At 45.0% G+C, this 57671-nt stretch carries 52 protein-coding genes (2 of these 52 cut by a window edge); 37 read left to right on the top strand and 15 right to left on the bottom strand.

What is annotated here, in order from left to right; translation table 11 throughout:
• From BLW49_RS22920 to BLW49_RS22895, 6 genes are all read left to right on the top strand, one after another.
• On the top strand, positions 1-722 hold the 3' end of the coding sequence (locus BLW49_RS22920; protein ID WP_090727077.1) for a response regulator. 805 nt of this gene lie to the left of the window's left edge; the window shows 722 of its 1527 coding nt (coding positions 806-1527); its start codon lies off the left edge, out of view; the stop codon is at positions 720-722.
• 144 nt (positions 723-866) lie between these two features.
• Complete coding sequence (locus BLW49_RS22915; RefSeq protein WP_090727075.1) at positions 867-2180, top strand: ABC transporter substrate-binding protein; 1314 nt, start codon at positions 867-869, stop codon at positions 2178-2180.
• 90 nt (positions 2181-2270) lie between these two features.
• On the top strand, positions 2271-3167 hold the full coding sequence (locus BLW49_RS22910; protein WP_047911968.1) for a carbohydrate ABC transporter permease: 897 nt from the start codon (positions 2271-2273) through the stop codon (positions 3165-3167).
• A 31-nt stretch (positions 3168-3198) separates the two neighbouring features.
• Entirely contained in the window at positions 3199-4032 is an 834-nt protein-coding gene (locus BLW49_RS22905; protein WP_090727073.1) for a carbohydrate ABC transporter permease, read from the top strand.
• A gap of 262 nt (positions 4033-4294) precedes the next feature.
• The gene (locus BLW49_RS22900) at positions 4295-4705 is read left to right on the top strand and encodes a VOC family protein (protein WP_076315179.1); all 411 of its coding nucleotides are present in this window, start codon (positions 4295-4297) and stop codon (positions 4703-4705) included.
• Between the two features lie 107 nt (positions 4706-4812).
• The gene (locus BLW49_RS22895) at positions 4813-5295 is read left to right on the top strand and encodes a GyrI-like domain-containing protein (protein ID WP_076315180.1); all 483 of its coding nucleotides are present in this window, start codon (positions 4813-4815) and stop codon (positions 5293-5295) included.
• 93 nt (positions 5296-5388) lie between these two features.
• Here BLW49_RS22895 and BLW49_RS22890 read toward each other — a convergent pair whose 3' ends face one another.
• Together BLW49_RS22890 and BLW49_RS22885 are read right to left on the bottom strand one after the other, a co-directional pair.
• Positions 5389-6132: a YqcI/YcgG family protein gene (locus BLW49_RS22890; protein WP_076315181.1), complete on the bottom strand. Its 744-nt coding sequence runs from the start codon at positions 6130-6132 to the stop codon at positions 5389-5391.
• Positions 6133-6201: 69 nt separating this feature from the next.
• Positions 6202-6795 (bottom strand): TetR/AcrR family transcriptional regulator, encoded by a 594-nt coding sequence (locus tag BLW49_RS22885; protein WP_090727071.1) that lies wholly within the window; start codon positions 6793-6795, stop codon positions 6202-6204.
• A gap of 87 nt (positions 6796-6882) precedes the next feature.
• Between BLW49_RS22885 and BLW49_RS22880 the strand changes: the two genes are divergently transcribed.
• Positions 6883-7422: a hypothetical protein gene (locus tag BLW49_RS22880; RefSeq protein WP_076315183.1), complete on the top strand. Its 540-nt coding sequence runs from the start codon at positions 6883-6885 to the stop codon at positions 7420-7422.
• Positions 7423-7491: 69 nt separating this feature from the next.
• On the opposite strand, the gene BLW49_RS22875 is transcribed toward BLW49_RS22880, so the two are convergent.
• Positions 7492-9714, bottom strand: a complete 2223-nt coding sequence (locus BLW49_RS22875; protein ID WP_090727070.1) for a methyl-accepting chemotaxis protein — start codon at positions 9712-9714, stop codon at positions 7492-7494.
• A gap of 231 nt (positions 9715-9945) precedes the next feature.
• On the opposite strand from BLW49_RS22875, the gene BLW49_RS22870 reads away from it, so the two are divergent.
• The 3 genes from BLW49_RS22870 to BLW49_RS22860 all read left to right on the top strand — a co-directional run bounded on the left by BLW49_RS22870 (position 9946) and on the right by BLW49_RS22860 (position 11990).
• Entirely contained in the window at positions 9946-10629 is a 684-nt protein-coding gene (locus tag BLW49_RS22870) for a DNA alkylation repair protein (protein WP_090727069.1), read from the top strand.
• Positions 10630-10865: 236 nt separating this feature from the next.
• Complete coding sequence (locus BLW49_RS22865; RefSeq protein ID WP_090727068.1) at positions 10866-11057, top strand: hypothetical protein; 192 nt, start codon at positions 10866-10868, stop codon at positions 11055-11057.
• Entirely contained in the window at positions 11058-11990 is a 933-nt protein-coding gene (locus BLW49_RS22860) for a purple acid phosphatase family protein (protein WP_090727067.1), read from the top strand.
• 142 nt (positions 11991-12132) lie between these two features.
• On the opposite strand, the gene BLW49_RS22855 is transcribed toward BLW49_RS22860, so the two are convergent.
• Positions 12133-14379: a glycoside hydrolase family 127 protein gene (locus BLW49_RS22855; RefSeq protein ID WP_371264617.1), complete on the bottom strand. Its 2247-nt coding sequence runs from the start codon at positions 14377-14379 to the stop codon at positions 12133-12135.
• 143 nt (positions 14380-14522) lie between these two features.
• Here BLW49_RS22855 and BLW49_RS22850 point away from each other — a divergent pair, with 143 nt between their 5' ends.
• Both BLW49_RS22850 and BLW49_RS22845 read left to right on the top strand, forming a co-directional pair.
• Positions 14523-15419 carry a helix-turn-helix transcriptional regulator gene (locus BLW49_RS22850; protein ID WP_090727065.1) on the top strand — a complete coding sequence of 299 codons (897 nt, stop codon included), beginning with the start codon at positions 14523-14525 and terminating at the stop codon, positions 15417-15419.
• Between the two features lie 192 nt (positions 15420-15611).
• Positions 15612-17996 (top strand): arabinan endo-1,5-alpha-L-arabinosidase AbnB, encoded by a 2385-nt coding sequence (locus BLW49_RS22845; RefSeq protein WP_090727063.1) that lies wholly within the window; start codon positions 15612-15614, stop codon positions 17994-17996.
• Positions 17997-18071: 75 nt separating this feature from the next.
• Here the strand turns inward: BLW49_RS22845 and BLW49_RS22840 are convergent, their stop codons facing one another.
• Entirely contained in the window at positions 18072-18974 is a 903-nt protein-coding gene (locus BLW49_RS22840; protein WP_371264616.1) for a DMT family transporter, read from the bottom strand.
• Between the two features lie 2 nt (positions 18975-18976).
• Positions 18977-19828: an AraC family ligand binding domain-containing protein gene (locus BLW49_RS22835; RefSeq protein ID WP_090727060.1), complete on the bottom strand. Its 852-nt coding sequence runs from the start codon at positions 19826-19828 to the stop codon at positions 18977-18979.
• A 206-nt stretch (positions 19829-20034) separates the two neighbouring features.
• Between BLW49_RS22835 and BLW49_RS22830 the strand changes: the two genes are divergently transcribed.
• The 4 genes from BLW49_RS22830 to BLW49_RS22815 all read left to right on the top strand — a co-directional run bounded on the left by BLW49_RS22830 (position 20035) and on the right by BLW49_RS22815 (position 23869).
• Positions 20035-21582 (top strand): BCCT family transporter, encoded by a 1548-nt coding sequence (locus tag BLW49_RS22830; protein WP_371264615.1) that lies wholly within the window; start codon positions 20035-20037, stop codon positions 21580-21582.
• 189 nt (positions 21583-21771) lie between these two features.
• Complete coding sequence (gene psiE / locus BLW49_RS22825) at positions 21772-22176, top strand: phosphate-starvation-inducible protein PsiE (RefSeq protein WP_076315192.1); 405 nt, start codon at positions 21772-21774, stop codon at positions 22174-22176.
• A gap of 121 nt (positions 22177-22297) precedes the next feature.
• On the top strand, positions 22298-23116 hold the full coding sequence (locus BLW49_RS22820; RefSeq protein WP_076315193.1) for a MerR family transcriptional regulator: 819 nt from the start codon (positions 22298-22300) through the stop codon (positions 23114-23116).
• Between the two features lie 69 nt (positions 23117-23185).
• Positions 23186-23869: a DUF554 domain-containing protein gene (locus BLW49_RS22815; protein ID WP_076315194.1), complete on the top strand. Its 684-nt coding sequence runs from the start codon at positions 23186-23188 to the stop codon at positions 23867-23869.
• 42 nt (positions 23870-23911) lie between these two features.
• Here BLW49_RS22815 and BLW49_RS22810 read toward each other — a convergent pair whose 3' ends face one another.
• Positions 23912-24910: an aldo/keto reductase gene (locus BLW49_RS22810; RefSeq protein WP_090727057.1), complete on the bottom strand. Its 999-nt coding sequence runs from the start codon at positions 24908-24910 to the stop codon at positions 23912-23914.
• A gap of 272 nt (positions 24911-25182) precedes the next feature.
• On the opposite strand from BLW49_RS22810, the gene BLW49_RS22805 reads away from it, so the two are divergent.
• The 3 genes from BLW49_RS22805 (at position 25183) to BLW49_RS22795 (ending at position 28176) form a co-directional block, all read left to right on the top strand.
• On the top strand, positions 25183-25785 hold the full coding sequence (locus BLW49_RS22805) for a restriction endonuclease (protein ID WP_090727055.1): 603 nt from the start codon (positions 25183-25185) through the stop codon (positions 25783-25785).
• 6 nt (positions 25786-25791) lie between these two features.
• Positions 25792-25998 (top strand): GNAT family N-acetyltransferase, encoded by a 207-nt coding sequence (locus BLW49_RS29540; protein WP_371264612.1) that lies wholly within the window; start codon positions 25792-25794, stop codon positions 25996-25998.
• A 468-nt stretch (positions 25999-26466) separates the two neighbouring features.
• Positions 26467-28176, top strand: coding sequence for an ABC transporter ATP-binding protein (locus BLW49_RS22795; RefSeq protein ID WP_256209913.1), 1710 nt, complete (start codon positions 26467-26469; stop codon positions 28174-28176).
• A 50-nt stretch (positions 28177-28226) separates the two neighbouring features.
• Here the strand turns inward: BLW49_RS22795 and BLW49_RS22790 are convergent, their stop codons facing one another.
• Positions 28227-29474, bottom strand: coding sequence for an MFS transporter (locus BLW49_RS22790; protein ID WP_090727052.1), 1248 nt, complete (start codon positions 29472-29474; stop codon positions 28227-28229).
• Between the two features lie 96 nt (positions 29475-29570).
• On the opposite strand from BLW49_RS22790, the gene BLW49_RS28930 reads away from it, so the two are divergent.
• From BLW49_RS28930 to BLW49_RS22770, 5 genes are all read left to right on the top strand, one after another.
• Positions 29571-29723 carry a hypothetical protein gene (locus tag BLW49_RS28930; RefSeq protein ID WP_177178828.1) on the top strand — a complete coding sequence of 51 codons (153 nt, stop codon included), beginning with the start codon at positions 29571-29573 and terminating at the stop codon, positions 29721-29723.
• Positions 29724-29759: 36 nt separating this feature from the next.
• A complete protein-coding gene (locus tag BLW49_RS22785; protein ID WP_076315199.1) occupies positions 29760-30188 on the top strand; it encodes a DUF2512 family protein in 429 nt (142 codons plus the stop codon).
• Positions 30189-30204: 16 nt separating this feature from the next.
• The gene (locus BLW49_RS22780; protein ID WP_090727051.1) at positions 30205-31899 is read left to right on the top strand and encodes a ribonuclease J; all 1695 of its coding nucleotides are present in this window, start codon (positions 30205-30207) and stop codon (positions 31897-31899) included.
• A 170-nt stretch (positions 31900-32069) separates the two neighbouring features.
• The gene (locus BLW49_RS22775) at positions 32070-33050 is read left to right on the top strand and encodes a Gfo/Idh/MocA family protein (RefSeq protein ID WP_090727049.1); all 981 of its coding nucleotides are present in this window, start codon (positions 32070-32072) and stop codon (positions 33048-33050) included.
• Between the two features lie 23 nt (positions 33051-33073).
• Positions 33074-33379 carry a Dabb family protein gene (locus BLW49_RS22770; protein ID WP_090727048.1) on the top strand — a complete coding sequence of 102 codons (306 nt, stop codon included), beginning with the start codon at positions 33074-33076 and terminating at the stop codon, positions 33377-33379.
• 67 nt (positions 33380-33446) lie between these two features.
• On the opposite strand, the gene BLW49_RS22765 is transcribed toward BLW49_RS22770, so the two are convergent.
• Positions 33447-34670 carry a multidrug effflux MFS transporter gene (locus BLW49_RS22765; RefSeq protein WP_076315203.1) on the bottom strand — a complete coding sequence of 408 codons (1224 nt, stop codon included), beginning with the start codon at positions 34668-34670 and terminating at the stop codon, positions 33447-33449.
• Positions 34671-34962: 292 nt separating this feature from the next.
• Between BLW49_RS22765 and BLW49_RS22760 the strand changes: the two genes are divergently transcribed.
• Positions 34963-36153 (top strand): MFS transporter, encoded by a 1191-nt coding sequence (locus BLW49_RS22760; RefSeq protein WP_090727047.1) that lies wholly within the window; start codon positions 34963-34965, stop codon positions 36151-36153.
• A 201-nt stretch (positions 36154-36354) separates the two neighbouring features.
• Positions 36355-37329, top strand: coding sequence for an aldo/keto reductase family protein (locus tag BLW49_RS22755; RefSeq protein ID WP_090727045.1), 975 nt, complete (start codon positions 36355-36357; stop codon positions 37327-37329).
• Between the two features lie 26 nt (positions 37330-37355).
• Here the strand turns inward: BLW49_RS22755 and BLW49_RS22750 are convergent, their stop codons facing one another.
• Complete coding sequence (locus BLW49_RS22750; RefSeq protein ID WP_090727043.1) at positions 37356-38525, bottom strand: S8 family peptidase; 1170 nt, start codon at positions 38523-38525, stop codon at positions 37356-37358.
• 139 nt (positions 38526-38664) lie between these two features.
• On the opposite strand from BLW49_RS22750, the gene BLW49_RS22745 reads away from it, so the two are divergent.
• Positions 38665-39546, top strand: a complete 882-nt coding sequence (locus BLW49_RS22745) for an NAD-dependent epimerase/dehydratase family protein (protein WP_090727042.1) — start codon at positions 38665-38667, stop codon at positions 39544-39546.
• Between the two features lie 105 nt (positions 39547-39651).
• Here BLW49_RS22745 and BLW49_RS22740 read toward each other — a convergent pair whose 3' ends face one another.
• Positions 39652-41775: a serine hydrolase domain-containing protein gene (locus tag BLW49_RS22740; RefSeq protein ID WP_090727040.1), complete on the bottom strand. Its 2124-nt coding sequence runs from the start codon at positions 41773-41775 to the stop codon at positions 39652-39654.
• A gap of 301 nt (positions 41776-42076) precedes the next feature.
• Between BLW49_RS22740 and BLW49_RS22735 the strand changes: the two genes are divergently transcribed.
• Together BLW49_RS22735 and BLW49_RS22730 are read left to right on the top strand one after the other, a co-directional pair.
• On the top strand, positions 42077-43822 hold the full coding sequence (locus tag BLW49_RS22735) for an ABC transporter ATP-binding protein (protein WP_090727039.1): 1746 nt from the start codon (positions 42077-42079) through the stop codon (positions 43820-43822).
• Positions 43819-45591 carry an ABC transporter ATP-binding protein gene (locus tag BLW49_RS22730; protein WP_090727037.1) on the top strand — a complete coding sequence of 591 codons (1773 nt, stop codon included), beginning with the start codon at positions 43819-43821 and terminating at the stop codon, positions 45589-45591. The genes BLW49_RS22735 and BLW49_RS22730 overlap by 4 nt, the downstream gene beginning before the upstream one ends.
• Before the next feature lie 140 nt (positions 45592-45731).
• Here BLW49_RS22730 and BLW49_RS22725 read toward each other — a convergent pair whose 3' ends face one another.
• Positions 45732-46838 carry a PdaC/SigV domain-containing protein gene (locus tag BLW49_RS22725; RefSeq protein ID WP_090727035.1) on the bottom strand — a complete coding sequence of 369 codons (1107 nt, stop codon included), beginning with the start codon at positions 46836-46838 and terminating at the stop codon, positions 45732-45734.
• 386 nt (positions 46839-47224) lie between these two features.
• A complete protein-coding gene (locus BLW49_RS22720) occupies positions 47225-48760 on the bottom strand; it encodes a sulfatase family protein (protein WP_090727033.1) in 1536 nt (511 codons plus the stop codon).
• Positions 48761-48819: 59 nt separating this feature from the next.
• On the opposite strand from BLW49_RS22720, the gene BLW49_RS22715 reads away from it, so the two are divergent.
• The 3 genes from BLW49_RS22715 to BLW49_RS22705 all read left to right on the top strand — a co-directional run bounded on the left by BLW49_RS22715 (position 48820) and on the right by BLW49_RS22705 (position 51310).
• Positions 48820-49749: a helix-turn-helix transcriptional regulator gene (locus BLW49_RS22715; RefSeq protein WP_090727032.1), complete on the top strand. Its 930-nt coding sequence runs from the start codon at positions 48820-48822 to the stop codon at positions 49747-49749.
• 19 nt (positions 49750-49768) lie between these two features.
• On the top strand, positions 49769-50725 hold the full coding sequence (locus BLW49_RS22710) for a DMT family transporter (protein WP_090727030.1): 957 nt from the start codon (positions 49769-49771) through the stop codon (positions 50723-50725).
• Positions 50726-50833: 108 nt separating this feature from the next.
• Positions 50834-51310 carry a GNAT family N-acetyltransferase gene (locus BLW49_RS22705; RefSeq protein WP_076315214.1) on the top strand — a complete coding sequence of 159 codons (477 nt, stop codon included), beginning with the start codon at positions 50834-50836 and terminating at the stop codon, positions 51308-51310.
• An 88-nt stretch (positions 51311-51398) separates the two neighbouring features.
• Here BLW49_RS22705 and BLW49_RS22700 read toward each other — a convergent pair whose 3' ends face one another.
• Complete coding sequence (locus BLW49_RS22700) at positions 51399-52571, bottom strand: cation:proton antiporter (protein ID WP_090727028.1); 1173 nt, start codon at positions 52569-52571, stop codon at positions 51399-51401.
• 381 nt (positions 52572-52952) lie between these two features.
• Here BLW49_RS22700 and BLW49_RS22695 point away from each other — a divergent pair, with 381 nt between their 5' ends.
• From BLW49_RS22695 to BLW49_RS22675, 5 genes are read left to right on the top strand one after another with little or no spacing between them, the layout of a single operon-like run.
• Complete coding sequence (locus BLW49_RS22695; protein ID WP_305954057.1) at positions 52953-53288, top strand: UxaA family hydrolase; 336 nt, start codon at positions 52953-52955, stop codon at positions 53286-53288.
• Positions 53285-54445 (top strand): UxaA family hydrolase, encoded by a 1161-nt coding sequence (locus BLW49_RS22690; protein ID WP_076315216.1) that lies wholly within the window; start codon positions 53285-53287, stop codon positions 54443-54445. Before BLW49_RS22695 ends, BLW49_RS22690 begins: the two co-directional genes overlap by 4 nt.
• A 12-nt stretch (positions 54446-54457) precedes the next feature.
• Positions 54458-55252, top strand: coding sequence for an SDR family NAD(P)-dependent oxidoreductase (locus BLW49_RS22685; RefSeq protein WP_090727027.1), 795 nt, complete (start codon positions 54458-54460; stop codon positions 55250-55252).
• A 37-nt stretch (positions 55253-55289) separates the two neighbouring features.
• On the top strand, positions 55290-56063 hold the full coding sequence (locus tag BLW49_RS22680) for an SDR family NAD(P)-dependent oxidoreductase (RefSeq protein WP_076315218.1): 774 nt from the start codon (positions 55290-55292) through the stop codon (positions 56061-56063).
• A gap of 25 nt (positions 56064-56088) precedes the next feature.
• Complete coding sequence (locus BLW49_RS22675) at positions 56089-56991, top strand: fumarylacetoacetate hydrolase family protein (protein ID WP_090727025.1); 903 nt, start codon at positions 56089-56091, stop codon at positions 56989-56991.
• Positions 56992-57095: 104 nt separating this feature from the next.
• Here the strand turns inward: BLW49_RS22675 and BLW49_RS22670 are convergent, their stop codons facing one another.
• Positions 57096-57671 carry the 3' portion of a MurR/RpiR family transcriptional regulator gene (locus BLW49_RS22670; RefSeq protein ID WP_090727023.1) on the bottom strand. 255 nt of this gene lie beyond the right edge of the window, so only the last 576 of its 831 coding nucleotides appear in the window; its start codon lies beyond the right edge, outside the window — the gene reads right to left on this strand; the stop codon is at positions 57096-57098.

Here is a 57671-nt window from a genome sequence, read left to right as displayed (position 1 = left end):
CGAGAGCAGCGCTTGCTGCGATGTTTTTCACTGGACCAGGAAAGGTGCTGACTGCTGAAACAATGGAAAAGGATTACCCTGCAGATTCAGCAAATAACCAGGAATCGATATTGCAATTTGCCGACATGATCCGCTCTGGCCTGTATAGCAAAGGAGAGGAAATCCTCGAGAATATATGCAGGTGCTGGATGAGCTCAAACAGCAAGCAGCGGGTGATCACAGAGGCAGAAGGAGTGTTAAGCCTGTTTGTTCAGCAGGGAGCAAAGCACGAAATTGCTGCTCACATCAGGCAGCTTGATCGGTTTAAGCAGGTTCATGAAGTGATCGCTATTGTCAAACAGGATTATCGTGATCTTATCGAAGCGTTATCTACTGCTCTGTCTCCGGAAGAATCCATCCATGAACGAATTGTGGCCCAAGCAGTCAGTTATATAGAGACCCATTTCAGAAAAAGTATTTCACTTCAAGAAGTAGCAAGTCACGTATCCGTAAGCCGTAATTACTTTAGTGAGATGTTTAAACGCGTAACCGGGCATACCTTCATAGATTATTTGATTCATTTAAGGCTTGGGCATGCTAAACAGCTGCTGGGAAGCTCCTCGCTCAAAGTGTATGAGGTAGCAGAAATGTCCGGTTTCAATGATGTAAAGCACTTCAGCAAACAATTTAAGAAATGGGTCGGCATGTCTCCTGCTGAATATCAAGGGTTGTATCGCAAATGAATCATCGGAATTCAACACACTCTTTCGGAACATATCCCGTTCAATGGATAGTTCAACCCGATTTATAATAAAAGCGCTTACAAAAAATGCTTCGTAGTGAAGTCATCTACATTCAGCACCTAAAATTTATGGGAGGGAAAAATGATGACAAGAAAACAGGTTAGAGGGGCGATGATTGTACTCGCGCTGCTGTTCTCCACAATTCTTCAAGCATGCAGCGGAGCAGGAAGCGAAGGATCGGACGGAGAGTCGGGGGAAAAGGTAAAGATCAAATGGGCAAGCTGGGGCAACCCGGGAGAACTCAGCCGGTATCAGGAGCTGACGAAAGAATTTAACAGCACGCATGCTGACATTGAGGCGGAATTTATTCCGATCCCCGGTGAGTACGACCAAAAAATTCTGACACAGCTTACAGGAGGAACAGCCCCGGATATCTTTTATGCCGGAGATGGACTTATCGTTAAATTGATTGAGAATAACAGTATTGAGAATCTTACACCGCATATGGAGGCGGAAGGCAGCCTGATTAAAGAGGAGGACTACTTTCCAGGGTTATGGGGTGCAGCTCAGCGGGACGGACAAACCTATGGTGTTCCCGTAGACTGCAATCCGATGGTGCTCTGGTATAACAAAAAGGTGCTTGAGGAGGCGGGAATAACGGAACTGCCTGCAGATTTGCAGGGGCGCGGAGAATGGACATGGGACAAATTTGAGGAGATGACGACCAAGATTCGTGAGAGCAATAAATACGGATACGTATTGGATAACAGCTGGAACACTTATCATAGCTGGGTTACTTCGAACGGAGGCCAGATTTATGATGGGAATGGTCAATTTATCGGAGCAACGGATGAGCGCTCCAAGGAAGCATTTCAGTTTCTATACGATAACGTAAGAGTAAAGAATATTACATTCTCAGGCACCCTTCCCAAAGGACAAGGCGGAGATGCGATGTTCATGTCCAACCAAGTTGGCTTTGTCGGTGCTGGGCGCTGGTACCTGCCATTGTTTAAGAAAAATGCCAGCCTGGAATATGATGTCGTGACATGGCCGACAAACACGGGCAACAAAATAGAGCCGGCAGGGATAGCCACTGCCTATCTCGTGCTTAATAAAGCCTCGAAGAACAAAGAGGCAGCCTTTCAGTTCTTCTCCGAATATCTCAACAGCGATGGTCAAAAATTCCGCCTGCAAGGCGGTGGTAATGCCGTTCCATCCGTTGAAGGGGTTGATGAAGTTGTACTTGAGGGCAACCTTCCTGAGCATGCACAGCTGTTCTTAGATGCACGTGAGGTGGGTTATGCACTTACTCCTGCTGAAGCGGGTATTCCAGGATTAACTCAGGACATCGCCTCCAAGTTCGAGGCGCTATGGCTGAAAGATCAGCCGCTGGAATCTTCTCTCATGGATATTCAGACGATGGCGAACCAGAAGATCGACGAATATAAGAGCAAGTGATCTTGATCATGACCCAGCTAAGGAGGTGCCTGTATAGTGAACATGCAGCTGCCGAGACCTTCGTTACCCTCTTCATCTCCGAAGGGTGAAATGTCCTCGGGAACAACATGGACCAACAGAAGGAAAGACGGCTTATGGGGATATTTCTTTATCTTCCCGCAATTATTGGGTTTAATCTGTTTTGCCCTGATTCCGTTAGTTTCTGCCTTTGCCATCAGTATGATGAACTGGGACGGCATGGGAACGAAAGAGTTTGTCGGATTTGCCAATTTTGCTTCCCAGCTGAAGGATGAAGAATTTCGGATCGCTGTCGTCAACACGATCTACTATACGATTCTATCAGTACCGACAGGGATTGTTCTCGCAATGCTTGTTGCGGTTGGACTGAACAAGGTGAAGGGCAAGGTCTTTTATAGACTGATTTACTTTATGCCTAATATTACGATGTCCGTTGCGGTTGCTGTTGTTTTTATGTGGCTGTTCAATGCGGATTTTGGCCTGATCAATCTGTACTTACAGGAGTGGTTCGGCATACAGGGACCGCAGTGGCTGACTGATAGCAGATTTGTTATGCCTTCTATCGCTTTGCTAAGTATCTGGATGGGGCTTGGAGGAAATATGGTCCTCTTTCTGGCGGGTCTTCAAGGAATTTCGCCCACATACTATGAAGCCGCGCAGATCGACGGGGCAAGTAAATGGCAGCAGCTCAAGTACATTACGATACCACTGTTGTCGCCAACCACCTTTTTCGTAACCATTATGTCCGTTATCGGCTCATTTCAGGTCTTTGACCAGTCCTTTGTCATGACATCGGGCGGACCAGCAAAAGCCAGTTATACGATGGTTTATCATATTTATGAAATGGCATTTGTTGATTTTACTTTTGGAAAAAGCACGGCAGCGGCCGTCATTCTATTCATCGTCATCCTTACCCTTACATTGTTCCAAATGAAAATGTCGAAGCGTTGGGTGCATTATGAGGATTAGAAGGCCCATCATATGAGAGGAGGAACCACGGATGCCGCTTAAAGGCTTCAGGATCAGTACGCTGCTGCTTCATTTTGTGTTAATCATCGGCGCATGTATCATGGCTTTGCCTTTTGTCTGGATGCTGCTCAGCTCCTTGAAGGACTTGTCCCAAGTGTTTGTCGTTCCGCCGAAATGGATTCCTGATCCGTTTGTATGGACCAACTTCAGGGATTCTCTCACTGCGCTGCCCTTTGGCAGAGCTTATCTCAATAGTCTTTACATTAACGTCATTGTTGTCCTATGCCAGCTTATTACTTGTTCTATGGCAGCATATGCCTTTGCAAAAATCAAATTTCCGCTGCGGGAGCCTCTGTTCGTCATGTTTCTCGCAACGATGATGGTTCCCGGACAGGTGACCATTATTCCACTGTATTTGATGTTTAAAAATATCGGCTGGCTGGATTCCCATCTCGCCATCATCATCCCATCTGCGCTGTTGAATGCGTTTGGCGTTTTTCTACTGAGACAGTTCTTTCGCGGAATACCAAAGGACATGGAGGAGGCAGCGATAGTGGATGGCGCAGGGAGGCTGACCATCTATGCTAAAATTATGCTGCCGCTGATTAAACCGGCATTGTCTGCCTTAGGTATTTTTACTTTTCTCGGCATGTGGAACAACTTCTTTAATCCTCTTATCTTTCTAAACAGTCCAGAGAAGTTTACCGTACCGATGATGTTGAATTTATATCGAGGGATGTATTCAACGGACTGGACGCTAATGATGGCAGGTGCATCTATTGCCCTAATTCCGGTTCTGATCGTCTATGTAATTGGGCAAAGATACATCATTGAAGGAGTAACACTTTCGGGAATCAAAGGATAGAAAATTTATTATAATCGTTTACTTCCTTGGGTAAGATCCCATCACTCTTTATAAAAATTAGCAGTGGTAAATCGACGATTGCTCAACTTCTTGCTGAGAGATTTTCGAGATCTGTTCATTATGGTCCAAGATGTCGTAATTGGGAAAGTCCTGTTTGTATCAAAAAAATCGATGAATCGAGCAGCCGTATTACTCAAAAAAAGGATGTCCAATATAGTAAAATATTGGTATAATCTGTTCATCCTAATAGATGAGGTGACTTATGGCTCTTCAAAGTAAACAAATATATGTAAATTTGCCTGTCAAGAATCTCAAAGCTTCTATCGATTTTTTCTCGGCCATCGGTTTTGCATTTAACGAGCAGTTTACTGACGAGAATGCAACGAGCATGATTATTGGTGACAACATCTATGCAATGCTGCTGTCCGAGGCACGTTTTAAGGATTTTATTGATAAACCGATAGCAGATGCTAAATCAGCAGCGCAAGTGATTGTATGCTTGTCTGCAGACAGCCGGGAGCAGGTTGACGAAATTGCTGACAAAGCGTTAGCTGCGGGTGGAAGATCATATAGTGAACCTCAGGATCATGGCTTTATGTATGGAAGAAGCTTTGAAGACTTGGATGGACATTTGTGGGAAATCATGTGGATGGATACGGCTGCAGTGGAATAATCATTTGAACTTGTACTGCCCTCTCAGAACCGCTTTTCAGCGTTGTACTCGAGAGGGCATTTTACTATTCATGATCTTTAGAGGAAGTTCGAGAAAGGAGACGATATATGAATTACAGAATAGTTGACAAAGATACATTTGACGTGGTTGGTGTCCATCGGGATTTTTCATTATGTAATGGAGAAAATATGAGGTTGATTCCGAAGCTGTGGGATGAAGTGCATGAGAACGGAGTAAACGACCATCTAATCGAATTGAATAACGGAGAAATCAAGGGAGTACTCGGTGTCTGTGTAGCACACGATGAACAACAGAGAGAAGAAAGCATGACTTACTGGATTGGTGTAGATTATGTAGGGGAAGCGCCTGATCAATTCTCAAGACTAAGCATTCCAGCTGCAAAATGGGCGGTATTTGAGGTGCGTGGTCCCATGCCAGATGCGATGCAAAAGGTCTGGACACAGATTTATGGGGAATGGCTTCCTTCCAGCGGTTATGTACAGTCAGGCTCAATACAGTTCGAGTATTATACAGATCAAGATCCGTACAGCCTGGATTGTTATTCAGAAATTTGGATTCCGGTTGAGTAATCGCAGCAGCGCTAGTAATTAATCTCTCTACTAAGTGGAGGTACGATTTAGATTGACCATTATAATTAGGAGCGCTGCTGCTCCTTTTTATACTTAAATCTTCTTCATATGGAGATGGGCAAACGGACATTTACCCGTAGCTGGCTGTTCATCGTCGCTCAGAAAATATTGCTTCCATTCAAAATTGTCCTCACTGCCATAGAAGTTCAAATCTGGGTGAACACCGGTTTCATCATATTCGGTAATTCTTTCCCTGATCTTCTTCTTAATTTGAGCAGCGGCCGATATGTTCTTGTTAAATTCGGTAAGTACCCAGCGAGGGGTAATGGCGAAGATAAAGTAAGGGAAGTGCCGGCTTTGCCTTCGCTGATGAGCGGGAGTTGCACAATACATAAAATATTGCTCATCACCATAGCAATATTCCCACACGTTATGATCCGGGTCTTGCGGAATATGCTCCGGCCACGGCTGTTCATCCCGCGCGCTCGTTTTACTGAGCACATCCCAGAACAGACGCTGATAATCTTCTACCTGGTATTGCTCAACGAGGTCCACCGGGGTTTCGAAAATAGCAATGAGAGAAGTATAGCTGCCGATTTCTTTTGACTGCTCTCCATAAGCAGCAAGGCTCTTTGCCAATTGCTCCGAAGCTTGTGGTGTTCTGGGATCACTAAGAAATACATAGCGGAAATGATTCAATTTATATCCAATGGTTGCAGGGATGCAGGGGAATTTGTGGTCGGTATCCGACATTTTCGCAGAGAAAAAACGATAAGCTTCTTCCATCCAGCCACCTGGTGATGCGTGCTCTAAATTTACTTTATCAAACATCAGCATTGATCTCGGCCTCCTTATGTTGCTATTACTGTATTAAAGGAGGCCCTAATGTGTGTATTAGTCTATACATTACGCTCTTAGTATGCTGCTGAGATGAGCTGTAATGATGGCTGTGATCTCATCTCTTGTTAACAATTCAGGAAATGTCGTGTGGTGCACGACAAGCCCGTCCACAAGTGCGTGAAGCCGTTTGGCTTCAACTTCTACGATTGTCCCTTCTTTCGTCAAGTTGTTAGTTTCGAGCAGCTCAATCATTCGTTGAAAACCAACATACAATTCCTGATGAACATTTCTTAATATCATTCGCATACTTTCATTGGACACGGCTTCACCGGCAAAAACGAGCCACACCTCGGACTCTAACACCTGGTCCTCATCCATCGGTGTAATTTCACGGATAATGAGCTCAACATCTTTCCGTGGGTTTCCAGTAAACTGGATTTTTTGGATGCGCTGATTAACCCTTATAGATATGAGCTGCATAGCGAAGGACAATAATTCCTCCTGTGAATCAAAATAATGTCTTAAGGACCCAAGAGAAATACCCAGTTCATCCGCAATTCGGCGGACCGATACACCTCTGATGCCATCTTGACGGATAACTTTCCAAGCCGCTTCGGCAATTTCTTCTTTTCGTTTTTGGTGATTTACGATTTTTGGCATGTTTTTATAATAAACCAACACGTTATTTAATACAATTGTGCTATAATGATTTAAAAATACAATTGTATTAAAAAAGGAGCGGTATTCTTGCTGGTAGGTCTTATCATTGCTTGTGAGATATTATTTTGGGTTCTGGTGTTTTCTGGATTGGCATGCCGTTATCTGTGGAAGCAAACCAAGCTGAGCAATCTACTGCTTCTACTAACACCGCTTGTAGACCTTGTGCTGCTTGCAGCCACAATTGTGAGTCTTCGAGGAGGAGCTGAAGCAACCTTGGCGCATGCACTGGCCGCTGTATATATCGGTGTATCCATTGGATATGGGCATCGAATGATCTCCACAGCAGACACTTGGTTTTCCTTCAGGTTTGCGGGAGGACCTAAGCCGCGTAAAAAATTCGGAAAAGAACATGCTCGTCACGAAAGATCCGGTTGGCTTTTTCATGCGCTTTCGTGGGCGATTGGATGTGCATTATTATACGGGATGGTACTGATAGTAGGGGATGCAAGCCAGACGGAAGCCCTTGTCCAGACAATACGAATCTGGTCGATCATACTCGTCATTGATTTTATTATTAGCTTCAGCTATACCTTGTGGCCAAGGCATGAGAAAAAAATAAGCGTGTAGGTCTTGGAGAATCATTCAAAGAAGGAACCGTTACCGAAGTCCGGTCGGTTCCTTTTTGATGCCCCCATTTTAACGGGCACGTGATTCAGATAGTTTAAATTGGCTGACCATTTGATCGAGCAGAAGGGTGGTGCTTTCTACATTTTGGGAAGTGTGTCGTACATTCTTAATTTCGTGAATCAGTTCCATAACTTTGGATTCAACCTCTGTTGATATCGCTCGATTTTCAATACTGGTGCCAGCGATTTTCTCCATCAGCATCACAACTTCGTCTACGACTTGCGTCTTGCGGGCATTTTCAATAGAAGCTGCTGATAATAGCTCTATGGCGGCGGATACTAGCTCATTCCCTTCATGAACAACTTGGCTTCCTTCATCCATGAATTTGTAGGCTTGTACTGCATCATCATGTATGTCTTTAATGATCTGATGCACTTCTGCAGTTGACTCATTGGTCATCTCGGAAAGTTTACGGATCTCAGAAGCCACTACGGCAAAGCCTCGACCATGCTCTCCGACTCTGGCTGCTTCAATGGAAGCATTTAAGGCAAGCAGCTGCGTCTGCTCCGAAATTTCCTCAATCGCTCTTACTACACTTCGGATTTGCTCGGTGGTATGCATAAATGTTCGGATTGATTGGTGGGTGTCCTCCACTTTATCGTGAATTTGATGCATTTTATCCCCGATCCGTTCGACCTCAGACTTCGCGATGGCGATTTCCTTGGATGCGTCCAGTTCAATCTTTTGAAGCTGAGTGCGCATTTGACCTGTCACTTCCTTAGCCACGTCAATATCGCGAAGCTGATCAAGCGTGTGCTGAATCATGTTTTGAACATTTTGATTCACTCGCTGGGTCGAGCCCGCTGTTATTTTCGTTGATTCATTTAACGTATGCTGGCTGGATAATACATCTGCCGCCGCTGTTTTTACTCTTAGCATGATGCCTTCAAGGGAATCAATCATATTGTTAATCCATTTGGCTAGCTCACGGGTTTCATCGTTTCCAAACTCATTTGGTTTCAGACGCTGAGTTAAATCTCCTTTACCTTCTGCATTTATTCGTATGAATCGGGTAATATCTCTTAGTCCTGCGACAATTTTCGTAGTTTCTTTTTTATGTACGATTGTGAAGATCGTGAGGATAGAGAGCAGCTGAATGACTCCGGCAAGAAGAGCTCCCGTCCAAATCGAAGAATAGGTTGCTAAAAAATACGTAATGGCGCCGGTTATTATCGAACCCATAACTGCTAACCATCCTTGTTGTTTTAATTGATTGTATCCTATACTTCGTATCCGATAGACTTCCTCTAAATCGCCTTCGCACATCATCCCCCAAGTATCGGGGCAATGAGGAAGTCGAAAGGTAACCCCTTTGCCTATGACGGGGATATGGCGATAGTCTGAGTAACCTGGAAATTCCACAAATAAGTTACTGCCATAACGAATGGTATTCAAGACACCGGGGTGAAGCTCGTTCGTAGACGGATCGGTGAACATTAACTCAAGTTCCGTATGTTCCTTTACTGATACCGTTCCCCAGTCGGTGCTTATGCCGTCTTTCAGATTTTCACCATGGGTGAAGGTATGATCTTCAAACCTGCTTCGAGAGAGAGCTGTTCCAGGAAGGATATGCGTATTAAGCTCAGGTTCCGCCATAAAAATATAATTATCACCCGAATCCGGATAGATATGTCCTGATTCTCTTTGAATCAAATCACCGATCACGTCATTGGGGATTCTTGCGCAGAGAGAGCCCATGTAATGATCATCCTGCCATATCGGTTCAATGAACAATAGAGTCATCTGATCATGGAAAGTGGAAGAGCGAGGTCCGATTTGTAAAGTGAGCGGATCTCGATAAGGTCCGAATAGACATTTCCTGCCTTGATGATCAGAAGAGGATACGTATGAGATCCCTTCCCATAAAGCATGGGATTTAGAATATTTCGCAGCAATATGCGATTCGTAAGTGGAGTATATCACCTGATGATCACTATCTAGTAGAAGAAGCTCAGTTATGTCCGTTGCCCGGCCGCAGGTCTGAGTAAACAATTGGCTCCGATAACTCATCTGATCGTTGTCAAAGAGTGAAGACTCGCCTGCCACAGATTTCAATTGCGTAAGCAGCTGCTCCAGATGGCGCCAATAATCCTCCGTCCAAGATATCAGAATGTTCATTCTTGTTTCTGCGATTCCTTCAAAGATTTCCTCAACATCTTTCTTAAGATTTTTGTTTAATTGGTATGAACGCCATAACGGCAAACCTTTTTTGAATCCTATCCAATCAAACATAGATCCACCCCCACGTTTTCTCTTTGGATTTTTAATGAATATAATACCATATACCTATAATAAATAGGTGGTTATTCCAAAATATTTAAAACTTTATACCTGGTTCATATGAACTATGAAATAGCCTGTTGAATTAATCTGAACCGATAGAACAAGAACATATGTGCTATAATTACAGAGTGAGTGACTTGAGTAGAAATACGTGAAATGAAGAGGAGTATAAGAATACCCATGAATAATCTATTAAAGGAACAACTGCTTGCCTTATCCGATCAGAAATATCAGCAGTTTACAGCACGGCTTATACCCAATATTACGAACCTGCTCGGGGTCAGGCATCCTGAGCTGCATAAGCTGGCCAAGACGATTGCCAAGGGGGATTGGCGTACATATCTGAACCAGGCAGAAGACGAGTATTTTGAAGAAGTGATGCTTCAGGCGATGGTCCTTGGCTACGTCAAGACTGATATTGACGAATTGCTGGAATATGTAGCTGCTTTTATACCCAAGATCACGAATTGGTCTATCTGTGACAGCTTTTGCAGCGGACTGAAGATAACGAAGAAGAACAAAGCGCGGGTGTGGGAGTTCGTTACCCCTTATTTGTCATCTGAGGATACCTATCATATCCGTTTTGGCGTCGTGATGCTTCTCACTTACTTTGTTGATGAAGAATACATTGAACAGGTGCTGCAGAAGCTCGACACCATACACAGTGAGGAATATTATGTTCAGATGGCTGTTGCTTGGGCTATATCGATCTGTTATATCAAAATGCCGGAGCAAAGCACGAAATATCTGTCAGAGAGCTCGCTAGATAAGTTCACTTATAACAAGGCACTGCAAAAAATAACCGAATCTTATCAAGTAAGTGCGGAGCAGAAGGTGCTGATTCGCAGCATGAGAAGAAAATGATAGAAGAAGACAGTGTAGTGATATTTTCAATACGTTTGAGAGCTGAAACGAACCGGGTATATGTTTAAAAGACAAGTGGGGTCTGCCCCTTGGAGAGAGCGGGTGGATTCGGAAAGTAGGTAGGTGCTCATCATGAATGCGATAATAGGGATCATTCTAATAGCTATAGCTCAATCTGTGGCTTCATCATCCTTTCATCGATTTTACGATTGAGAGCCCATAAGAATCCGGGGAAGATGGTAACGACAATTCATGGCAATCCATCTACAAGCAGGGCGTTTACCTGGCACAGTCGTAATCCGAATATCCGTGCTCAGCTGCAAATCACAAAGGGGAGTGAGAGAGACTTTGAACACAGCCCTGTTGCAGGATATGAAGCTGACCATTCCGTGATCAGACTAGAGGGTCAGGAGATTGCTGTTCATTGAGTGGTGACAGCAGGTCTCAAGCCGAGCACAATGTATAGCTATCGGGTAAGAGACAGCAATGAGGAAGATTGGAGCGAACCCCATACTTTTACGACGGCAGCAGAAGAGATATCAGAGGTATCATTCATTTATGTGACGGATTCCCAGGCGGATAAAGTGAATGAATTTCGTCTATGGGAGAATACGATGAAGCAGGCGTTTACCCGATTTGCAAATCCTGACTTCGTTGTGCATGCCGGAGATTTGGTTGAAACAGCAGCGAAGAAGAGCGCATGGAGCCATTTTTTTAATGCCAGCATGTTCTGGATTGGAAAGACGCCCATTGTTCCGGTCGTTGGTAATAATGATATTAAAGACATCGGAGCAGCCCGTTATGCTTCCTATTTCCATCTCCCTGAGAATGGAGCTGAAGCGCTGAAGGGAACACAGACGAATTATTCCTTTGACTACGGCTGCTTACATATTGCGGTACTAAATACGGAGAAGTGTATTAAGCAGCAAACGAAATGGCTCGAAGCGGACCTGGCAGGAACTCATTGTGAATGGAAGATCGTGGTGATGCATCGACCCATCTATGGCGGCACGATTACGAAAAAGCTGATGGATTGGTCTCGCATTATCGACAAATATAAGGTGGATCTGGTGCTCCAGGGTCACAATCATGTGTACTCACGTTCACATCCTGTGAAGAATGGAAGGGTCACCGGGGATGGAAGCGATACAGTGCGAGATCACGAAGGTGCCATCTATGTCGTAGTCAATGCCAGCGGACCCAAATTCAACAAGCTGAAAGAGGATCAGTTCTATCATAAGCTGCATTTTCAGAATAATAAGCAAATCTATGCCGGAATTTCGATCTCGGGGAAAATGCTGACGTATCAAGCCTATGACGTGGACGGTCAACTGCTGGATCAATTTACAATTCTACATTGAGAGAGATATAGGCTCGCATCTTACTCTAATATGGAGTAGGACGCGAGCCATTTACATTTGTGTTTAATTAATCAATTCCTGGTATATGTTAAATCATTGATTCTCACTTATTCGGTGTGTCCAATGGTTATGCTCACCAATTCTATAATGGTAAGAGTGATTCTCTCTTCACGGTACGGACGCCGGCTACCGGTGCCACCTTGTATCCGCCAGCTGCCACAAATCGGATGCGAATCTTATCCTTACCTGCAGTTATCGTCTCAGGCAGATCATATATGAACGTTTCCAGCTGGTTGAGCTCCTCAGATTCAAGCAAGCCCTGGCCAAGCCGCATTCCGTCCGCTTCCATGTGGAAGCGAATCTTTGGATCAGATGTTTTTAGATAGGTGACTGCAAGGCTTACCGGAGCATCCGGATGGACCTTCATCTCAAAAGAGAACCAGCCAGAAGGCCATGTATCTCTGTATTTTCGATTGTAGATTCTGCCTAGATTTACGTGCTCGCCTTCAAACTCATGATCCCGTTCCGGCTGCATTTCAGCAGGCTGCATAAAGTCGATCGTGATCTCCTCCAGCCTCGCTTGATAGGCTGCGCTTTTCCGATATTCTGCCTCGGTCTGCGTCCATTCTTCCGGTGTGAACACGTCAAAATAGACGGTATAACGATGATCGTAGAGTGAGTAGAACGGTCTGAAATAAACATCAGAGCCACGGTCAGTCAGATGATAGAGTTGTTCCCCGGCCGGCGTGATGCGGGCTGCGATATCTTCAGGCGTACCGATCAGTACCGCTGGCAGCTCACGTTCCTTGACACTCATTGCATATTCATAATCTGCAGCCAGCACTTGCGGACCGTACATGAAGGCAACACGTTTAGGATTGTCCGGCATGGCTTCCACTCTGACAGTCATTGGAATGTCATATTCTACAACATCCCCATCCTGCCATTCCCTAGTGAGTGAAATGTAAGTAGAAGAGGGAGCGTTAACTGGTAAGGCTTCACCATTAACTTTAATGCTCATGCCTTTCTCAGCCCAGTAAGGACAGCGGATTTGGAGTGTAAACTGAACCTGGTTATCCGTATGGACCGTTAAGCGGCCTGTCGCTTCTTGAGGGAAGCAGGTCTCCTGCTGTAGGGTGACACCTAGCTCTTTCCATTGAACCGTAGACGGGACATATTGATTCACGAACAAATTACGATCTTGATGAAAATAAATGGCGCTCCCGTATAAAGAGTGACTCTCCATACTTGATCCTACACAGCAGGTGAAATCCTCGAATTGAGAGTTGAACGATTTTTGACCACCCATTTCCAGGGATACAAAATAGCAGACGCTGCCATCCGTCGGGTTCTGAGAAGCAAGAATATGATTGAACATCGCTCGCTCGTAATAATCTGCATAATGAGCAAGCGCATCCCACTGGAACATGTGTCTGGTCAATTTCAGCATGTTGTAAGTGTTGCAGGTTTCACATGTGCCTTCCCCAAGCCGGTCATTCAGCTGATCCGGTTCGCCAAAGTGTTCATTGTAGCTGTTACCCCCGATAACGTAGGAATGGTGATGAACAACGCGATCCCAGAAGAAGCGGGTAATATCGGCATACTTCGGTTCTCCAGAAGCTTCGAACTGTCTCGCTGCCCCAATAATTTTGGGAATCTGGGTGTTGGCATGACGCCCGGCGAGCGTGTCTTTTTCCTCAGAAATATCGTTCAGTACTTCTCCATGATAAAAGCGCTCGGCCAGCTTCAAGAACCTGCCATCACCGGAATGTTCAGCGAGATCGGTAAGCACTTCGTTCATTCCGCCAAATTCACAGTGCAGCACTTGCTGCATCTGCTCCTCGGTAAGTCCGGCACAGATATCCTCAAGCCATTCCCCAAGCCGAATCTCGACTTCCAGTGCCAGCCGATTACCCGTAAGGGTATAAGCATCACGCAGCCCGGCAAATAGCTTATGCATCGTATACAGTGGAACCCAGCCGCCGTTCAGATCAAACCCTTGGGATCGGATATCCCCGGCTTTAATTTCCTCGAACAACTCTCTCCCTCGCGGGATACCGGATACATAGCCGTTGCCGTGACTATCCTGGCATACTTTTAGCTCCTGAGTGACGTAATCAGCACGCTGTTTAAGCTCTTCATTTCCCGTTGCGGCATACATCAGCGCACATCCGGACAAATAATGTCCCAAGGTATGTCCGCTGATACCCCGGGATTCCCATCCTTCATAGTGAGCAGCCTTTGGTGTTAGTCCTGCATACTCACGAAAACGAGATAGTAAACGATCGGCATCCAGCTTCAGCAGGTAGGCTGTATTTAGTTCCATCGCATGTTTAAGAGGACCCGCATCCACTCTGACGTGGTGCAAGTCAAATCCAGCAGCTTTCAATGTCATTCTCTCCTTATGTCTTGCCAGCAATGAGAAGCAAGTGTATATTTTTATCATTAAATTACCATTCATCTCTTGATTTGTCGGTAGATTAAGGTTACATAAGGTGGACATTTCCGACAGACCTACATGGGGGGACACTTATGAATTATTTGAAGATAAATGGGGATCAGCCTGTGCATTTCTTGGCGGCTGGGGAATTTATTTCTGAAACGGAGTGGATTCATTTGGACCGGATTATGGGTGTTTACGAGCTCATTATCGGGGTGGAGGAGACGGTATATATTGAGGAAGACGATACACAGTACGAGATCAACCGGGGAGACATCTTACTGCTGCAGCCAGGACACCGGCACAGGGGATACCGAGCATCTAAACCTGGTGTGAAGTTCTATTGGTTCCATTTTGATTGTCCGAAGCTGCCACAGATTCTAAGTTCATCTGAAATGGAAGAAGAGAGCCTGTCGATCCATTCAGAGCCCGTGCTGGCTTGGACCGTGTCTGATCTATTTCTTCCGCAGTATGCTTCAGCTCCTTACGGTGACCGGATCCATATTATTGTCAACCAAATCCTTCATGTAGCCAATTCAAGCTACTATACGAAGCAAAGTGTACATTACTTGATGACCTCGCTCCTCATCGAAATATCCGAGCTTACCCTGCAGCGGCTTGCAGAGCAGATCACACGGGTGACCGAAGGCAAATCACATTTTGTCAAAATGATGGAGTGGACGAAGCTGCACGCGGCCGAGCCGCTGACCGTAAATGCGATTGCTCTTAAATTCAATTATCATCAGGACTCGGTATCTCGAATGTTTAAGCAATATACCGGCATGGGTCCGCTCGCCTATATTCATCAAATACGGATGGAGAAGGCGAAGGGGCTGCTGACTCGGACAAGCCTGTCCATAAAGGAAGTAGCCGAGGAATCGGGCTATCCAGATGAGAAGTATTTTATGAGATTGTTTAAGCGAACTGTAAATATGACTCCGACCCAATTCAGAAATGCGTACCACCAGACTTTTATGAACAATGTGTAATTTAGCCATTGAATACGCATACAAATGGTGCTATTATTTAACAAATAGTTAAATATATTTATATATATGTAAACTATTTGCCGATGTACATACCTCATATTCAGTCTTATCCTACGTCGATCGGTTCTTTGTGTAAGCGTTTTACAATGACTCTAGTTTCTTACTTTTTTTGAGGCAAAGGAGAGGGATGTTTTGCGTAATTTACTCAAAGCTAGCAAAAAAGCCGCCGTGTTAACGACTACGCTCACGGTATTATGCAGCGTTATTGGAACTTCGGGGTATGCGAGTCCAGAAGTGGATACGGCAAAGAAGGGGAAGCCTGCCAATAAAGTTCCCGTGTTTCAGGAGGGCTCGGTGCATGACCCTTCTGTTATCAAAGTGGACGATACCTATTATGTGTTCGGTTCTCATCTTGCTGCTGCGAAGACAGATGATCTGATGAGCTGGGATATGGTCGCAGCGGGTGTTGCTGATGGCAATAAGCTGATACCGAATGTGACGGAAGAACTCAAGGAAACGCTTGAATGGGCACAGACGAATACCTTGTGGGCAGCCGATGTTATTCAGCTCGAAGATGGACGTTATTATATGTACTACAATGCTTGTAAAGGAGATTCTCCAAGATCTGCACTTGGTGTAACGGTAGCGGATCATATTGAAGGACCTTATGTTGATCAAGGGATCCTGCTGAAATCCGGCATGTGGGGCGAACCGAGCGAAGATGGAACCATTTACGACGCAACCATTCATCCGAATGCCGTAGACCCGGATGTGTTTTTTGATGAGAACAGGAAGCTATGGATGGTATACGGATCTTATTCAGGTGGTATTTTCATCATGGAATTGGACCCCGAAACCGGTAAACAGCTGCCAGGACAAGGCTACGGCAAGAAGCTGATGGGCGGTAACCACAGCCGGATCGAAGGTCCGTACATTTTATATAGTCCAGAAAGCGATTACTACTATATGTTTGTATCATATGGCGGGCTGGATGCTGTTGGCGGATATAACATCAGGGTTGCGAGATCTAAGAATCCGGACGGTCCGTATGTGGATGCAGAAGGAAATGATATGATTCAGGTCAAAGCAAATCCAGAGCTGCCTCTGTTTGATGATCGGTCTATTGAACCTTTTGGAGTAAAGCTCGTAGGAAACTATCAATTCACGAGAGCGCTTGGAGATCCGGGAGCAGGCACAGGCCTTGGCTATATTTCTCCAGGTCACAATTCAGCTTATTATGATGAAGAGACAGGCAAGCATCTGCTGTTCTTTCATTCCCGTTTCCCAGGTCGTGGGGAAGAGCACGAGATTCGCGTCCATGAAATGTATATAAATGACAAAGGATGGCCAGTCGTCGCACCTTACCGCTATACGGACATCCAGCAGCAAGAAGTGAAGAAGAACGAAGTAGCAGGCAGCTACAAAATGGTTAATCACGGCAAAGACATTTTAGCAGAACTCAAAACATCCGTCATTGCAACGCTGGAGAAGAACGGCAAGATCAGCGGGGATGTGAAGGGCACTTGGAGCCTGGATAAAGACGGGACTGCAACAGTTAAGGCAGATGGCGTTACCTATACAGGGTTATTCACGAATGAGTGGGACGAATCGGCTCAGAAAAATGTAGTAACCTTCAGTGTATTATCTGATTCCGGAGTCGCATTATGGGGCAGTCAAATGGAGGAATTGAAGGATAAGGAAGTGGTTGCCGCGGTGAAAAAAGATCTCGATCTAGGCAATACTGCGGCAGTATATCAGAATATCAATTTGCCTGTGACTGGAACCAGAGATAGTGTGATTTCATGGACTTCTTCTAATGAAGGTGTCATTTCTAAGGCTGGAATTGTCACAAGACCCGCCGCTGGCGAGGATAATGCAGTAGTGAAGCTTACAGCAACGATTCAAAAAGGTAAAGTGCGGGACACCAAAACGTTTAACGTCACTGTACTTGCAGAAATCGAAGGCCCGAAGCTGATCGAATATGATTTTGAAGGAATATCGGGACAATCTGTGCCTGACCTTAGCAGCAACGGATTTAATGGTACACTAATCGGTGGAGCTGAACCACAAGGATCTGGCAAAATAGGTCAAGCCATCAAATTTAATGGTACCGACGGTTATGTGGAAGTGCCTGAGTTAGTCACAGATGCAGAAGACTTTACCTTCGCAGCGTGGGTATACTGGAATGGCGGGGGAGATTGGCAGCGAGTCTTTGATTTTGGCAATGGGCTCGGCAAGCATATGTTCCTGACACCTTCTCAGCATCTGGGAGTGATGCAGTTTACCATCCATAATGGAGTGGATCAAAGTCTTCTCGCACCTGCGAAGCTTCCGGTGAATGAATGGACGCACGTAGCAGTTACTCTTGAAGGAAACACAGGTAAGCTGTATGTGAACGGCGAGGTCGTAACGACGAGCGATCAGATGACTTTTAATCCGAAAGAGCTCGCCACGACCGATGCATATCTTGGCAAGAGCCGCTATGCAGCAGATCCGTATTTAAACGGCAGCCTCGATGAAGTGAACGTATACAATAAGGCACTTACAGATGAAGAAATTAAAGAACTGGCTGAGTAATACAAACTAATATGAACTGTATAGAAGAAGGATGGATCTTTCGAAGCCCACTGGCCTCAAGCGATCCATCCTTTTTTAATGATTACTGTATTGAGGCTTTGTTCTGCGTTCAGAAATAAATGAACCGACCAAAGTGAGGACTGCTCCAATCACTATGGCCCAGGAAAGGGGCTCACTCAATACCAAATGCGAAGCAATGACCGTAATGACGGGGACGAAATAAATATAGATACTTGTCTTGACTGCGCCTAGAATGCCCACTGCGCGATTCCAAGTCACGAAGCACAGTGCGGATGCGCCAATACCAAGATAAAGTAAATGCAGCAGGCTCATTGGTTCGGTTAACTTTGAAAAGCTTAGGTCTATATCAAATAGAAGCAGTGTCGGCAGCATAAAGATTAAACCATAGAAGAACACTTTTCGTGTAGACCCGATAGTATGATAGTTTCTTTCGCTGATTTTTTTCATAAGCACGGAATAGATTGCCCAAAAAACAGGCGCGAGGATGGCTAGGAAATCACCGAGAGGATTTAGTTTGAGCACAAAACTGCCATTGAATCCTATCAATAGGATACCGATAAGAGCAATGATAAATCCTACTATAAATGATACGCTAAGTTTTTCGCCTTCCAGAAAAAAATGTGCAAATAAAGCTGTGAAAAAGGGGGCAATGGAAACGATGATGCCTACACTTGCTGCAAGAGTTAGGGTCAAAGCGATATTTTCCAAGAGAAAATAAAGGGTTACTCCACTTAATCCAGCACCTGCAAACAATAGTTCTTCCTTTATTGAGCTCGTTTTAACCGATCGAGGGTAGAGCAGCAACAAAATAAAATAACCAATAAGGAACCGTAAAAATAACACCTCAATCGGATTGAAGTCAGACAGCAGAAGCTTGGTAGAAACAAAAGTAGTGCCCCATATAAAGATCGTAAACATGGCGAGTATATGTCCTGTTGATCTGGCTTGCTGCTGTATCATTATGCCTTAGCCTCCGTATATACGGTTTGTGATGTTTGATCGGTAAAGATCCTCATATATTGTTTTGGCGTAAGTCCAATGAGCTTTTTAAAATGATTAGTGAAGTGGCTCTGGTCACTGAAGCCGGTACGAATAGCCACCTCAATAGGACGAACTCCTTGCTCTAGAAGCTTTTTGGCATGAATAATGCGTTGTGTCTCTAGATAGCTGTAGGGAGAGATTCCTTTTTGTTTGGTAAACGAACGTAATAAATAATATTTACTCAAACCCGAGAGCTTGCATAATTCCTGAAGCGTAATCGTTTGATCGAAATGCTTATCTATGTAATTACATACGGTTTTGATTTCTGTACGAAGGCACGGTTCATACGAAGGGATAAACTCCTCGGTATGATCTCTTAAGAGAAGTTCAATCAGAAATAAGAGTAATTCCTCTTTTTTAAAATCAGATTGGTCCTCGGAAATCATTGTGTGCAGATCGCGTAAGGTATCCGCGATTTCACTATTTCTCAGAACAGGTTGCTTAAAATAGGGTGTTTCCTGCTTCCCCGTAATGTCAAATACATATTTTTGCATGATGCTAGGCTGTATATTTATACAGCGGTAATCAAGCGTCCTGCCATCAACTTGTTCACATGCATGGGGATCATAAGGGTTGAAAATAATAACATCACCCGTGTTAATGATGTACTCTTCATTCTTACAAGCCAAGTAACGCTTTCCCTGTTCAATAAACCCCAATACATAATAATCATGAAAATGGTTAGGGAATTTTTGCATAATTCCTTCGAATCGATAAGCTTCTACTTCCAAATCTGTATCATAACAAACCGTCCTATTTTCTTGAGCCACTCGCTGCACCAACTCTCTATAATCTGTCTCGCTGATGTCATTATATTATAACCAAGCTTGTGATTCTTGTAAGATGTTGCTCATTGTAGTTGAAGATAAAAAGTCTCGTACACCGTTTATTTACATGGAATTCGGTTTAAATAGCAATACTGTAGAGGTATTGATAACTAAATAGGTATGAGGTGGGATTTTTGATTCGAAAATTAATGAGAGATAAGGTATTTAGCATTTCAGCTATCATCATCACTCTCCTTGCTGTTCTGGGTGCCTTAATGCCCGATGCATTCGGTAACACAGCAAGCATGCTGTACAATTTAACAACCAATAATTTTGGTTGGTTTTATCTGCTGTCTATTTTTGTTATTATCGTGTTCCTCATCTGGGTGGCTGCCAGTAAGTATGGAACGATCCGCTTAGGCGGGGAGAAAGAAAAGCCGCAGTATCCCTTTTTTACATGGATCGGAATGCTGTTCTCAGCCGGTTTCGGTGTGGGTCTCGTATTCTGGGGCGTAGCTGAACCTATGAGCCATTTCTTTGATACGCCATTCGGAGGCGTGGCATCACAGTCGGAAGAAGGTGCACGCGTTGCCATGGGTTATTCCTTCTTTCACTGGGGAATCAGTCAATGGTCTGTATTTGCACTCGTTGGTCTCGTCATTGCATTCCTTCAATTTCGCAAGGAGAAGGATGGACTTGTATCTACAGCGCTGGAGCCCGTTACGGGTGATAAACCCGCAGTAAAGAAAACGATTGATATTCTGGCTGTCATTGCTACCGTTATGGGGATTGCGACCTCCATCGGACTAGGTGTTATGCAAATGAGCGGTGGAATAAGCACTTTGACAGGAGCCAGCAACGGTAAGCTTATTCAATTAGGAATACTTGTTGCTATATTTATTGCGTACATGATCTCATCGACGACAGGTCTGGACAAAGGTATCAAGTATCTAAGTAATTTAAATCTGGGTGTAGCACTGCTGTTCCTTCTATTTGTATTTACGCTTGGTCCGACGGTATTTATTCTGGAGACGTTTACGCTGGCACTGGGTGACTACATAACGAATTTTATATCGTACAGTTTACGCTTGCAGCCTTATACTGAGGGGACTTGGGTAAGAGATTGGACGATATTTTACTGGGCATGGGCGATTGCCTGGTCCCCATACGTAGGCGCTTTTGTAGCAAGAGTATCCAGAGGCAGAACGATCAGAGAGTTTATCGTAGGAGTTATGGTCGTACCGCCTCTCATTGCCTGTCTCTGGATTGCAACCTTTGGTGGAACAGCGATTTGGTTCGATCTGCATGAATCTACAGGCATCGCGGCAGCGGTTAACGAGGATGTTACTTCGGCGTTGTTCCTGCTCTTTGGACAGCTGCCATTCTCAACGGTCATGTCCATTTTGTCTATATTGCTCATCCTTACTTTCCTTGTCACTTCTGCAGATTCGGCAACTTACATCTTGTCCAGCATGACAACGAAAGGGAGCTTGAACCCGCCAATGACGGCGAAGGTGGTGTGGGGAACATTGATGGCCGCCATCGCAGGGGTTCTCTTATACAGCGGCGGTCTGACGGCTCTGCAAACCGCATCATTAATTGCAGCCTTGCCATTCACTGTAATATTGCTGCTCCTAATCATCGCTGTTGTGAAGCTGCTTAGGAAGGAACCACTCCCGATCAGGAAGGCAGATCTGAAACGATATCGTCGATTGGAAGAAGCTGCGAATAAAGCATCAGATAAACCAAGAAAATAAGCAGCAATAAGCAAGCGCCTAAGGGCGCTTGCTTATTTTTTGAGTGAAAGGCTCCGATGTTTCAAAAAAATAATAGAAAAAAGTGAGGAGTCTGCAGCGGAGCATTAATTGATACGAATTAAACCATCCTTTAATGGATAACCTATCTCACGAATATGGATGACTAAATTATGGTAAGGGGATAGGACCGTGAATTATAACGAAAAACTGCCTCAGGTGCTGCAGCACATCCTAAATGTTTGCCTGCTGCTGGTAGGGCTGCTCTTGTGCATATCACTGTTCAAGGCAACCTGGGATATATTTGCATATGTTGTTCTCCCCACAGATAATGACAAATCCTATTATGAATTCACGGATGATTTGCTCGTATTTTTTCTCTATTTCGAATTTATTGCGTTAATTATCAAGTATTTCAGCACAGGCTTCCATTTTCCGTTAAGATACTTTATCTACATTGGAATTACCGCTGTCATTCGATTAATTCTGATTGAGCATGATCGCGCAATAGATACGTTCTGGTGGGCTGCCGCGATCTTGGTCATGGTAGGCGCATTGTTAATTGTTAACCATAGGCTCCTAAAGAGAGAAAGTTGAGCAGTGAGTCACTGGATAAGTTAGTTCCTTTCACATCTGAAGTTCATGTTCTATTGTTTTCCCTCGATTTTCAAACTATGATATATTCATTTACAGAGAAAATAGGAGGATCGAGTCAGAAATGGACAACCTGTTCCTGATCGGGGAGATTTCAAAGCTCTTTCAGATCGATATTCGTACACTTCGGTACTATGACGAAATAGATTTATTTAGACCGGCGTCCGTGGACACCTCTACGGGATACCGCTATTACTCAATAGATCAATTTGAACAGCTGAATACCATCCTCTATCTGAAGGCACTCGGCGTTCCGCTCAAACAAATCAAGCAGTTTCTGGACCATCGCGATATTGATCACATCCTGCAGCTCCTCCAGGAACAGCATCAAAGAACGGTAGATAAAATCAATGAGTTCACACAAATTAAGCAAAAGATAGAAAGTCGAATTCATCAAATACAGGATGCAGCAAATGTAAATGAACTGTATAAGATTCGTGAGATTGAGCTGCCCGAAAGAGCGATTGTAGTCCTGAAGCATAAGATACATAAGAGTGATAATTTAGAATTGCCGATTCGTATGCTGGAGAATCAGACCAAGATGAAATCAACGATTTTTCTGGGAAAAGTAGGACTATCCATTGCATTGGAGAGCCTAATTGCAAGACGCTTTGAGGAGTATGACTCGATCTTTGTCGTTGTTGAGGAAGAGATCAAGTCACATCATTATGAGCAGAAGCTTCTTCCACAAAGTATGAATATTACGATTCGTTTTGCGGGTACACATGAGGATGCGGCCCCATACTATGAACAGCTAATGGATTACATTGCAGACAATGGCTATCAAATGATGGATGATGGATTGGAGATTACGTATATCGATTATGGTCTTACGCAGGACACGTCCAAGTTTGTAACCGAAATACAGATCCCTGTAAAATAACATTGACCCTCCAGTAACTGGAGGGTTTATTCTGTGTTTAACAAAAACCCAAATAGGAGAGGAAATCAAGTGATAGGAACGATTGTAAATGTAGCAACGATCCTGGTGGGAAGTGCGCTGGGAAGTATATTTAAGAAGGGGATCGGGGAGCGCTACCAAGATATTTTGATGCAGGCGATGGGGCTGGCTGTTACCGCACTTGGCATTAGCTCCATCGTTAAATATTTGCCTGACAGTCATTATCCTGTACTGTTCATCGTCAGTCTAGCGGTAGGTGGTCTGATTGGAGAGAGGCTGAATCTTGAGAGCAGCTTCAAAAGCGCTGTATCCCGCATCTCGAAAGGGAATCTGGCAGAAGGTTTAACGACAGCGATCATGCTGTTCTGTATCGGTACATTATCCATTGTGGGACCTATTGAAAGTGCACTGAACGGTAATCATACTTACCTGCTGTCCAATGCAATGCTGGATGGGATCACGTCCATGGTGCTGGCATCCACCTTTGGATTTGGAATTGCCTGGTCAGCTGTTGTGCTGCTCTGCTGGCAAGGATTAATTTATGTTCTCGCAGGAGCGGTAGCTGGTTATATTACGCCCGAGCTGCTCACCGAAATTTCGATCGTAGGCGGTGTGCTTATTCTTAGTTCCGGGCTTAGCATTCTGGGTATCAAGCATTTCAAAACGATGAATATGATCCCAGCATTGTTCATCCCCGTCATTTTTATCGTCATTAAGAATATGCTCGGGCTGTAATATATTTAGTAGTTTAGAGCTGGACGGATTGCTAGTCGGAACTTACTTGAATCGATAAGCCCTGGGCTCGTCAAACCAGAAGCTGCCGTCTTTAGAAAAGTCGATATAAGGACTAGGGGATATCTCCTCAACTCGTCTTATTTCCTCTTCCGTAAGTTTGACATCAAGTGCCTTAAGATTGCTATGTAGCTGTTGTTCATTTCTAACTCCAATTACGGGAATCACACTTGGCCGATGAAGCAGCCAGGCAAGAGCAAATTGACCGAGTGTAATTCCTTTGGCCTCAGCAATTTCAGCGAGTTTGTCCACTCTAGCCAGCTTATCACGATTCACTGGAGCTTCTGTATCCATCCGTTCACCGCGAGAATTTGATGGAAGGGGTTGTCCGCTGCGATATTTGCCGGATAACCAGCCCCCATCTAATGGAGAGTAAGCTAATGTTGATAATCCATGCCGCTCGGAGACAGGTAAGATCTCCTGTTCAATATAACGATTGAACATGTTGTAGGAAGGCTGATTGGTGACAAAGCGCTCCAAATTCATCTTCTCACTGACCCACAGGGATTCAACAATACGCCAAGCTTCAAAATTCGAACATCCAATGTATCGTACTTTGCCTTGAGTAACGAGATCATCCATCGCACGAAGAGTTTCGTCAAGCGGAGTGTATGGATCCGGGCGGTGGATCTGATACAAATCGATGTAATCCGTATTCAGTCGCTTCAAGCTTGCCTCTACCTGCCGCATAATGCGATATCGACTGGCTCCTTCACCATTGACGCCTTCAGCGGTCCGTACTTTAAACTTGGTCGCAACGATGAATTGATCCCGTCTTCCATGAAGCGCCTTGCCAATAATCTCCTCTGTCGTTCCTTTACCATATGTATCTGCCGTATCAATGAAATTAATCCCCGAACCCAGCACCTTGTCAATGATAGACAGAGAGCTGCTCTCATCCATATCCCAGGCACCATATGTCATTGTACCAAGACAGAGTCTGGATACTTGTAAACCACTTCTTCCGAGATAAGTGTACTCCATTTTGCATGCCTCCTGTATTCCTGGATTTAGCTATTTCAACTTATACGATATCCGTTAACATGCGATTTTGTCAAAATCGGCCAGTTTCCAATGTAATGTGTGAAGCGTTGATAACTCGGTAATTGTTATCCTTTACCTTTCGATGAAGTCAATTTATAATTTGTTTAGCAGGAGAATGCATGTTCTTATTATCTTCTTGATTTCAGAGCACAGGATTCCTTCATACGCAAGCAAGCATACATATCGGGACTCAAAGAATAGGGAGGAATTAAATGTTGGCCGTAATTTATGCCATAGTGGCAGCCATCATGATTGTCATCGCCGCTAGAATTATTATCCTTATATCAAGAGGGCGCAGGCGAAGGGAGCTTAATCCATACAAGATCACCATTAAAGACATCGATCGTATGGAAGATGGCAAGGATTTCGAAGAATATTTATATCGGTTATTTCTCGCCTTGGGATACGAAGATGCTTACAAGACGGTGAGCAGCCGGGATTTTGGAGCGGATCTGGTGTTTACCGATCGGAATGGGAATCGAGCAATTATTCAGGCCAAGCGATATGCCGTTAGTAATCCGGTAGGGCTGTCTGCTGTACAGGAGATATATAGTGCGATGCCATTTTACAGGGCCCAGAAGTCTATCGTTATTACATCTGGCATTTATACGGATGCTTGCTTGAAGCTGGCAGGATATAATGGTGTAAGGCTGCTGGACCGCGAGGATTTAATTGACATCATGAATGATCTTCGCAGCCGGCATGAGGATGCTGCAATGGACTTAATAGAAGCAGAGCCTGAATTGCTGCTGGATTCATGGGATGATTACTTGAGAGACAAGCAATATAAAAAAGAGCGTTTGCTGAGAGGGTGAAGCTAGATGGAACAAAGAACGACGGACAGGCTGGTATTACGGTCCTTGGACCGACACGACGCTGCTGCAATGGAAGCCTTGCTGACTGAAAAGGATATTGCAAGTACGACATTAAGCATTCCTTATCCCTATCCTGCAGGAACTGCCGAAGCTTTTATAGAACGGAGGCAAGCCATTCAGTCTAAGGGAGATGGGTTTGGGCAGCAGCGTTAGTTCGTAATCCTGCTTCTTCCACAGTCATGAGAAAGATTGGCATGAAGCATGAGGGGACATTCCCGCAGCATGTGATGAAGTGGGGACAATATGAGGACTTGGAGTATTACGGCATATTGGCTTCTGAGTACAAGGAATGACTGTACAACCATTTTTCCATCATTTACAATAAGAACAGTCTATACATACGAGGTGAAGAGGATGGCATTCCGTATCGTTCGAAGTAATTAATCATCGGGCTGGGTAAAACGCGTACCAGCCGCCAAGGGGGCAGTCTGCCCTTTGGCCGAGTGTTGATTAATGACTAGAACGGTGCCCGGAATTGACCATTTTTAAAAAAAGAGTCAAGGGACACTGCAAGAGGACAAATACGCCTATGGCCGGAGAGCCAGGGTTCATTTGTCACTGCTATGGTGCTTCCTTGGCTTTTTTTACATTTCACTGATGGAGGTTAGACGTGTCTTGTTGATGAGCTGTGTAAAACATTTTAGATCGATGATTGTCATATATATTCTGATTGGATTTGCCATTCAATACTTAGAAGCACTGGGGATCAAGATGTTCCAGCAATTACTGGATACCATCATCACTGTGGATCATATTGAAGAAATGAAATGGTTCATCATCCTCTATGGTGCAGTGGTCATCGGATTGACTATTCTGAATTATGTCGATGAATATCCAAATACCTATTTATCAAACAGTATTGTTGAGAAGCTAAAGATCTTCGCATTAACCAAAGTGTCCAAAATTGATTATGCATCGTATCAAAGTATTGGAACCGGCGAGATGATCCAGGTGATTGAGAACGGAGCTCAGGCAGGAGGCAAAATGCTGCATTCGTTCTACCTCACCATATTTCATGAGCTGCTTCCAAAGATTGCGTTCAGCCTGTTATTTATCGGATTATATAATATCCATATTCTGTTCATTAATTTAGCCGGCTACGTGCTTGTATTCATGATGACACATTTGCTGCTGGGGACGCTCTATCGTGTGAAAGCATCGCTGATCGCAGATCAGGAGCAAATGTCGAGATACACCGTTCGCGGATTTATGGAGCTGGTTGTGTTTCGCTTGAATAGGCGGTATCAGAGAGAAATCGATCGAATGACTCGTACATCGGGTCAAATCATCAAGAGAAGTACTCAGATTAGACTTGTGCATGAAGCATTTTTTGCGATTTTTGCTCTGTTTGTTAATGTGATCAAAATCGGAGTCATCTTCTACGGTGCGAACCAAATCATTGCAGGTGACTTGTCTATTGGTGTCATTGTTGCGATGATCATGTTCATTGATCAAGTATATATGCCAATTGCAATCTTCAATGTGCTGTATGTGGATTACAAGCTGGACCGGGTTACTTATTCGCGGTTTGAAGCTTTCCTTAACAAACCAGAGGATCGGAATCTAGATACCGGCATATCGATCAGTGCCCTGAGAGGAAGAATCGAGTTTGATAAGGTCACTTACGATGATGAGAATCATCGAATCTTAAACGAGGTTAGCTTTACAATTGAGCAGGGCAGCTCGGTTGCCATTGCCGGCATGAGCGGGAGTGGTAAATCAACCATCGTCAAGCTCATGACGGGCCTGCTCAAGAAAAAATCCGGCAGGATATTAATTGATGGAATTGATATTGATGAGCTTCATCTTCATCATCTGTATGATCAGTTGTCCTACATTTCGCAGGAACCGCCGATATTTGATACAACGATTCGTCATAATCTGCTGCTGCCGAATCACTGCGATGAAGACTTATATGAATTGCTGGATAAGGTTGGCTTGAAAAATAAAGTGAGAGGACTTCCTCAGCAGCTGGACACTTGGGTGGGGGAAAGAGGGACCAAATTGTCTGGCGGGGAGAAGCAAAGGCTTGCTTTTGCCCGGATTATGGGTCAGCAGCGCCCGCTTGTAATTCTGGACGAACCAGTGTCTGCGCTGGACAATATTCTAGAGAAGCAGATTATGCGTGAGATGCTGCATATGTTCAAGGAGAAGACGATGCTTGTGGTTGCACATCGGCTTAGCTTCATCAAGGATGTTGATAAAATACTGTTAGTGAAAGACGGAGCGATTGAAGATGCAGGGAGTTTCGAGGAGCTCATGTGTCGCAGCAATTATTTTCAGGAATTATGGAACAAGGAGCATCAAAACACCTTTCAAAAAGTTCAATAAGGGATAGAAACAGCAAAGAGGCTGCCTTCAGGGGCAGCCTTCTTGTATTTTTAATGTATATCTTCATTCACAGCCGGTTTACCGGCTTCAACCAGCACTTTGTTTCCAATAAGGGTGAATACCAATACCAGCAGCAATACGCCGGTTCCCATCAGCAGCCATTCTATAGCGACGACATCCGCAACGGGGCCAAATACAAGCATGCCAAGCGGCATCATCGAAGTGGATATCATTGTGAGGACACCAAATACTCTGCCCAGATAGTCAGGCTCTACTTTTTCTTGCAGCAGGACAGTGAATGGCGTATTGAAGAAAGGCATTGCGAGACCAAATAAGCTCATAAAGGTTAAGTAAATGGCGAAGATCGGGACTACGCCAAGTGCGATCGTACATGCTCCCATCAACAAGCCTGCCATCGCCATGGTGTGGATTTTGTTTTTGAACCCTCCCCAGGTTGCGAGCAATATTCCTCCGATCATCATGCCAATCGCAAATGTAATTTCAATGGCGGTTAATCTCCATACATCACTGCCAAAGGTTCTTGTAACCTGCAAAGGTGTGAGAAAAGCAGCAGGTGCAGCAAGAACGTTAAATAATGCGACATAAACGAAGAATTTCTTCAGGAAGGTGTGAGCGCTAATATATTTAATGCCTTTTTTCAAATCTTCCAAATAGCTGGTAGTTTGATCCTGCATCGCCTTGGAATGCGCCGGAACACGAAGGAAGAACAGGAGAGTGAGAATCGCAATTAGAGCGGTAATGACATCAACAAAGAAAATGACTTCAATACTTGCCTTCGTAAGCAATGCTGCGCTTGCCATAGGAGACACGATCATGATGAAGGCTTGGATACTTCCATTAATTCCGTTAACTCTGGTTAATTGATCCTCTGGTACAAACTGCGGAAGAATGGCCCCTACAGCCGGGGTCTGAATTCCTGTGCCGATTGCCCGAATTGCAGACATCACAAAGAGCAGCCAGATGGCCTCGTAACCTAGCAGGAACAACACAGCAAGCACCAGTGTCGATAGGGCAATCATGGAGTCTGCGAGCATAATCAAGAGCTTCCTGTTATACCGGTCTGCCCATACTCCTGCAAAGGGGGATAGGAAGAAGGCAGGAACAAATCCGCAAATGATGGATATGGTCATCATGATGCCGGATTGGGTCTCCAAAGTGATATACCACATGATAGCATACTGGACAAGCGAGGAACCAAATAACGAAATGGTCTGGCTGGTTAAGAATAGGGCGGTGTTCTTTTTCCAGGAGTTAGCAGCTCCATTATTACTTAACATGTGTGCAACATCCTTTTCATTGGTATGGGATGAGTCTGCGAATGTATAACACGAAGCGAGTTTACGCAAGTACCTTCAGAGGGCTCAATAGGAGTAGTGAATTGGACGGATGATCTGCAATCCGAAAATGTCCCATTGGATTATAACACGATGACTGCACCAGGAATAGCAGGTATTTACATTTATAGTGTTTATGCTTCCTGGGACAAGGGAAGTGCCAGCTATGTGTTTACAATTAGAGTCGAATAGTACGCTGTTAAACTTCTGAATCATTTTGGATGTAAATTGCAATTTGCGGATAATATAACATCTAGAATCCATTTCATTTCAGAAGGAGCGATTCATATCAAAAAAGAAATGACAAAATTTCTAGCATACAGTGTGCTGGTGACAGGACTGCTGATGTGGCTCTCCGATGCTTCCTTCATCACTTCATGGTTTGCTGCTCTGCTGATTGCTTCTATCGGTTTTTTATTCGGAGATATTGTAGTATTTCGAAAAACGAACAACATCATAGCAACGGTAGCAGATTTTGTTTTTGTATTTGCCGTTCTATGGATATTTAAGGAGCTTATGTTCTGGAACACCACACTCACAGACATTCTGATTATCTCTCTGGTAATGGCTGCGTTCGAATATGTCTTCCACATATGGGTAGATCATGATAATCGTGAGCTGAGGAAGAAGCAGACTTACGGAACCAAAGAGTCCTAATCATCTTTTCTCGAACATGAAAGGGAGGTACTTCGTATTGAGGACGGAAGCTAGTCGGTTGTTAATCGCAGCTCTAGGCGGTGTCAACGAAATCGGTAAAAATATGTACTTTATTCAATATGACCGTGATCTTGTACTTATTGATTGCGGATCGAAATTCCCGGACGAAAGCCTGCCCGGAATTGATCTGATTGTGCCTGACTTCTCCTACCTGTTAGATCATCAAGAGGATATCAAGGCACTCGTGGTCACCCACGGGCATGAGGATCACATTGGCGGCATCCCCTATTTGCTCAAGCAGCTCAATATACCGGTGTACGGAACCGCATTAACCATTGGTTTGATCAAAATAAAGCTGAAGGAACACGGATTGTTAGACGAATCCAAGCTGCATGTCATTGATGAGAATTCGGTCGTGGACGCAGGCTCCATTCGAGCTTCCTTTTTTCCGACGATCCACAGTATTCCGGATTGTCTCGGCATTGTATTCGACACGCCTGAGGGCACAGTTGTCCATACAGGTGATTTTAAATTTGACATGTCGCCTGTAAATGGACCGTATCCGGACCTTCATCGGATGGCTGAGATCGGGAAGAAGGGCGTTAAGGTATTGATATCAGAGAGTACCAATGCTGAGCGTGCCGGCTTTACTCCCTCTGAACGAATTGTCGGCAGCCATATCCTTGATGCCTTCTCCAGTGCCAAACAGCAGGTGTTCATCTCCACCTTCGCTTCGAATGTGAATCGAGTCCAGCAGATTATTGATGCGGCCATTGAAACGAATCGTAAGCTGGCTCTGCTTGGACGCAGCATGGTAAATGTCGTTGAAGTAGCCAATGATCTAGGTTATCTGCGAATTCCTGAAGGTCTGCTGATTGATGCAAGAGATTCTGAGAAATATCCTCCAGAGCAGATCGCCGTTCTATGTACAGGGAGTCAAGGAGAGCCTATGGCAGCATTATCCCGGCTCGCAAGCTCACAGCATCCGCATATTGAAATATTACCCGGAGATACGGTAATTATCGCTGCAGGCGCAATACCTGGCAATGAACGTAATCTATCCAATGTCGTTGACAATCTGTATGGCATCGGCGCTAAAGTTATATACGGTTCAGGCAGTGCTTCGGGTATGCACGTCTCTGGTCATGGCAGCCAGGAGGAGTTGAAGCTGATGCTGACGCTGATGAAGCCGGAATATTTGTTTCCCGTACACGGTGAATTTCGGATGCTATACAAGCATCGCCTGCTTGCTGAATCGGTAGGTGTACCAAGCGAGAATGTGTTTATCGTCAGGAACGGCGAAACCATTCAAATCAAAAATGGGGCAGCTTCAATGGGGCCCAAGGTTCACGCAGGAAACAATCTCGTCGATGGTTTAGGCGTTGGTGATGTCGGGAACATTGTACTTAGGGATCGGAGACATCTGGCCTCTGATGGTATGCTGATCATTGTCACCACTTTAAGCAAAACAGAGCGAAAAATGATGGCTTCTCCTGAAGTTATCTCACGCGGATTCGTATTCGTCAAAGAGAACGAAGCGCTGATGGAGCAAATTCATCAAGTGATCTTGGACTCGATGGACAGTCTGTCCGAATCAGAAGCGAGTCAATGGAACCTGATCAAGCAAATTTTGAAGGATGACGTAGGGCGATTTATATATAGCCAAAACAAAAGAAGACCGATGATACTACCCATCATTATCGAAGTGTAGTTCATACGGAAGAGAGGAACACATCGCTGATGTGTTCCTTTTTTTGTCATCCATTATCGCATTCTTCAGGGAAGTCCTTTATAATGGTTCACAGAAGTGATGCCACAGTAAACGTATTCAGTAATTTGAAAACGGTGACAATCTGTGATTTGAGGAGAGGGGTACATAACATGTCGAAAACGATTAAGTGGGGAATATTAGGAACGGGATGGATCGCATCTCAGTTCACGAAGGACCTTACCTATGCAAGCAATGGAGAGGCCTATGCGGTCGGTTCCAGAACTGCGGAGAGTGCAGAGAAATTTGCCGCCGAGTATGGAATTAAGAAAGCACATGCCAGTTACGAAGACTTGGTAAATGATCCTGAGGTGGATGCGATCTATGTAGCTACGCCGCATCCTTTTCATAAGGAAAATGTGCTCCTGTGTCTAAGAGCAGGAAAAGCGGTATTATGCGAAAAGCCTTTTACAGTGAATGCCGGTGAAGTAGAAGAGCTGGTATCCTTCGCAAGAGAGAATAAACTCTTCCTTATGGAAGGAATGTGGACGAGATTTCTCCCGGCTATATGTAAGGTAAGAGAGTGGCTGAATGAAGGGAAGATTGGACAAATCAAGCTGGTTAAGGCGGATTTCGGCTTCCGTGCAGATTACGATCCAGAAGGCAGGCTCTTAAATCCTAAGCTTGGAGGCGGCGCATTATTAGATGCGGGGATCTACCCGGTATCCTTTGCATCCATGATCTTCGGTGCTGAACCCGAGCAGGTGTGGAGTACAGCACATATTGGGGATACCGGTGTAGATGAAGAGTTCTCACTACTATTCTCCTACGGCAGCGGTAAAACTGCTCAGCTGAACGGGGCCGTGCGTCTCGGCCTCACCAATGAAGCTTTTATTTATGGCACTGATGGACATATCCGCATTCCGTCTTTCCTCAATGCATATACAGCAGAACTCCATGTCAACGGAATTGTAACAACGTTTGAGGATGATCGCGAAAGCATTGGTTACGCATTTGAAGCCGAAGAGCTTGGCAGATGCTTGATTGAAGGACGCACAGAGAGCTCTGTGATTCCGCTGGACGAGTCTGTATCCATTATGAAGCTGCTTGATCAAATTCGTGGCCAGTGGGGACTACGATATCCTTTTGAATAAATCCAACTTAAGGAGTGAATGGGATGAACCAACAGCAAATTATACATTCTGTAGTATTTTCATTGAAACACGCTCATGGCTCTGCGGAAGAATCCGCATTTCTTCAGGACGGAAAGTCTGCACTGAGCAGTATTCCTACCGTTAACCATTTTCAAGTGTTTCGCGAGATCAGCCCGAAGAATACATATGATTATGGATTTTCGATGGTGTTCAACAGTCGGGAAGATTATGAGGCATACAATGTACATCCGAAGCATGTGGAGTTTGTAACTGAGCGCTGGGAGAAGGAAGTCGTTCAGTTCATGGAGATTGACTACAGTGAAATTTAATGGAAAGCTGCACGTCAGTTAGAAAAGAAGGAGCAGATGTCTGAAACATCTGCTCCTTTATTATGGTTTATCGGAATGTTTCCGAATTAGATTTTTTGGCAGAGTCCGGTCTACTCACTAAATTTCTGTAGAAGATTACAGCCAATATACTGGTCATAAAAATGGTAATACCGAAAGGAACAGCAGATGTTTCTCCTGCAACCCCCACGATTGGAGATGAGAGTGCACCTAGTGCAAATTGGAGTGAACCCAAAATAGCGGCCGCACTTCCCGCAATATGACCTTGTGACTCCATAGCGAGTGTAAATGAGACGGGACCTATAATGCCGATCGATACTGCAAATAAAAAGATCGAACTAAACAAAGCAATGAAAGGTCCATGAGACAAAACAACGATTAAAGCGACAGTAGCAGCAATGCACGCAAGCAGCAATCCGGATTGAATAATTCGATCTTCTTCCCATCGTCCAGCGAGGCGTTTGACGAACTGCGATCCTATAATGATACCGAGACCATTCAACGCAAAAAGAATCGAAAATAGCTGAGGCGAAATACCGTATATATTTTGATAAATAAATGGTGTACCCGCAACATAAGCAAATACTCCAGAGAATAAGATCCCATTAACCAGAGCATATCCCATAAAGCTTCTATTTCGAAGTAAAGAACTATAATTGTTTAACACTTCGCTAAAGCTGCTTGGCACACGTCTTTCGACAGGCAAACTTTCGTTTATTTTCCAAGCCGTCAAACCTGTTAGCAGAAGCCCCAGTATCCCTAAAAAGATAAACACACCTATCCAAGAAGTGAAGGTAGTTACTGCGCTCCCTGCTGTTGGGGAGATCAAAGGTGCAATATTACTGATCATCGTTAAAACAGACATAAATTGTACCATTTCTACGCCACGATACCGGTCACGAACAATTGCACGTGAAATGACGAGCCCAGCGGAGGCGACAAATCCCTGGATGAAGCGCAGGACTATGAATATGCCAATGTTTGGTGAAAAAGCACAAGCGATTGAGGCTATCGAATAGAGAATCATAGAGATCAGCAAAGGATTACGTCTTCCATGAACATCACTTAAAGGGCCTGTAACAAGCTGTCCTATACCTAAACCTAATAAGCTGGCAGTTAGACTTGCTTGAATCATAGATGCGCTCGTGCCATAATAATCTGTCATTTGGGGGAGCGATGAGAGATACATATCCACCGTAAATGGCCCTAACGCTGAAAATGCAGATAATAGCAAAGCGAATAGTACCGGATTGTTATTATATTTTGTATTCATATAGTTACCCCCAATTTCATGAAAATTAGTTACTTGTCGTTAATCACTGTTCAATTATAATAGGTAATATAAAATCTTCAATTGTCTAATTCGTCTAAATTGTTGAATAATGAACGGATACTTATGATCTGTTAATTAACTCTGTTAATATGAATTCTGTGTAACTGTAATTTGGAGGGATAAAAATGATGATGCTGTTGTTCTTTTGATTCGAGCTTGAGTTAGTTCAAACATAACTTATAGCTCGTATCGATGAGTAATCGATACGCTAATTTTGGAGGTATCGATTCATATGACAAGTAACAAATGGAAATCTATATTTATTGCTTTATACACAGGACAGTTCTTCTCATTACTGAGCAGTGCTGCGGTGCAGTTTAGTATGATCTGGTGGCTGACCGACACGACGGGTTCTCCGCTCATATTAGCCATGGCTGGAATTGCGGGTTTTCTTCCCCAGGCATTGATTGGTCCGCTTGCAGGAACCCTTATTGACCGTTATTCACGCAAACTTATGATGATTGCAGCTGATCTGACCGTCGCTTTAGGGAGTCTCTTGCTATTTATCACCATGCTGTATCAAGAGCCTGGTATTGGACTTATTATTGTAGTATTGGTCATTCGGTCCTTAGCCACGGCCTTTCATATGCCTGCCATGCAGGCTACGATTCCGCTGCTTGTTCCTGAAGAGCATCTGACCAAGGCTTCCGGCTGGGGTCAAATGGTAGGATCCATTACGAATATTGCTGGACCCGCGCTGGGGATGAGCATTCTTGCTGCCAGCTCCCTGGAATGGGTTCTGCTCATTGACGTCTTTGGAGCCTTGATTGCTTCAACGATGGTATTGTTCATCAAAATACCCAAGCTGTCTAAACAAGTGGATCAAGGTGGAACAAGCCTGTTAGCTGAGATGAAAGAAGGCTACCATGCGATCGTTAGCCATCTCAAGGTATGGAGATTGGCGATCCTGATCATGGTCGTCAGCATTCTATATATTCCCGTTGGTACGTACTTTCCACTGATGGTAAGAAACCATTTTGATCAGGGTGTACTTCAGGCAGGGATGGTTGAAATCGTCTTTGCCATCGGATTGATCGTGGGTGCATCCGTGATAGGGATATTCGGTGACAGATTCAGCAAGGTTCGGCTTATGGCAGGAGGCATGCTCATTATGGGCGTTGCTTTATTTATATCAGGTATTCTGCCGGCATCCGCATTCTATGTATTTGTCGTCATGAGTCTGTTAATCGGGCTCTCTGGTCCGATCTTTTCCGCTCCGTTCTCTGCATTAATTCAAAGCGAGATTGAACCGCACCTGCTCGGCAGAGTGTTTAGCTTTATAGGCAGCATGTCTTTGCTGGCGGCTCCCATTGGACTCGGCATCGCTGGTGTATTTATTGAATTCACGAATGTTGCGATGCTATTCATGGCTGCTGGTGTTCTAATCGTAGTGAATGCACTAATTACGTGGCGTCTGAAGTAAAATAGCTAGATTAATAATAAACCGCGCATTGTCACGAATCCAGGTGGCTTGCGCGGTTTTGTTATTCCATGCTGTGTAAATAAAATGGTCAACATCAAATTTCCCCATTGCCCTTTATTCCGAATTTCCTATATATTGAAGGGGTCATTGGTTTCACTCTATTAGAAAATAAAATCATATGCAGAGAGGAAGCGAGAGTCCATGAAATACAGGAGAGTAGGATCAAGCGGAATCAAGGTTAGTGAGATTGGTCTGGGCAGCTGGTTAACCTATGGTACAGCGGCAGAACAGCAGGCAGCAGATGCTTGTATTGATAAGGCCTTTGAATGCGGGATTAATTTCTTTGATACAGCTAATGCATACAATCGGGGTGAGGGAGAAAAGGCGTTAGGGACAGCTCTAAGATCGTATAAACGCTCGGACTATGTGCTGAGCACGAAGGTATTCTTCCCGATGGGAGAGGGACCTAATGATAGAGGCTTGTCCAGAAAAGCAATCATGGAGCAATGTGAGGCGAGTCTTACGCGTCTGGGAACAGACTATATCGACATCTATTTTTGCCATCGGTATGATGATGAAACACCTACGGAAGAGACTCTGCGTGCACTGGATGATCTAACTGCACAAGGCAAAATCCTATACGCTGCAATTAGCGAGTGGAGTCCTGCTCAGATTACAGAGGCTGCAGTCATCTCGAAACAACTGAATCTCCGTCCCCTCATTGCGAATCAACCGATATATAATATGTTCGAACGTTACATAGAAGAAGAGGTGCTGAGTGTGTCCGAGCAAGCAGGAATGGGTCAGATCGTATTCTCACCGCTTGCCCAGGGTATCCTCACAGGTAAATACAAGCCAGGAGCGAAACCGCCGGCAGGTACACGAGCAGCTAATGAAGCCGTGAATGGAGTGATCCGCAGTTACCTGCGTGACGACGTGCTTGAGGTGGTGTACCAGCTCGATGGACTAGCGAATGAACTTGGAGTGAAGCTGTCTCAGCTCGCACTTGCATGGACACTTCGCCTGCCGGGAATCAGCTCTGCATTGATAGGTGCCAGCAGACCTGAACAAATTGTGGAGAATGCGAAATCCGTAGATATTGAGCTGGATTCTACAACGCTGGCGAGAATTGATCAAATATTAGCTCAAGTCAAAGATTTTGCACCGATGAGATAGACTCTACTGGGATCGGTCCATTTGATTTAAGAGACAGGCTGCTGTACTGCACGTAATGCATTTATGCGGCCATGCGCCCAGTAAGTGCCTGTACCTGCGATCGGGTCGCAAGTAAATACAATACAGTCTCTTACATTGACGTTCGATCTGCCCTGAGCTGCAAGCAAAGCTGCAAGACCTGATACGAGAGGCGCAGCCATTGAAGTACCGCTTAAATAAGCGTAGCTGCTGCCAAGATACGTGGACAAGATTTGGTCACCTGGTGCTGCAACATCGACCCATGCACCGTAATTGGAAAAGGCCGACTTCACATCCGATGCATTCGTTGATGCCACTGCGACGACACCGGGGAGATAGGCCGGATACATTGGTGTTGTTGTATTATCGTTACCTGCTGCTGCAATAACAACAGCGCCACGATCCCAGGCATACTGCACAGCCGCTTGAAGAAACGAATCGTTAGCTGGTGATCCAAGGCTTAAGTTCACGACATGTGCTCCGTTGTTCGCGGCATAGACAATGCCATTAGCGACACTGGACAATAAGCCATTCCCGCTGTTATCCAAAGAGCGAATGGGGATGATGGAGGCGAAGGGAGCCATGCCGGCAATGCCGACTCCATTGTTGGTTGCAGCGGCAGCTATGCCGGCGACATGCGTGCCGTGTCCATTCCCATCGCTGGTGTTAGGATCCCAATCCACGTAGTCATAACCCGGAAGTAATTTTCCAGCCAGCTCAGGATGGTCCGGCTGTACACCGGTATCTACCACCGCTATTCTTATGGCAGCAGAGCTCTGGGTGAGGTCCCATGCAGCAGGAGCCAGCACTTTTTGTGGAGCATATTGATAGCCAGGATAGAAGGGGTCATTCGGAGTGTATACGGCCTTGTACACATGATTGGGTTCGGCTGATTCAATCAGCTCGTGCTTACGATATATGTTAAGCATTTTACGCATTTTTCGTTTAGAAGTAATTCGATAGAATCCTAGATCCTCATATGAATCGATAACGGTACATTTTGCTTTGTGGTGCAGAGCCTTCATGTCATCCTGTGATGTGCCCTCAACAAACTTGATAATCAGCTCGTTTGGCGCATGAGGGTGGAATTTACTGTCTGCCCGTTTGTCCAAATATCGTAATGTGATGATTGAGAGCACAATCACTGCGGCCACTGATAATCCTAAAGCCAGCCACATAACCATTCCTCCTCTATGAAATCAGTGATAGATTTGGAATATCATATGTGAGGCGAGAATGAAGGCTTGGACTTCGCGGTAGTTAATTGTTGTATTGTATACCTTACTGTTAAATGAGAGGAAATGGAGGGAAGAACGAATGAAGAAGGTTCTGATCCTTGGCGGAACGCGTTTTTTTGGAAAAAGACTGGTGGAGTACCTGCTGCAAGAAGGTAAATCTGAAATTACGGTAGCCACGCGCGGAAACACACCTATTCCTTTTGGAGAAGAAGTAAGACATCTCATCGTCGATCGCGAGGTAGAGGAGCAGCTGCGAGCAGCCGCTGAAAAAGAAGAGTGGGATATCGTGTATGATAATATATGTTACTCTCCAGATGCAGCCATGGATGCGGTGAAGCTCTTTGATGGCAGAACGAAGAAGTACATTTTCACATCCAGTTTGTCCGTTTACGATGCAGGGGTTAAGGATGCTTTGGAGGAAGAGGATTTTGATCCTTCGACGTATGGGATTCAGCATGGCAGACACGACCGTTTTACATATCAGGAGGGTAAACGTCAGGCTGAAGCTGTATTTATGCAGCAAGCCTCTTTTCCTGTCGTATGCGTACGATTTCCGATCGTACTCGGAACCGATGATTACACCAAACGTTTGCATTTCCATGTGGATCGCATTAAAGATGGCAGACCGATTGGACTGCCTAATCTGAACGCCCGAATGGGATTTATTCATTCAGAGGAAGCCGCACGCTTTCTGGCATGGGCAGGAGCCTCCAGCATTACCGGCCCTGTAAACGCGGCATCACAGAATACCATTTCTCTCGGTGAGTTGATGGACCTTATCGAATCGAAGACAGGTAAGAAGGCACAGCTGACGAAGGAAGTGGGGGAGGATGCTACTTCACCTTTTGGAGTCGAAGACTCCTGGTTTATGAACACGAATAAAGCCGCCGAAGCTGGCTTTGAATTTGATGATTTGAATGAGTGGCTTCCTAAGCTGATAGATCAGCTTGCCCTAGGTTAATTCCTAGAGTTAGGAAGCTAACAAAAAGAACACTTCAGGCTGCATTTTTGCAACCGAAGTGTTCTTTCTTATATAGCTCCTTGTATCCTCAACTTATTACTCGATTTATTCTTCCCCGGAAGAAGTTGCTGCTTGAGCTTGCTCCGAAGCCAGGGCTGCTGCAATTTGATCTGTCGGTTGTGTTAATAGTTTATAAATAAATGCTGCATTTTCTTGTACATTCAGCGGTTTTTTGGACTGAAAGTCGGCAGAACCATCCGAATGAATGTCTACTTCGGGTCCATAAATACCAAGCCCGATCATCATTTTGACCGCAGGAACGGCCCATTCGCTCGTGTTGCCTGATAGTTTAACTTCAGTAAAGAGTTCATCAGGATACTGTAGTTTATAGATTCTCCACAGCATGACAGCTGCTTCCTGACGTGTGATGGCTTGATTTGGTTTAAATTGCTTCGTGTCACCCATCATGCCTATTTCCAGGGCGGATTGGATATAACCAGCGGAAGCATGCTGTGCCCAATCCGTTCCTTCTGCAGGTGATGTCTTACTGGCAGGAATGTTGCTGACCTTCAAGATCTCCTCAACAAATTCAGCTCGTGTGACGATATGCTTAGGGTTGACCGACGTACTTGCGTCATTTGGATAATAGCCTAAAGACTGAAGAGCGTATAATGCTTCAGCATAGGGACTGCTTGGACTTACATCCCTAAACCCTGCTGGTGCTACACCTTTGCGTTCGTAACCCATTGGATTCAGATAGGGCTCTTTCAAATATACGCTGCCATCTTCGTGTTCTTTAAATGCGGTAAACTGGCCGCTGATCTCATCGACAAACAGATTCTCCTCTACCTGTGTAAGGACACGAGGCCCAAGGAATGCATCCTGAATGGCCATCTTGCCTGCCTGCTCCTCTGCTCCTGAGACAGAGCTGACGATGGTGCTTAAACGCAGGTCTGCGTACAATCCGGCATAACGCTGAAGCTCATCTGCGGATTGAGGCTCATAGTCGTCAAATTCGGCTGCCTCTGCATACTGAGGGAAGAATTCATTGATAAAAGCAGGATAGAACAGACTCCGAAGAGCACCTGTCTGATTATAGGTAAGGAAGACACCCGTATTCTGCTCCGGAATAAGGAAGAGATAAGAACTGAATCCGATTAGATCCCCTCCCTTTGTAATAATCTTAGGGCTGCTTCCGGCTCCAGGGAGCTGAAAAGCGGCCTCAAAGCCATAGGTTGTGTCCGGTAAAAGAGGGTGGATCGCCGAACGATAAATTTCCATACTATCAACCGTCGACTCAGATAGAATTCGGTTCTCACCGTCCGTTCCGCCGTTTAGGAAGGCAATCATAAATTGGCTGATATCTTCAGCGGTTGTCAGCATTCCACCATGAGGCATGGGATTCGGAGATATCGCGTATAGATCAACGGGATTCTTCGCTGCATCGTAACCGGTTGCAAGCTGTTCTTTAAACCTGTCCGTCAGCAGGAAGCTGCTGTTCTTCATTCCCAGCGGTTCAAAAATATGATCCTGCATATACTCCTCATACGGTTGACCGCTCACTTCTTGAACGACAAGTCCTAATAAGAGAGAGGCAAAGTTATCATACATATAAGAGCTCCCCGGTTCACGAACAACGGGAGGCATATGCTCTCGAACATAATCCTCAATGGATACGGTTTTATCAAAATCCGTGTGAATATCTTCCTGCTGAGGATCCCGGATCTCGAATCCTGTTGTATGTGTCAGTAAATGCTCAATCGTTACCGGTTTGTCATAAGGGTTATCGAATTCAAGACCCTTTATGTATTGCTTGATATCAGCTTTCAAGTCGATTTTCCCTTGTTCAACCAGCTGCATCGCGGCCACAGCGTTGAATGTCTTGGATACAGAGGCTACTCGGAAAGCTGTTTCTTCAGGATCTACCTGCGACTGCGCTGCCAGGTCAGAATATCCGTAGCCTTCTTGTGCAACGACTTCACCGTCTTTAACAATAACAACGGAGGCTCCCACATATTGTGCCATTGCCTCAGGTGAATTAAAGAACTTATCCAGGAATACGGATGCTGTCTCTGGATTTAGTACTTTAACCTGCTGAGCTTCCTTTGCCGCAGACGTTTGCTCTTCGGCCAGAGCAGTTGGGGCAATAGACCCTAGTACAAGCACTGAAGCGAGAAATACGCTGGACAGTGATTTTACATGCTTATGCAGGGTGAGTTTGAATACCATGAAATCACTCCTTATCTGGAATTTAGACTCCTTGGAAAGATTAGGAATCCTATTTATTATAACAGAGCGATGTTAGAAGAAGGGGAGATTTATAGAAAAATAATAATGATATGCAGGAGCGCACGTCGTTTCGCAGGCATGACAATCATTGGGCCCTTATTCGATTCGAATTGGGATTATAATTATTTTTTACCTAGGAATGGATGTTCGTTTCATGTAGACTTATTATGATTTATCAGCAAATGACCTAAGGTCAAATGAAAATAAGAGATACATATTTGTGTAGATGGGGGTGGGCACTGTGCCCAAGAAAGAAAAATTATCGATGACATGGCTGCTAAGGTATTTGAAGCCAGTCAAAGGACGGCTGCTCTTGCTGCTGATTATGCTGCTGACATCAACCGGCTTGCAGTTATTGAATCCGCAGATTGTGCAGCGGTTTATCGACACGGCCGCAGGCGGAGGACTGCTCGAAACTTTATTTCAGCTGGCAGGAATATACCTGGTTGTAGCCGTCATTAATCAGCTAATAACTGTAGCCGTCAGCTATTTCGGTAATGATGTATCCTGGCGTTCAACCAATCAGCTGCGTGGTGATCTGCTGAAGCACTGTCTTCGGCTTGATATGAAGTTCCATAATGTGAGAACGCCAGGTGAGATGATTGAACGAGTCGATGGAGATGTGACGGCCATTTCCAATTTTTTTGCGATGTTTATCGTCCAGGTCATCGGCAGCTTCGTATTGCTCGCTGGGATCTTGGGTTTCATGTTCACGATCAACGTACCTATTGCACTCGTCATGACGGCATTTACGCTGATTTCGATCTTATTCATGGTTGTGATCCGTAATCTTGGAGTGCGATCCTCAAAGGAAGAAAGGGAGGTCAGCGCTTCTCTATTCGGTTTAATTGAAGAGCGGATTGCTGGAATTGAAGATGTTCAGGCTAATGGTCACGTGCCATATGTCATGAATCGATTTCATCGGCTGATGCGCTCCGTATTTATTAAGGGAAGAAGAGCCTGGATGCTTCGGGTTATTCCGTGGAATACAACGGTTATCCTGTTTGCGCTTGCGGTAACCGCGGTGCTGCTGATCGGCGTGCATTATTACATGTCCGGAGCCATTACACTGGGTACATTGTACCTAATTTATCAATATACTCAGATGCTGAACGAACCTATTGAAATTTTGGGTGATCAAATACAGGAATTTCAAAAAGCAAAATCCGGAATGCTGCGTTCAAGAGAACTGTTATCCTTGCGAAGTGAAATTACAGAAGGTGAGGAGGGCGAACTCCCGGCAGGACCCTTGGGACTCGAATTTGAGCATGTTCACTTCAGTTATAACGTGGATAAACCAATTCTTACCGATATTCACTTTAAGCTCAAGCCTGGAGAACTTCTAGGTATAATTGGCCGGACAGGCAGCGGCAAATCCAGCCTTAGCCGAACTCTGCTTAGGTTATACAATATCAACAGCGGCGTTATACGAGTAGGTGGTGTAGATGTTACCAAGCTGTCTCTGCCTGCGCTGTATAAACGCATAGGGATGGTTACTCAGGATGTACAGCTGTTTGATGGAACACTTCGTGAGAACTTGACCCTGTTCAATCAAGAAATTTCGGATGATGAGATTTTGCGCAAAACAGAGCAGCTCGGTCTAAGCAGATGGATTGAAGCTCAGCCTAACGGACTTGATACACATCTGAGCACGGGAGGTACCTCTTTATCCGCCGGTGAAGCTCAATTATTTGCCTTAACCCGAGTGTTTCTTACGAAACCGAGCCTGGTCATCCTTGATGAACCATCTTCGAGGCTGGATGCGGCAACGGAAGCGATGCTTCAGTCAGCTGTTGATCAGATGATGAAGGAATGCACCGGAATTATGATTGCTCACCGGCTTGCTACACTGAATCAAGTAGACAAAATTATGGTGCTGGGTGATGGCAAAATATTGGAGTTTGGAGAACGAGATGAGCTCGCGAGAAATCCAGCCTCCCACTATGCAAGATTGCTCGTTACAGGCAGAGAGGAGGAGCTGGCATGACCGTAGCTGGCTTTATTAATAAGCTTTTTAGATTCAAGCCATTTTTGTTTATCATCAATGGTCTATTATGGTGTATGTTTCATTCCCTCCCGCTAGTTATCGGGCTTGCGATGCAGTGGTTCTTCGATCGGGCAGCTGCCGGGAATACCAACGATTATTTGTGGCTTGCTGTGCCGCTGCTCGTCATGGTAGCTGTAAGAATTACGAGAGTAGGAACCATGCTCATCGCCTTCTATGAATGGGTAACCTATATTTTTCATATCCAAGCGATTCTGCGGACGAATATGCTGGCAGGCATTATGCGCTGGCCCGGACGGAATCTGCCTGCTTCGCCTGGAGAAGCGATGAGTCGTTTCCGTGATGATGTGAATGAGGTCGTTGAATATGTGGAATCCTGGGTAGATTTCTGGGGAATGTTCGTATTCGCTGTCGTTTCAGTCTCCATCATGGCAAGCATTAACTGGAAGATTACCTTAGTTGCTGTATTGCCGTTAATCATCGTTACACTGCTGAACAACCTCTCTGGCAATCGGGCGCGCAGATATGGACAGCAGAATCAGGAGGCAACCGGACGAATTACAAGCTTTATCGCGGAGACCTTCGGCGCCGTCCAAGCACTGAAGCTGGGTCAGGCAGAAGATCACGTACATGCTCGATTTATGAAGCTGAACGAAGACCGCCGTCAGGCTGCTCTCAAGGATAACTTGTTTAAGCAATGGATGAGATCGTTGAATCAGCATATTCTAAGTATTTGTACGGGACTTATCCTTCTGATGTGTGCAGCAGAGATGAGAAATGGTAATTTTACCGTTGGAGATTTTGCTCTATTTACCACTTATTTAACAAGCATTGGATTTAGTATCTCATTATTCGGTTATATGGTGTTCCAGCACAAGCGTCTTAAGGTGTCCTTTGACCGAATGCGTATGCTGTTCCGCCCAGGTGAAGAGGACCGGATTATCGATCATCGTGAAATATATTTGTATGAAGATCCTCCCGAGCTGCCCGTCATAAGCAGAGATGATACGGAGAAACTGAGAGAGGTCACCGTCCGTAATCTCACCTATCAATATCCGAATTCGAATCACGGGATCAAGGATGTAAATCTGCAGCTGAAGCGTGGACAGTTCCTTGTTATTACGGGAAGAATCGGTTCAGGTAAATCGACCTTGGTTCGGGCTATGCTGGGATTGCTTCCTAAGCAGGCAGGATCCATTCAGTGGAATGGAACTGAGATCGAGCCAGCACAGTTCTTAACACCGCCAAGAGCGGCTTATACACCGCAAGTGCCACGCTTGTTCAGTGATACCTTGAAGGAGAACATAGTTCAGGGCAAGTGTAGCCGTGTGGAAGAGTCCCTCGAGCGTGCGATGAATCTGGCTGTAATGAATAAAGATGTAGGGGACCTGGAAAAAGGACTCGATACGCTTGTTGGACCAAGAGGCGTGATGCTGTCCGGTGGACAAATACAGCGGGCCGCTACGGCGCGCATGCTGATGACTGACTCAGATCTGTATATATTCGATGATCTATCGAGCGCACTAGATGTTGAAACCGAGCAGCAGGTGTGGGATGGACTGTTCAAGGAAGAGGATGTGACCTGCATCGCCGTCTCTCACCGAAGAGCAGCCTTATCCAAGGCAGACCATATTAACGTAATGAAGGATGGACGAATTGAGGCAGAAGGCAGCCTTCATGAACTATTAGAGAGCTGTGAAGAGATGCAGCTGCTATGGCAAGGAGAACAGACTCCAGTAAAAGTATCCTAGCGATCATCATCTCACAATGACCTGCGAGTTAGGATGTAAATTCTGAATGATGTACCAAAAACACCTTTGGAGGGCTCCAAAGGTGTTTTTTCATATCCGTATATGGTTCCAACTTGAACGCATTTAGAAGTTCCTTATTCTTATTTCGCAGCCGCAAATGGATCCGTTCCTTTAGGCAGTAGATCTGCAAAATTAAAGGTATAGGTTGGGAATCCATCAGCATAGGATGCAATCTCATAAATTTGGTAGAAGACCGTTAATCCATTCTCGGATACATAGAAATCCGGATCTTCCTTCAAACCATTAAATCCAAAGTTATACTTGTCTGCGGTTGTCTTCTTCTTCAGCATTTGATCCAGCTTCTTCTTGGCAGCATCTGATGAATGGAGCAGATCGTCCATTGTCAACTGCTTACCATCTTTGAGGGAGAATGTAAAGCCTTCGCGGTAAGTCATTCCATGAGCACCACCTACATATTCATACAGGTCAGTGGCTATGCTGAGCACGCCTTCCCGGTTAAACGTGACGAGGAAGGTACCATGAAATTCATAAGGGCGTTCATATTCAGCATCCCGATCGTTTGCTTTTTTCTTCGCTTCTGCTGCGAAAGCTTCCGCTTTATCTTTAAACGTTTTGTTCATTGCTTCCTGCGCTTCTTTATTTACCAGACCACTTACTTGAGGATAGCGGATGTCAATGGTTGCATTGTTATTACTGTCTGAGATCGTTTCCGAAGAGATGTTCACCTTGTTTTGCTGCTGCTTTTTCAGCGTTAATATTTTGGCTGATGCATTATAAGATCCCTGGATACCTAAATAATCCTTCAACACTCGAAAAGGAACATAGAGCTTCCCATTTATATTTTTGGCTTCATACTGGATACTGTTATTACCAATATAACGTTCATTAATATAGGTGTTGATGCCATATTCGGACACTTCTAATTTCATTTGAGTGACTCCGCTTCCGACAGTGTAGGTTTTAAAACCATCTTTGCCAGCTTGATAACTTAATTTAAGCCCTAGATCATCTCTTAACACCGAGATGGGAATCATCGTGTTTCCATTTACCAGCTTGCCTGAAGCAGAAAGAGTCTTTCCATTATATTTCATTACCACGTCGGAAGCTTTGACTGAAATTGCGGCAGCAACGACTGCTTCGGACTGCCCACTTAAGAAGCTCGCGTTACCTACCAATAGACCTGCGGACAAAATAGCTGCGGACCATTTCATACTTTTCTTATTCATTATTATTTCCTCCCTAATCTAAGCTGTTCGCTCTTCTTATTATGTATTACCCAAAAATTCCTTTTTCTTATAAGAGAAAACTCTTATATTGACACGAGTCACTGGAGACGATTGGCTTCTTGTTAGCAATACTGCTGTAAGACAAGATTTATTATAGGGAGGAAATGAGGGGAAATGTTTACAGTGAGGGTTACAGTATTGTTGTCGAAAACAGGAGAATGGGGGGGGATTAAGCCGTTATGGAGAGCTTCGTAAGTAACCACATTTCATCAAACAGTATGTTGATGTGCGAGGTGCAGTTCGCAATCAGATGACAACTCTACATTTTTTTGTAAGAAAAAGACCGCACAAACCATAATTTGTTCATGCGGCTAGTTACTCATATTTTATGCTCCTGTAATTCTTGGCATCGGCATGGACTCTTTGCCCAACTCAGCCCATGCATACTTTAAGAGCAGCTCTGTCTTGAGATCTTTCCGTTCAGGGTCATCCCATAAATTGTTCAGCTCCTGCGGATCTTCCTGAAGGTCAAAGATTTCACCATAGGTTTGATTGTAATATATCGTAATCTTGTACCTAGCATCCACGTAAGTCTTCTGGTGAATCGTTGTGGGCTCATGCCGGAACTCACATATCGCATGATCACGAGCAGAAGTGCTCTCGCCCAGCCATACCTTTTCCTGATCAACACCAGTCATCGCATGTGGAATGGGCAGATCACAGAATGACAGGAAGGTAGGGGCAAGGTCAACCAGGGATTGAATCGCATTGCTTTGCTGACCGGCAGGAACATGACCAGGGTAACGTACAATGAGAGGCAGCTTAATTAGATCCTCGTAATGAAACCCGCCTTTAGCCTGTAAGCCATGCTGGCCGAAGAAATGTCCATGATCCGTTGTAAAGACGACAATCGTGTTGTCGGCAAGTCCGAGCTCATCAAGCTTATCGAGTATTTTGCCAATATATTTATCCATCAGACTGATCATTCCGTAGTAAACGCCTACAAGCTTCTTCTTATCGTAATCTGTAAGTCTCGCACGCTTGCCGTATTCATAGTAATGATGTGAGCGATATCCGTGTATTCCCTGACCGGTTTCCGACAAGTAGGAGAAGTCGGGATTTTCCTCTTGTGTTTTGCCAAAATGGGGCGGATTCTTGTCATGCTCACCTTCGACTATCGTGGGAATGGTCAATTGGTCTGGATCATACATCGAATCCCAAGGCTCAGGGGCCAAATACTCCGGATGAGGATCAAAGAAGCTGGACCACAAGAAGAAGCTGTCGTCGTTCGCTTTGAAATCTTCAAGCAGTGCATTGGTCCGTTCAGCGATCCAAGTATTGTAATGATATTTTTCCGGAATAGGCCAATTATAGGTTCGGGTGCGATCCATAGTCCCGATCTCAGGAAGGAAGTAATCTCTCCAGTTATGCAGGCCTTTCTCTTCCATCCATAGAGCATAGTGCTGACCGACATGCCCCTCATTCGTATGGTTACGTGCCAGCTCTACATGGTCAAATCCATAGAAAGGACCATTGAATTCCCTCCAATATTCAAAATCATGCAACACAGGATGTGCTTCCATGGAAGGGTAAGTCTCTGTGGATACTAATGGCTGGAAGTGCGCTTTCCCGATCAGCGCCGTTTGATAGCCGGCCGCCTTGAAATCCTCACCCACCGTATGCCGATCCTCCAGTAGTTTGGTGCCGAGTGTCCAGGCTCCATGTTGACTTGGATACATGCCCGTAATGATGGAGGCACGGCTAGGCGTGCAAGTCGGGTTAGGACAATAAGCTCTATTAAAAGTCGTACCTTCTCTTACTAACCGATCAAGGTTAGGGGTATGCAGCTCATTATTGAAAGCGCCGATCGTATCCCAGTGCTGCTGATCGCTTGTAATTAACAATATGTTAGGTTTCTTCATCGTACAGCCTCCTTTATACGAAAATTATAGAAAAAGATCAGCACAGAGGAAATAACTTAATGTATGATGAATTTAACATTTTGTCTGTATGGGGTGTTGATGTGTGTACAGTGGTTCCAACCTTTTTTCAAGAGTATGAGCATGAATATGCTGAATTCCTATATGATTCGCCGTCTGAATTCGACAAGAGAGACCAGGCTTGGCTTGTAAGAATAGGGCGAAATATCGCTAAGCCCAGCTATCGAGTGGGACCGAGAAGAATCGAATGCTACAGTATTCATTTTGTGCAGGAAGGCCATATCTTTTTTGAATATGACGGGCAACAGCGACTGCTTGGACCGGGAGATTTATTTTGTATGTATCCAGGCATCACTTATTTGTACTACAAGAATCAAGACAAGGAATCGCTTAGGCTTATCTGGATGGCAATGGATGGTCCTGGGATGGAGGAAATTCTAACGCTGCTTGGATTGTCACGTCATGAGCCTTATCTCTTGAATCGATGCAGTCCTATGATCGAAGAGCACATCTCCAGATTGATGAACGTGCTGAGACAGAAGGACACAGCAAATGAAGCTGTCAGATTGGATCTCAGAGGACGCTTCTATAGTTTGCTGGGTCAGTTGATGAGCTCGAGTGAACGACAGCCGGAGCACCGTGTACTATCCTGGGTCTCTAAGAGCTTGGACTACATCCGCCTGCATGCCACGGAGGGGATTACCGTACAGCAGATCGCACGGCTAGCGGGGCTGAACCGCACTTATTTCTCAACCGAATTCAGGAGCGCCATCGGAGTATCACCTGCGGAGTACATCGCCCGGGTAAGGATGGATAAAGCGAAGGATCTGCTCAGTCAATCCACCGCAACCGTTACAGAAATCGCATATAGCGTTGGTTATACGAGTCTGTATTCATTCACCCGAGCTTTCAAGAACCATTGTCGCATGTCTCCAACTGATTATCGTAATCTGCATACAGCTAATTTTTAGACCACCTGAGGTGAATTCATTGAAACCGATATTGTTAGGAATATTCGCGGCCTTCTTTTTTGCATTTACTTTTGTATTAAACGCATCGATGGAGTTATCCGGCGGCAGCTGGATCTGGAGCGCCTCACTCCGCTACATATTTATGATTCCTTTTCTAACTGCGATCGTTATGTTCAGAAGAAATTTCAGAACACTAATAGTCGAGATGAAAAAACAGCCGAGAACCTGGCTCTTGTGGAGCTGTGTAGGCTTCGGCTTGTTTTATGCTCCATTATGCTTTGCAGCCGCCTATTCTCCGGGATGGCTGGTTGCAGGGACGTGGCAGTTTACGATCATTGCCGGCATGCTTCTTGCCCCTCTATTTACTGAAACCATACATACTTCCTCAGGCCACCTTCAGATCAAAGGTCGAATTCCTATGAAGGGACTTCTGATGTCGATCCTTATCTTGCTAGGTATAGTGCTGATGCAGATTGAGCATGCAAAGAGTTTTTCTCTAGAGAATTTGCTGCTAGGAGCCATTCCTGTATTTATTGCTTCTTTTGCCTATCCGCTGGGTAACCGTAAAATGATGGAGCTGTGCGAAGGAAGGTTGGACGCTTACCAGAGAGTACTGGGCATGACACTTGCCAGCCTGCCATTCTGGATTCTGCTGTCTGTGTATGGTCTAGCTGCGGAGGGCCTGCCAAGTCTGGATCAGAGTATGCAGTCGCTGCTTGTGGCTCTATGTTCCGGAGTCATTGCAACTGTACTATTTTTCAAAGCGACCGATATGGTAAGAGGAAATATGCAGAAATTAGCGGCAGTGGAGGCAACGCAGTCCATGGAAGTGCTATTCGCGCTTGCAGGTGAAGTGCTGTTATTGTCCATTGCGATTCCTTCATCCATTTCATGGGTGGGGATGCTAATCGTTGTGATTGGTATGGTGCTGCATAGCTATGTTTCTCGAATAGACTATCAAGAAGCAAAAGGATAAATCTTTCGATGCGAAATGGATTCATTCAAGTATGGAGATCGTTTATAGCACAAATGGGTAATAATATAGATATCTAGCTTCGAGCCTATTATGACAGGAGAGATTTGATTGGATCTACGAATTCGTAATGCAGTTGAAGGGGATATCCCATCTATTATTCAATTAAGAAAAGACTACGATGAAGTCATCGCCGACAGAAGACCTGATCTGTATGAGCTTGCTGACAATTATACGGAGGAAGAAGTCCGTGGATTCCTTGGTGCCCCTCAATCAGAGGTGATTGTTGCTGAAGCCACGAACAATGTAATTGCAGGTTATGCCATCGTGGATGAAGAGCAAGTAAATGCACACAAGATATACAAGCAGAGAAAGGTATTGTTCATTCGTGATTTCTGTGTCCGCGAGGAGATTCGAGGAGCAGGCGTGGGTCAATCTTTAATGGAATTTATCATTAAGCTGGGTAAAGAGAGAAAGGCAGATGCTGTTGAGATCGATATACTAGCGGATAATGAGCGTGCTGAAGCTTTCCTGGAATCCAATGGAATGAGCACCAAATCTATTAGATATGAGATGGAGCTGGATTAAAGATTGGTGGCTCGAGTCTCGTCCATCAAAAAACAGGCAGACATTTTTCAGAAATGTCGTGCCTGTTTTTTTTGATGTATTCACCATTTTATTTCTGTGAACTTGCTTGACTCCGCTTCTTCGCATGTTTATCCGCGAACATGATTTTGAGAAGCGGGGGAGTAACGAGAGTTGTTACAATAACCATGATTATGACCGAAGTGTAATACTGCGGATCCAATAGGCCTGAAGCAAGGCCAGTTCCGGCGATAATCAAAGCAACTTCGCCCCGGGATATCATTCCTGTACCGATGGAGAAGGAGGAATGCATATTGAATCCTGTCAGCTTGGCACCCAGTGCTCCACCGAGGAGCTTCGTGAGAATGGCCGTCACACTTAGGACGATGATGAACCCGATCTGAGAGCCAACGCCTTCGAAATTCACATTAAGACCAATACTTACAAAGAATACCGGAACAAACAAGCTGTATGCGATCGGCTCAAGCTTGTGCTCCACCGTGTGCTTGTATGGTGTTTGAGAAATGGCAATCCCTGCTGCAAATGCGCCGATGATACCTGCAACGCCCATCCACTCGGCAAAATAAGAAAAGGCAAGTGCGATGATGACACCACCGGAGATTACGGTCTCCGACACTCTAAGCTTGCTGAGCCACTTCATGATGAGCGGAACAACCCAGATTGCTGCTGCGATGATGACAACGAAGAACAATACCTTCTTACCAATAAGAGAACCAATACTTACGGATTCTCCTGTTCCCAGCAGACTCATCATCACGGCAAGCAGGACAACGACAAGAATATCATCCACTACGGCAGCACCAAGTATGGTTGTACCCTCGCGTGAATTCAGTTTGTTCATTTCCTTCAGCGTTTGAACGGAAATACTCACGGATGTTGCACAGAGCAGAAGTCCAAGGAATAATGCATGACTTTGCTCAATCCCAAAAGCCAAAGCAGAGCTGTATCCGCCCACGAATGGCAGAATGATACCGCCAACCGCTACAGCAAGAGCAGCCTTCCAGTTCTTTCGGAGCTCCTCCAAATCCGTTTCCAGTCCTGCAATGAACATGAGGATCAGGACACCAATTTCTGAGAATTCATGAATAAATGAGGTTTGATGTATCCATCCAAGTACAGCCGGACCAAGAATTACACCGGCAATCAATTCTCCAAGAACGGAAGGCTGCCCCAGCTTGAGGGACAAATGACCTGCCAGTTTAGTGAAGATGAGGATGAGGACTAGGTGTAGAATAAATTCCATATCTTTCTCCTTTCGTTTCCACATTTATGTTGTTACATCATCGGGAGAAATATCCACTCTCAACTAAAAAGGCGCATTTACGCAATATCCCCGTAAACACGCCTTAAAAATAAACAGAGAGGGGCCTTGTGTGGCAGGCTCCTCCCGTGAACAACATATTTGATTTTAACAACTGAATCATGAGTTATGAAAATGATTCAACTATAATTTTTATTATAACAGTTCGAATTCATTTTGTGAATATGCAGCCGTTATTTTATTTATCTACTTTCAACATCGAGTAGGTTCAGTTATATGAAGAGCAATTCGAACTATTGACAGTACCAACCAACCTTGTTAATTTAAGGTTTATGATAGCGTGGATTCCAGTATGATAAGGCGGTGAGTATCATAAGAGAAGATGTGCATATCGGTGCTGATGTTATTCAAATGCATGCAGATGATCATGTGGCAACAGCGCTCAAGGACTTGCAAGCCGGAGAGGACATCTCTTTTGTTTTTAATGGTAACCGTTTTCAATTAACCGTTCTGAATGACATCCCGTTCGGTCATAAAGTGGCGCTGAGTCAAATACCCGAAGGCACGAAGATAAAGAAGTACGGGGAAGTTATAGGCCAGGCTAGTATCGCGATCGAAGCAGGGCAGCATGTGCATATTCACAATATTGAAGGATTACGAGGACGCGGTGATCAAGCAGGAAGGGAAGGGATAGTATGAATACGATTCAAGCTTATCTGCGTCCCAATGGCGATATTGGAATTCGCAATCATTTGTTAATCATCCCCACCGTAATATGCTCTAACCAAGTCAGTAATCGTATTATGCAGATGGTGCCGGATACCGTTGCAATTCCTCATCAGCACGGCTGTTCGCAGATCGGAGCAGATAAGGAGCGTACCTTTAACATGCTGGCGGGGACAGGGAAGAATCCGAATGTGGGTGGCGTCATCATTATCAGTCTGGGCTGTGAGGTTGTGGACCCCGCTGCACTGGCAGAGGAAATCAGGAAAACAGGCAAGCCGGTTGAAATGTTTGATATCCAATCTGTAGGAGGATCTGTCAAAGCGATAACACACGGAATCGAAATTGCTCGAAAAATGAAGACACAGCTGGATGCCATGCCCAAGGTGTCTGTTCCGATAAGCAAGCTGAAGGTGGGTGTAAAATGTGGAGGTTCAGATGCAACATCCGGCCTGGCTTCTAATCCTGCATTGGGTGCGGCCAGTGACATGCTTATTGGCCAAGGTGGAGGCGTCGTAATCGGTGAAACAACAGAGATCATAGGAGCGGAGCATGTGCTTGCTGAACGGTGTACTTCACCAGAGATGAAGCGCAGGATGTTTGAAATCGTTGATCGATTTGAAAAAGAAGTCGAACGTATGGGCGCAGATATGCGCGGCGGCAATCCCAGTCCGGGAAATATTGCGGGCGGTCTGTCCACCATCGAAGAGAAGTCACTTGGATGTATCAGTAAATGCGGTACTGCACCTATTAATGGAATTATAGAATATGCAGAAGCGATTCCTGAAAGCGGTTTATATTTTATGGATTCACCTGGAAACGATATTGAATGTGTATCAGGAATGGCAGCCGGCGGTGCACATATCGTCTGCTTTACGACCGGAAGAGGCACCCCGACAGGTGCAGCTGTGCTTCCTGTCATTAAGATTACAGGGAATAAGCGGATGTATGACCAGATGAGCGACAATATGGATGTTGATGTAAGCGGAATGCTGTCCGGGGAACTCAGCTTAGAACAAGCTGGGGAAGCCATCTGGGAGGAGATTGTTGAAGTAGCGAACGGTAAGCTGACAAAGGCAGAAATACTCGGCCACCAGGAATTCAGCATTAATCGCATTGGACCTAGTTTATAAGGAGGAAGGAAGATGGGGAGACTCGAGAACCGCATTGCTCTGGTGACGGGAGGAAGCCGGGGAATTGGAGAGGCTATTGTATACAGGCTTGCTGAGGAAGGAGCTCATGTGGCAATTAATTATTCCTCGGATCGATCAAGAGCGCTGGCCGAACAAGTGGCCAGAAATGCTGAAGTCCATGGTGTTAAGACGATGATCGTGCAGGCCGATGTAGGTAAGAAAGCTCAAGTGGATGCCATGTTCTCAGCCATAGAGGAGGAACTTGGAGAGATCGAGATCTTGGTCAACAATGCAGGAATTGCGCCGTTCGAGCCTTTTATGAAGGCCACGGAAGAGACTTGGGATCGAACATTCGATACGAATGTCAAATCAATCTTCCTCTGTTCTCAGCTCGCTGCTAGTAAAATGATTCCCAAAAGAAGCGGAAAAATAGTAAATGTTCTATCTACAGCAAGCCTTGTCGTTACAAGTCCTGTAATCCCACATTACCAATCATCCAAAGCAGCAGGTCATATGCTGACGAAGGGCATGGCGATTGAGCTCGGCAAATATGGAATTAACGTTAATGCAGTTGGGCCGAGTACAGTAGATACAGATATGTGTACTGATTTTCTGGCTGACCCGGCAATCCGTGCCAAAGAGATTGAAGCTAATCCCATGAAAAGGCTGGGTACAGCCCGTCAAATCGGAGATGCAGTCGTATTTCTCGCATCAGAAGAGGCGATGCAGGTGAACGGACATTTGCTGATGGTGGATGGCGGATTGACCGTGAAGGCTGCTCAGCCAGAGGACCATATGGAACGATAGCAGTTTGAGGTGGATAACGAATAAGGGGGGATTACTATTGCGTTTGGCAAATAAAATCGCCTTAATTACCGGATCCGGATCTGGAATCGGCAAGAGCAGTGCACTGCTCTTTGCTAAGGAAGGTGCTGTTGTCCTTGTCAATGACTTGAATGAGGATAAAGGACAGGAGACCGTTCAGGAGATCACTGCTTCTGGAGGTACAGCTCTATTCATGCAAGCAGATGTAACCCACGCCAATCAGGTGGAAGAGATGGTTGAACGCATTATAGATCAATTTGGCAGAGTTGATATCCTGTTTAATAATGCAGGGATCAGCGGAATTGGACAGCTGCATGAGATAGAGCCAGACGACTGGGATCGTGTCATGACGGTGAATATTCGCGGTGTGTTTCTGCCTTCCAAATATGTTCTTCCCTATATGATGAAGGAGAAGAACGGCTCCATTATCAATATGTCTTCCTGCATTGCCGAGATTGGACTAGCCAAGCGGGCATCCTATTCTGCGACCAAGGGAGCGGTGCTGGCCCTCACCAAATCCATGCAGGTTGATTATGCCCCATACAACATTCGGGTGAATGCTCTCCTCCCCGGCACCATACTTACCCCTTTCGTTGAAAATTACTTGCGATCTTCTTATGATGATCCAGCCGAAGCCTTTGAAGCTTTGAAGACAAGACAATTAAGCGGCGATTTGGGGAGACCGGATGACGTAGCCAGTGCTGCGCTCTTCCTTGCTTCCGACGAATCCAGATTCATGATGGGTTCCCCTCTGTATATTGATGGCGGCGTTGTTTTCGGCAAGAATGCATAATACATAAAAAGGAGTGGACTTGAACATGAAGCTTGTTACATTTCTAGTAAATGGTGATATCCGATTGGGGATTAAGATTGATCATGGCATTATCGATGTAAATACAGCTGCTTCGCTGCTGCCAGACATGAACCGGGTTCCAATGGATATCCATGCTGCAATTGAGGCAGGGCAGTCAGGAATACAAGAATTGGAACGACTTAAGAGTGCGGTCGCAGAGAATAAGGAAGTGCAAGCACAATCCATATTGCCGGAAGATGAGGTCTCCTATGCTCCATGTGTGACCCATCCGAGCAAAATCATCTGTGTCGGACTAAACTATCGAAGACATGCTGAAGAGACAAACGCAGCAATTCCTGAATATCCAATTCTATTCAATAAATTCAATAACACCCTGGCTGCACATGGGGAAGACATTCCGCTGCCCAGAGTTAGCAGTGAAGTGGATTATGAAGCTGAACTTGTGATTGTTATCGGGAAGGAAGCCAAATACGTAACCCAAGCAGATGCGCTGGATTATGTCTATGGATATTGTAATGTGAATGATTTGTCTGCACGTGATCTGCAGATGCGAACTCCTCAATGGCTGCTTGGTAAATCGTGCGACAAATTCTCTCCGCTTGGCCCTTACTTGGTAACAGCTGACGAGATTGGTGACCCTAACTCACTGGATATCCGGTGTATTGTAAATGGAGAAACAAAGCAAAGCTCCAATACCTCGGACATGATCTTTCACTGTGACGAGATTGTCAGCTATATCTCACAGCATATGACGCTTCTGCCCGGAGATATCATTTTGACAGGAACTCCGGAAGGGGTCGTTCTTGGGTTACCTAAGGAAGACCGGGTATATCTGAAATCAGGAGACACCGTGACTATCGAAATAGAGAAGCTGGGATCTCTAACAAATCGGATGGTCTCTGAATAAATACAGCTAAGAACGATCGAATCGATATGTTGATTCGATCGTTCTATTTGTGGTGGTAAGCAGTCCTTTTTTAGCTATCACATACATTCTCCTACACTAATTTACTAACGCGGAAGCTTAGAATGATATCTTGCCCGTAATTGCTGTAGATGTCTCAGCTTCCCGAGACTTTCCTCATTCATAGCGAGACCCACGTTGAGAATTAAATTCTCAATGACGAATACAGGTCCAATCATGGAATGGAATTCCCATACTTCACCTCTTCCCGCATACAGCACCAGATCTGCCTGACTTGCCCGAGGATATACCAGGCGGTCCGTGATCAGAATGACCCGATAGCCTGCTTCCTCAGCATAATCCAATATCACTTCAATCTCCGGCTGTATCTGGACGAAACCAAAGACAAGAAGCACGTCATCGGGGCCTGCGTGCATCAGCGTCTCGAGTAATTCATGACCGCTTGCAGCCATAATCTGAATATGGAGGCCAAATCGATGTAATCGAAATGCGAACAGTTCTGCGAGCGAAATACACGGACCTGGGGCAAAAACAAAGATCCGTCTCGCTTGACGTATCGCTTCAGAGGCTTCATTCAGTACTTCAGAATCTAGTCGTTTACATGTTTCATCCAAATGCTGATGAATTGTACTGAGCAGTGTCTGTGGCAGTGGGAGACCTTC

It is taken from the genome of Paenibacillus sp. PDC88 (assembly GCF_900106725.1).
Lineage (GTDB): Bacteria > Bacillota > Bacilli > Paenibacillales > Paenibacillaceae > Paenibacillus > Paenibacillus shunpengii.
This window is presented reverse-complemented; position numbering and strand designations above follow the sequence as displayed.

What these genes read in the sequence shown, in the direction of transcription:
- BLW49_RS22915 (WP_090727075.1), top strand. Translation starts at nt 867, where the DNA reads ATGACAAGAAAACAGGTTAGAGGGGCGATGATTGTACTCGCGCTGCTG.
- BLW49_RS22910 (WP_047911968.1), top strand. Translation starts at nt 2,271, where the DNA reads ATGTCCTCGGGAACAACATGGACCAACAGAAGGAAAGACGGCTTATGG.
- BLW49_RS22905 (WP_090727073.1), top strand. Translation starts at nt 3,199, where the DNA reads ATGCCGCTTAAAGGCTTCAGGATCAGTACGCTGCTGCTTCATTTTGTG.
- BLW49_RS22900 (WP_076315179.1), top strand. Translation starts at nt 4,295, where the DNA reads ATGGCTCTTCAAAGTAAACAAATATATGTAAATTTGCCTGTCAAGAAT.
- BLW49_RS22895 (WP_076315180.1), top strand. Translation starts at nt 4,813, where the DNA reads ATGAATTACAGAATAGTTGACAAAGATACATTTGACGTGGTTGGTGTC.
- BLW49_RS22890 (WP_076315181.1), bottom strand. Translation starts at nt 6,132, where the DNA reads ATGCTGATGTTTGATAAAGTAAATTTAGAGCACGCATCACCAGGTGGC.
- BLW49_RS22885 (WP_090727071.1), bottom strand. Translation starts at nt 6,795, where the DNA reads ATGCCAAAAATCGTAAATCACCAAAAACGAAAAGAAGAAATTGCCGAA.
- BLW49_RS22875 (WP_090727070.1), bottom strand. Translation starts at nt 9,714, where the DNA reads ATGTTTGATTGGATAGGATTCAAAAAAGGTTTGCCGTTATGGCGTTCA.
- BLW49_RS22870 (WP_090727069.1), top strand. Translation starts at nt 9,946, where the DNA reads ATGAATAATCTATTAAAGGAACAACTGCTTGCCTTATCCGATCAGAAA.
- BLW49_RS22865 (WP_090727068.1), top strand. Translation starts at nt 10,866, where the DNA reads ATGGTAACGACAATTCATGGCAATCCATCTACAAGCAGGGCGTTTACC.
- BLW49_RS22850 (WP_090727065.1), top strand. Translation starts at nt 14,523, where the DNA reads ATGAATTATTTGAAGATAAATGGGGATCAGCCTGTGCATTTCTTGGCG.
- BLW49_RS22830 (WP_371264615.1), top strand. Translation starts at nt 20,035, where the DNA reads ATGAGAGATAAGGTATTTAGCATTTCAGCTATCATCATCACTCTCCTT.
- BLW49_RS22820 (WP_076315193.1), top strand. Translation starts at nt 22,298, where the DNA reads ATGGACAACCTGTTCCTGATCGGGGAGATTTCAAAGCTCTTTCAGATC.
- BLW49_RS22810 (WP_090727057.1), bottom strand. Translation starts at nt 24,910, where the DNA reads ATGGAGTACACTTATCTCGGAAGAAGTGGTTTACAAGTATCCAGACTC.
- BLW49_RS22805 (WP_090727055.1), top strand. Translation starts at nt 25,183, where the DNA reads ATGTTGGCCGTAATTTATGCCATAGTGGCAGCCATCATGATTGTCATC.
- BLW49_RS29540 (WP_371264612.1), top strand. Translation starts at nt 25,792, where the DNA reads ATGGAACAAAGAACGACGGACAGGCTGGTATTACGGTCCTTGGACCGA.
- BLW49_RS22795 (WP_256209913.1), top strand. Translation starts at nt 26,467, where the DNA reads ATGAGCTGTGTAAAACATTTTAGATCGATGATTGTCATATATATTCTG.
- BLW49_RS22790 (WP_090727052.1), bottom strand. Translation starts at nt 29,474, where the DNA reads ATGTTAAGTAATAATGGAGCTGCTAACTCCTGGAAAAAGAACACCGCC.
- BLW49_RS22780 (WP_090727051.1), top strand. Translation starts at nt 30,205, where the DNA reads ATGAAAGGGAGGTACTTCGTATTGAGGACGGAAGCTAGTCGGTTGTTA.
- BLW49_RS22775 (WP_090727049.1), top strand. Translation starts at nt 32,070, where the DNA reads ATGTCGAAAACGATTAAGTGGGGAATATTAGGAACGGGATGGATCGCA.
- BLW49_RS22770 (WP_090727048.1), top strand. Translation starts at nt 33,074, where the DNA reads ATGAACCAACAGCAAATTATACATTCTGTAGTATTTTCATTGAAACAC.
- BLW49_RS22765 (WP_076315203.1), bottom strand. Translation starts at nt 34,670, where the DNA reads ATGAATACAAAATATAATAACAATCCGGTACTATTCGCTTTGCTATTA.
- BLW49_RS22760 (WP_090727047.1), top strand. Translation starts at nt 34,963, where the DNA reads ATGACAAGTAACAAATGGAAATCTATATTTATTGCTTTATACACAGGA.
- BLW49_RS22755 (WP_090727045.1), top strand. Translation starts at nt 36,355, where the DNA reads ATGAAATACAGGAGAGTAGGATCAAGCGGAATCAAGGTTAGTGAGATT.
- BLW49_RS22750 (WP_090727043.1), bottom strand. Translation starts at nt 38,525, where the DNA reads ATGTGGCTGGCTTTAGGATTATCAGTGGCCGCAGTGATTGTGCTCTCA.
- BLW49_RS22745 (WP_090727042.1), top strand. Translation starts at nt 38,665, where the DNA reads ATGAAGAAGGTTCTGATCCTTGGCGGAACGCGTTTTTTTGGAAAAAGA.
- BLW49_RS22740 (WP_090727040.1), bottom strand. Translation starts at nt 41,775, where the DNA reads ATGGTATTCAAACTCACCCTGCATAAGCATGTAAAATCACTGTCCAGC.
- BLW49_RS22730 (WP_090727037.1), top strand. Translation starts at nt 43,819, where the DNA reads ATGACCGTAGCTGGCTTTATTAATAAGCTTTTTAGATTCAAGCCATTT.
- BLW49_RS22725 (WP_090727035.1), bottom strand. Translation starts at nt 46,838, where the DNA reads ATGAATAAGAAAAGTATGAAATGGTCCGCAGCTATTTTGTCCGCAGGT.
- BLW49_RS22720 (WP_090727033.1), bottom strand. Translation starts at nt 48,760, where the DNA reads ATGAAGAAACCTAACATATTGTTAATTACAAGCGATCAGCAGCACTGG.
- BLW49_RS22715 (WP_090727032.1), top strand. Translation starts at nt 48,820, where the DNA reads ATGTATGATGAATTTAACATTTTGTCTGTATGGGGTGTTGATGTGTGT.
- BLW49_RS22700 (WP_090727028.1), bottom strand. Translation starts at nt 52,571, where the DNA reads ATGGAATTTATTCTACACCTAGTCCTCATCCTCATCTTCACTAAACTG.
- BLW49_RS22690 (WP_076315216.1), top strand. Translation starts at nt 53,285, where the DNA reads ATGAATACGATTCAAGCTTATCTGCGTCCCAATGGCGATATTGGAATT.
- BLW49_RS22685 (WP_090727027.1), top strand. Translation starts at nt 54,458, where the DNA reads ATGGGGAGACTCGAGAACCGCATTGCTCTGGTGACGGGAGGAAGCCGG.
- BLW49_RS22675 (WP_090727025.1), top strand. Translation starts at nt 56,089, where the DNA reads ATGAAGCTTGTTACATTTCTAGTAAATGGTGATATCCGATTGGGGATT.